The 57,671-nt window shown below is 64.9% G+C and carries 44 protein-coding genes and 1 tRNA gene; 13 read left to right on the top strand and 32 right to left on the bottom strand.

Annotated features, from left to right (window positions below):
- Positions 1–63: 63 nt before the first annotated feature.
- On the bottom strand, positions 64–612 hold the full coding sequence (locus tag B0W88_RS00980; RefSeq protein WP_077032772.1) for a DUF4402 domain-containing protein: 549 nt from the start codon (positions 610–612) through the stop codon (positions 64–66).
- A 358-nt stretch (positions 613–970) separates the two neighbouring features.
- On the opposite strand from B0W88_RS00980, the gene B0W88_RS00975 reads away from it, so the two are divergent.
- Entirely contained in the window at positions 971–1,348 is a 378-nt protein-coding gene (locus B0W88_RS00975; RefSeq protein WP_077032771.1) for a DUF4148 domain-containing protein, read from the top strand.
- A 225-nt stretch (positions 1,349–1,573) separates the two neighbouring features.
- Positions 1,574–2,260 (top strand): aquaporin Z, encoded by a 687-nt coding sequence (gene aqpZ / locus B0W88_RS00970; RefSeq protein ID WP_077032770.1) that lies wholly within the window; start codon positions 1,574–1,576, stop codon positions 2,258–2,260.
- A 9-nt stretch (positions 2,261–2,269) separates the two neighbouring features.
- Here the strand turns inward: aqpZ and B0W88_RS00965 are convergent, their stop codons facing one another.
- Genes B0W88_RS00965 through dusB form a run of 7 tightly spaced genes read right to left on the bottom strand, consistent with a single transcriptional unit; the run spans position 2,270 to position 7,942 of the window.
- Positions 2,270–2,884, bottom strand: a complete 615-nt coding sequence (locus B0W88_RS00965; RefSeq protein ID WP_077032769.1) for a LysE family transporter — start codon at positions 2,882–2,884, stop codon at positions 2,270–2,272.
- Positions 2,884–3,432 carry a crossover junction endodeoxyribonuclease RuvC gene (gene ruvC / locus B0W88_RS00960; RefSeq protein ID WP_077032768.1) on the bottom strand — a complete coding sequence of 183 codons (549 nt, stop codon included), beginning with the start codon at positions 3,430–3,432 and terminating at the stop codon, positions 2,884–2,886. Before ruvC ends, B0W88_RS00965 begins: the two co-directional genes overlap by 1 nt.
- Positions 3,429–4,421, bottom strand: a complete 993-nt coding sequence (locus tag B0W88_RS00955; RefSeq protein WP_083748474.1) for a phosphatidate cytidylyltransferase — start codon at positions 4,419–4,421, stop codon at positions 3,429–3,431. Before B0W88_RS00955 ends, ruvC begins: the two co-directional genes overlap by 4 nt.
- Positions 4,418–5,050: a 1-acyl-sn-glycerol-3-phosphate acyltransferase gene (locus B0W88_RS00950; protein ID WP_077032767.1), complete on the bottom strand. Its 633-nt coding sequence runs from the start codon at positions 5,048–5,050 to the stop codon at positions 4,418–4,420. The genes B0W88_RS00955 and B0W88_RS00950 overlap by 4 nt, the downstream gene beginning before the upstream one ends.
- Positions 5,051–5,080: 30 nt before the next feature.
- A complete protein-coding gene (gene purH, locus B0W88_RS00945; RefSeq protein WP_077032766.1) occupies positions 5,081–6,661 on the bottom strand; it encodes a bifunctional phosphoribosylaminoimidazolecarboxamide formyltransferase/IMP cyclohydrolase in 1,581 nt (526 codons plus the stop codon).
- A 4-nt stretch (positions 6,662–6,665) separates the two neighbouring features.
- Positions 6,666–6,899, bottom strand: a complete 234-nt coding sequence (locus tag B0W88_RS00940) for a Fis family transcriptional regulator (protein ID WP_077032765.1) — start codon at positions 6,897–6,899, stop codon at positions 6,666–6,668.
- Positions 6,896–7,942, bottom strand: coding sequence for a tRNA dihydrouridine synthase DusB (gene dusB, locus B0W88_RS00935; RefSeq protein ID WP_077032764.1), 1,047 nt, complete (start codon positions 7,940–7,942; stop codon positions 6,896–6,898). The genes B0W88_RS00940 and dusB overlap by 4 nt, the downstream gene beginning before the upstream one ends.
- 75 nt (positions 7,943–8,017) lie before the next feature.
- Between dusB and B0W88_RS00930 the strand changes: the two genes are divergently transcribed.
- Together B0W88_RS00930 and B0W88_RS00925 are read left to right on the top strand one after the other, a co-directional pair.
- Positions 8,018–8,497, top strand: a complete 480-nt coding sequence (locus B0W88_RS00930; RefSeq protein WP_077032776.1) for a YqaA family protein — start codon at positions 8,018–8,020, stop codon at positions 8,495–8,497.
- Between the two features lie 40 nt (positions 8,498–8,537).
- Positions 8,538–10,043, top strand: coding sequence for a carboxypeptidase M32 (locus B0W88_RS00925; RefSeq protein ID WP_077032763.1), 1,506 nt, complete (start codon positions 8,538–8,540; stop codon positions 10,041–10,043).
- 2 nt (positions 10,044–10,045) lie between these two features.
- Here the strand turns inward: B0W88_RS00925 and B0W88_RS00920 are convergent, their stop codons facing one another.
- Positions 10,046–10,432, bottom strand: coding sequence for a VOC family protein (locus B0W88_RS00920; RefSeq protein ID WP_077032762.1), 387 nt, complete (start codon positions 10,430–10,432; stop codon positions 10,046–10,048).
- 1,121 nt (positions 10,433–11,553) lie between these two features.
- Between B0W88_RS00920 and B0W88_RS00915 the strand changes: the two genes are divergently transcribed.
- Complete coding sequence (locus B0W88_RS00915; RefSeq protein WP_233151583.1) at positions 11,554–13,215, top strand: hypothetical protein; 1,662 nt, start codon at positions 11,554–11,556, stop codon at positions 13,213–13,215.
- 81 nt (positions 13,216–13,296) lie between these two features.
- Complete coding sequence (locus B0W88_RS00910) at positions 13,297–14,112, top strand: hypothetical protein (RefSeq protein WP_077032760.1); 816 nt, start codon at positions 13,297–13,299, stop codon at positions 14,110–14,112.
- 258 nt (positions 14,113–14,370) lie between these two features.
- Here B0W88_RS00910 and brxL read toward each other — a convergent pair whose 3' ends face one another.
- The 15 genes from brxL to B0W88_RS00835 all read right to left on the bottom strand — a co-directional run bounded on the left by brxL (position 14,371) and on the right by B0W88_RS00835 (position 41,870).
- Positions 14,371–16,416, bottom strand: a complete 2,046-nt coding sequence (brxL, locus tag B0W88_RS00905) for a protease Lon-related BREX system protein BrxL (RefSeq protein ID WP_198937735.1) — start codon at positions 16,414–16,416, stop codon at positions 14,371–14,373.
- A 100-nt stretch (positions 16,417–16,516) separates the two neighbouring features.
- The gene (pglZ, locus tag B0W88_RS00900; RefSeq protein ID WP_077032758.1) at positions 16,517–18,841 is read right to left on the bottom strand and encodes a BREX-1 system phosphatase PglZ type B; all 2,325 of its coding nucleotides are present in this window, start codon (positions 18,839–18,841) and stop codon (positions 16,517–16,519) included.
- Between the two features lie 10 nt (positions 18,842–18,851).
- Entirely contained in the window at positions 18,852–20,339 is a 1,488-nt protein-coding gene (locus tag B0W88_RS00895) for a hypothetical protein (RefSeq protein WP_077032757.1), read from the bottom strand.
- Entirely contained in the window at positions 20,336–25,270 is a 4,935-nt protein-coding gene (locus B0W88_RS00890) for an AAA domain-containing protein (protein ID WP_077032756.1), read from the bottom strand. Before B0W88_RS00890 ends, B0W88_RS00895 begins: the two co-directional genes overlap by 4 nt.
- A 48-nt stretch (positions 25,271–25,318) precedes the next feature.
- Positions 25,319–27,007 (bottom strand): DUF262 domain-containing protein, encoded by a 1,689-nt coding sequence (locus B0W88_RS00885; protein ID WP_077032755.1) that lies wholly within the window; start codon positions 27,005–27,007, stop codon positions 25,319–25,321.
- Positions 27,008–27,034: 27 nt separating this feature from the next.
- Positions 27,035–29,905, bottom strand: coding sequence for a TrlF family AAA-like ATPase (locus B0W88_RS00880; protein WP_077032754.1), 2,871 nt, complete (start codon positions 29,903–29,905; stop codon positions 27,035–27,037).
- A complete protein-coding gene (locus tag B0W88_RS00875; RefSeq protein ID WP_077032753.1) occupies positions 29,898–33,296 on the bottom strand; it encodes a DNA methyltransferase in 3,399 nt (1,132 codons plus the stop codon). The genes B0W88_RS00880 and B0W88_RS00875 overlap by 8 nt, the downstream gene beginning before the upstream one ends.
- Positions 33,293–33,610, bottom strand: a complete 318-nt coding sequence (locus B0W88_RS33415) for a hypothetical protein (protein ID WP_158080769.1) — start codon at positions 33,608–33,610, stop codon at positions 33,293–33,295. Before B0W88_RS33415 ends, B0W88_RS00875 begins: the two co-directional genes overlap by 4 nt.
- 62 nt (positions 33,611–33,672) lie before the next feature.
- Positions 33,673–37,134 (bottom strand): BREX system P-loop protein BrxC, encoded by a 3,462-nt coding sequence (gene brxC / locus B0W88_RS00865; protein WP_077032751.1) that lies wholly within the window; start codon positions 37,132–37,134, stop codon positions 33,673–33,675.
- Positions 37,135–37,172: 38 nt separating this feature from the next.
- Complete coding sequence (locus tag B0W88_RS00860) at positions 37,173–37,736, bottom strand: BREX protein BrxB domain-containing protein (RefSeq protein WP_077032750.1); 564 nt, start codon at positions 37,734–37,736, stop codon at positions 37,173–37,175.
- The gene (locus B0W88_RS00855; protein ID WP_233151582.1) at positions 37,726–38,526 is read right to left on the bottom strand and encodes a hypothetical protein; all 801 of its coding nucleotides are present in this window, start codon (positions 38,524–38,526) and stop codon (positions 37,726–37,728) included. Before B0W88_RS00855 ends, B0W88_RS00860 begins: the two co-directional genes overlap by 11 nt.
- A complete protein-coding gene (locus tag B0W88_RS00850; RefSeq protein ID WP_077032748.1) occupies positions 38,523–38,732 on the bottom strand; it encodes a hypothetical protein in 210 nt (69 codons plus the stop codon). The genes B0W88_RS00855 and B0W88_RS00850 overlap by 4 nt, the downstream gene beginning before the upstream one ends.
- A gap of 398 nt (positions 38,733–39,130) precedes the next feature.
- On the bottom strand, positions 39,131–40,444 hold the full coding sequence (locus B0W88_RS00845; RefSeq protein WP_144006525.1) for a hypothetical protein: 1,314 nt from the start codon (positions 40,442–40,444) through the stop codon (positions 39,131–39,133).
- Between the two features lie 144 nt (positions 40,445–40,588).
- Entirely contained in the window at positions 40,589–41,182 is a 594-nt protein-coding gene (locus B0W88_RS00840) for a helix-turn-helix transcriptional regulator (RefSeq protein WP_144006524.1), read from the bottom strand.
- A 58-nt stretch (positions 41,183–41,240) separates the two neighbouring features.
- Complete coding sequence (locus tag B0W88_RS00835; RefSeq protein WP_077032745.1) at positions 41,241–41,870, bottom strand: hypothetical protein; 630 nt, start codon at positions 41,868–41,870, stop codon at positions 41,241–41,243.
- A 237-nt stretch (positions 41,871–42,107) separates the two neighbouring features.
- On the opposite strand from B0W88_RS00835, the gene B0W88_RS00830 reads away from it, so the two are divergent.
- The 3 genes from B0W88_RS00830 (at position 42,108) to B0W88_RS00820 (ending at position 45,126) form a co-directional block, all read left to right on the top strand.
- Positions 42,108–42,827 (top strand): hypothetical protein, encoded by a 720-nt coding sequence (locus B0W88_RS00830; protein WP_083748473.1) that lies wholly within the window; start codon positions 42,108–42,110, stop codon positions 42,825–42,827.
- 785 nt (positions 42,828–43,612) lie between these two features.
- On the top strand, positions 43,613–44,749 hold the full coding sequence (locus B0W88_RS00825) for a replication-relaxation family protein (RefSeq protein ID WP_233151581.1): 1,137 nt from the start codon (positions 43,613–43,615) through the stop codon (positions 44,747–44,749).
- 59 nt (positions 44,750–44,808) lie between these two features.
- The gene (locus B0W88_RS00820; RefSeq protein ID WP_077032743.1) at positions 44,809–45,126 is read left to right on the top strand and encodes a single-stranded DNA-binding protein; all 318 of its coding nucleotides are present in this window, start codon (positions 44,809–44,811) and stop codon (positions 45,124–45,126) included.
- A 142-nt stretch (positions 45,127–45,268) separates the two neighbouring features.
- On the opposite strand, the gene B0W88_RS00815 is transcribed toward B0W88_RS00820, so the two are convergent.
- From B0W88_RS00815 to ispB, 5 genes are all read right to left on the bottom strand, one after another.
- Positions 45,269–45,916: a hypothetical protein gene (locus B0W88_RS00815; protein ID WP_158080768.1), complete on the bottom strand. Its 648-nt coding sequence runs from the start codon at positions 45,914–45,916 to the stop codon at positions 45,269–45,271.
- An 83-nt stretch (positions 45,917–45,999) separates the two neighbouring features.
- On the bottom strand, positions 46,000–46,353 hold the full coding sequence (locus B0W88_RS00810; protein ID WP_077032741.1) for an AlpA family transcriptional regulator: 354 nt from the start codon (positions 46,351–46,353) through the stop codon (positions 46,000–46,002).
- A 158-nt stretch (positions 46,354–46,511) separates the two neighbouring features.
- Entirely contained in the window at positions 46,512–48,107 is a 1,596-nt protein-coding gene (locus B0W88_RS00805) for a site-specific integrase (RefSeq protein WP_077032740.1), read from the bottom strand.
- A 167-nt stretch (positions 48,108–48,274) separates the two neighbouring features.
- Positions 48,275–48,351 (bottom strand) — tRNA-Pro (locus B0W88_RS00800).
- Between the two features lie 62 nt (positions 48,352–48,413).
- The gene (ispB, locus tag B0W88_RS00795) at positions 48,414–49,391 is read right to left on the bottom strand and encodes an octaprenyl diphosphate synthase (protein WP_255378637.1); all 978 of its coding nucleotides are present in this window, start codon (positions 49,389–49,391) and stop codon (positions 48,414–48,416) included.
- A gap of 213 nt (positions 49,392–49,604) precedes the next feature.
- On the opposite strand from ispB, the gene rplU reads away from it, so the two are divergent.
- The 4 genes from rplU to proB all read left to right on the top strand — a co-directional run bounded on the left by rplU (position 49,605) and on the right by proB (position 52,561).
- Positions 49,605–49,916, top strand: a complete 312-nt coding sequence (gene rplU / locus B0W88_RS00790) for a 50S ribosomal protein L21 (RefSeq protein WP_077032739.1) — start codon at positions 49,605–49,607, stop codon at positions 49,914–49,916.
- 40 nt (positions 49,917–49,956) lie between these two features.
- Complete coding sequence (gene rpmA, locus B0W88_RS00785; protein WP_077032738.1) at positions 49,957–50,214, top strand: 50S ribosomal protein L27; 258 nt, start codon at positions 49,957–49,959, stop codon at positions 50,212–50,214.
- A 135-nt stretch (positions 50,215–50,349) separates the two neighbouring features.
- Positions 50,350–51,423 (top strand): GTPase ObgE, encoded by a 1,074-nt coding sequence (gene obgE / locus B0W88_RS00780; protein WP_077032737.1) that lies wholly within the window; start codon positions 50,350–50,352, stop codon positions 51,421–51,423.
- Between the two features lie 25 nt (positions 51,424–51,448).
- Entirely contained in the window at positions 51,449–52,561 is a 1,113-nt protein-coding gene (proB, locus tag B0W88_RS00775) for a glutamate 5-kinase (RefSeq protein ID WP_077032736.1), read from the top strand.
- Here proB and B0W88_RS00770 read toward each other — a convergent pair.
- From B0W88_RS00770 to ychF, 3 genes are all read right to left on the bottom strand, one after another.
- Entirely contained in the window at positions 52,558–53,076 is a 519-nt protein-coding gene (locus tag B0W88_RS00770; protein ID WP_083748470.1) for a chemotaxis protein CheW, read from the bottom strand. The two genes, proB and B0W88_RS00770, sit on opposite strands and share 4 nt — an antisense overlap.
- A gap of 65 nt (positions 53,077–53,141) precedes the next feature.
- Positions 53,142–56,309 carry a CHASE domain-containing protein gene (locus B0W88_RS00765; protein ID WP_077032735.1) on the bottom strand — a complete coding sequence of 1,056 codons (3,168 nt, stop codon included), beginning with the start codon at positions 56,307–56,309 and terminating at the stop codon, positions 53,142–53,144.
- A 44-nt stretch (positions 56,310–56,353) separates the two neighbouring features.
- Positions 56,354–57,445: a redox-regulated ATPase YchF gene (gene ychF, locus B0W88_RS00760; protein ID WP_077032734.1), complete on the bottom strand. Its 1,092-nt coding sequence runs from the start codon at positions 57,443–57,445 to the stop codon at positions 56,354–56,356.
- Positions 57,446–57,671 lie beyond the last annotated feature (226 nt).

Raw genomic sequence — 57,671 nt, 5'->3', positions numbered from 1 at the left:
TAGCCGCGCGCAGGCTGGCACCCGGCACCCGGGGCCGCCCATCAGGCCAGGCATGGCGGTCTTCTAGTTGTAGTTGACCGTGACCTGGATCGTGCCGGTGTAGCTGCCCGCGGCCTGCGAGGCGCCCACTGTCACCGCGCCGCCCACGTAGATGTAGGCCGCGCCGGAGTTCAGCGTGCCGGTGGTCGGCGTGCCGGTGGAGACCGGCGTCGGCGCGGCCGTGCCCACCACCTCGGCGAACCAGCTGACCGCCATCGTGTTGCTGCTGGCGTCGGTCAGCACGGTGCTGGAGCCGGTGGCGAAATCGACCGAGAAGGTGTGGTTGGCATCGCCGGTCACGTCGAAGCGGGCCGCCGTCGGGCTGCCGCCGGTCGGCAGGGCGGTGCTGCCGGCCTTGGTCCGCGCGCCGGCGGTGTCCAGCGTGACGACGCCGTTGCCGGCCACCAGCTCGCCGAAGTTCAGGTCGGTGCTCTTGGTGATGGTCATCGGCGTCAGCACGGTGGCCGAGGCATTGGCCGTGGCGCTGGCGGCCCAGGCCACGGGCATGCTGCCCGCAGCCAGAGCGGACGCGGCCGCGATCGACAACAGGTACTGCAACTTCCTCGTGGTCATGGCGACCCTCCTTTCGTTGTACGGCGGCGTGCTCGGTGGCGCGGCGCTCGTGTCCCCCATCGCTGCTGGCGCCCATGGCGCAATGCGGCATGGACGCAAGTTACAGAATCTCACCTGTCAGCTATCGGCCGAAAAGGACGGCACTGAACCATCATTTGGTGCGGAGTGCGCACTCGCATTGTCTAACTTTCAGGCTCGACTGACCGCACCGTTGACAAAACCGGAATGGTGATTTCCTCCACGACTAGTGTTTTCCCTTGGTGTGGACCTATACAGTTACTTCCATGGATGAAGCGAAGCAGAACCCGGTCGGATTCGCCGCTTCGAGCCACTGAAACACTGTTGAGAGGACACCATCATGAAGACCGCTATCGTTTTTGCCGCTGCCCTTCTGTCCGCTGGCGTCGTGTTCGCCGATGCTGCTTCCGCCGACACCGGCAAGACCCGCGCCGAAGTCATCAACGAGCTGGCCCAGGCCCGCGCCAGCGGCGAGCTCGACGCGCTGAACGCCGACCAGTCGGTGCTGTTCCAGACCCAGCGCGCCGCCGCCGTGAACGCCGCCCCGGTCGCCAAGGCCGCGCCGGCCGCCGGCAAGACCCGCGCCCAGGTGCTGGCCGAGCTGCGCGAAGCCCAGAAGAGCGGCGAACTGGCCGCGCTGAACAGCGAAGACCCGATGGCGATCCAGCGCTTCGCCGCCACGCAGGCTGCCAAGAAGGCCGAAGCGCTGGCTGAATAAGCCTGCCGGCCCGGCCGCTGGTTGCCGGACCCACCCGAACGGGGAAGCTCGAAGGAGCTTCCCCGTTTCTCATGCTGGGGCCGGGTCTTGCTCCCTAGCTTGAAGCGCGGCCCGCGTGCATGAAGTCGCGCCGCGCAAGCGCGAGTCCCGGATTCAGGCGATGAAGCGCCGCGCCGCGCTTCCTAGCATCGGCTCACCTTTTTTCTCACTGCGAGGAGTTGAGCGATGAACAAGTACGGCGCCGAGTTTCTGGGCACTTTCTGGCTGGTCCTGGGCGGCTGCGGCAGCGCGGTGCTGGCGGCCGCGTTCCCCGGCGTGGGCATCGGGCTGCTGGGCGTGTCTCTGGCCTTCGGCCTGACGGTGCTGACGATGGCCTTCGCCATCGGCCACATCTCGGGCTGCCACCTGAATCCGGCCGTGTCCATCGGCCTGTGGGCCGGCGGCCGCTTCCCGGGCAGCCAGCTGCTGCCCTATGTCGCCGCCCAGGTGCTGGGCGGGCTGGCCGCCGGCGGCGTGCTGCTGCTGATCGCCAGCGGCAAGGCCGGCTTCGACGTGGCGGCGGGCTTCGCGTCCAACGGCTATGCCGAGCACTCGCCCGGCGGCTATGGCCTGCTGGCGGCGGCGGTCTGCGAGGTCGTGATGACCGCCTTCTTCCTGATCGTCATCATGGGTGCCACCGACAAGCGCGCGCCGGCGGGCTTCGCGCCGATCGCCATCGGCCTGGCGCTGACGCTGATCCACCTGATCAGCATCCCGGTCACCAACACCTCGGTCAACCCGGCGCGCAGCACCGGCGTGGCGGTCTTCGTGGGCGGCTGGGCGGTGGAGCAGCTGTGGCTGTTCTGGCTGGCGCCGATCGTCGGCGCGGTGCTGGGCGCGGGTGCGTACCGCGCGATCGGCGAGAGCCGCTGAACCTGCCCGTCAGCGCGACAGCGCCAGCTTGAGGCCGAAGCCGATCAGCATCGTGCCGGCCACCTTCTCCAGCACCCGCGTGATCAGCGGGTTCTGCCTGAGCCGCTCGGCGAGGCGGTGCGTCAGCAGCGTGACGATCAGGCCGTAGGCGAAGGTCAGCGTCGCGATCGTCGCGGCCATCGCGCCGAAGGTGGACAGGCCCGGATGCGTCGCCGGGTCCACGAACAGCGGGAAGAAGGCCATGTAGAACACGATGGCCTTGGGGTTCAGCAGCGTGATCACCAAGGCCTGCTGGAAGTAGTGCCGCGGCTTGATCTCCAGCACCGGCGCATCGCCCGGCTTGGCCAGCAGCATGCGCAGGCCCAGCCAGGCGAGATAGCCCGCGCCGAGCCACTGCACGGCGGCGAAGGCGGTGGGGTAGGCCGAGAGCAGGGCGGCCACACCGGCGACGGCCGTCCACATCAGCACCTGGTCGCCGGCGATCAGCCCCAGCGTGGCGGCCAGGCCGCCCTTGATGCCGCCCTTGGCGGTCGACGAGATCAGCGCCAGGTTGCCAGGCCCCGGGATCAGCAGGAAGACGATGATGGCGGCGACGAAGGCGCCGTAGTCGGAAATGCCGAACATCAGTAGGTCCTCCCGCCTCGGAAATGCGCATGCTGGCGGCGCTGCAGCGTCGTGCTGCGGCTCATCGCCTCGAAGCTCACCCGCGCGTGGGCATGCATGATCGCCATGCCCAGCGCATCGGCCGCGTCCTTGCCCGGCAGGCCGGGCAGGTTCAGCAGGCGCTGCACCATCGCCTGCACCTGGTCCTTCTTCGCATGGCCGTGGCCGACGATGGCCTTCTTCATCTGCAGCGCGGTGTACTCGGAGACCAGCAGGTCGCTGGCGACCAGGGCGGTCAGCGCCGCGCCGCGGGCCTGGCCCAGCAGCAGCGTGGACTGCGGATTGACGTTGACGAAGATGATCTCCACCGCCGCACACTGCGGCTGGTAGCGGGCCACCACCTCGCGGATGCCGTCGAACAGGATCTTCAGCCGGCCGGGCAGGTCGCCGAGCTCGTGGGCCGTCGTGCGGATCGTGCCGCTGGCCACATAGCTCATGCGCGGGCCGTCGGCGTCGATGACGCCGAATCCCGTCGTTTGCAAACCGGGGTCGATGCCCAGGATCCTCATAGCGAAGCCTTGAAATACCAGCGCACGGAATGGAAGAACACCGGCGCCGCGAAACACATGACCGCCGCCCGGTCCATCAGGCCGATGGCCCCGGTGATGGAGCTGCGGTTGCCCCAGTAGATCACGCCGGCGTCCCGCTTGAGCGCCTTCATCACCAGACCGCCCATCGTGCCCGCGCCGGCGGCGATGACCGCCATCACCAGCGCCTGGCCGGCCTTGAACGGCGTGATCCAGTAGAGCAGCACGCCGGTGATCGCCGCGGCCAGCAGCCCCAGCCACCAGGCCCGCAGCGAGAAGCTGCGGCTGATCCGCCGCGCCACCGGCCGGCGCCGCACCGAGCGGCTCGCCACCTCCTGCACGATCTGCCCCACGCCGACCACCATCACCAGGAAGAACAGCAGGAAGGCGCCGCGCCCCTCGTGGCCCTTGAAGTCCAGCAGCAGCAGGGCCGGCGCGTGCGACAGGCCGTAGACGCAGACCATGATGCCCCACTGGATCTTGGCATTGCGCTCCAGGTAGCGCCGCGGGTCGCCGGCCAGCGCGCTGGCCACCGGGATCGCGACGAAGCCGTAGACCGGGATCAGCACGCTGAACAGGTCGAAGCGGCGCAGGCCCACCAGCACGTACTGCAAGGGCAGCAGCACGAAGAAGGCCAGGATCAGGCTGCGATGGTCGGCGCGCACCGTGTGCATCAGCGTGACGAACTCGCGCAGGATCAAAAAGGAGAACACGCCGAACAGCAGCGTGGAGCCGATCGGCCCGGACACCCAGGCGACCCAGAACATGCAGGAGCCGGCCCACACCGCCTTCAGGTCGCGGCTGAACTGGCGCCAGTTGTCGTCCCGACGCTGGTCGGGCTCGCGCTCCTTCAGCGAGTACAGCAGGGCCCCGATGCTCAGCAGCACCAGCAGGCCGAACAGGATGGCGAACAGCAGCGCCACCTGCTGGCTCGCGGTCCAGTCGCGCAGCGACTTGATGGTGTCGATCATTGCGCCGGCTCCGGTATCGGGCGCTGCGCCAGCACGGCGGCGCGGGCGCGCTCGAGGAACTCGCGCTTGTCCTCGGCCTCGCGCAGCTGCATCGGCTCGCCGAAGGTCACCGTGCACAGGATCGGCACCGGCACCACCTCGCCCTTGGGCATCACGCGCTGTACGTTGTCCACCCAGGTGGGCACCAGCTGCACCTCGGGGAACTGCTGCGCGAGATGGAACAGGCCGGCCTTGAAGGCCTGGGGCTCGCCCTTGCTGGAGCGCGTGCCCTCGGGAAAGATCACCAGCGAGTTGCCGGCGGCCAGCGCCTCGACCAGCGGCTCCAGCGGGTCTTCGTCGGGCGTGGCGCGGGTGCGGCTCACGTAGACCGCGTTGAACACCGCGCTGGTGAGCCAGGTGCGCAGCCTGCTGCCGGTCCAGTAATCGCGGGCGGCGATCGGGCGGGTGACGGCGCGCAGGTCGCCGGGCAGCGCGGCCCAGATCAGCACCCAGTCGAAGTGGCTCTGGTGGTTGGCGAAATAGATGCGCTGCTGGGCGGCGGGCGGGCAGCCCTTCCAGTGGCCCTGCGCGCCGGTGATCAGGCGGGCCAGGCCGGCAAGGAAGAGGCCCGTCGCTTCGGCGAAGGTCATGCGCCGATTATCGACGGGCTCTTCAGGCGCTCAATGGCGGAAGTGGCGCACGCCGGTGAAGACCATGGCGATGCCGCGCTCGTCGGCCGCCTTGATCACCTCGTCGTCGCGCATCGAGCCGCCCGGCTGGATGACGCTGGTGGCGCCGGCATCGGCCAGCACGTCCAGGCCGTCGCGGAACGGGAAGAAGGCGTCGCTGGCGACGGCCGTGCCCTTCAGCGACAGGCTGGCGTGTTCGGCCTTGATGCTGGCGATGCGGGCCGAGTCGAGGCGGCTCATCTGGCCGGCGCCGACGCCCATCGTCATGCCGCCGGCGCAGAACACGATCGCGTTGCTCTTCACGTATTGAGCGACGGTCCAGGCGAACATCAGGTCGTCCAGCTGCTGGGCGGTGGGCTGCAGCTTCGTGACGATCTTCAGGTCTTCGCGCTTCAGGAAGTGGTTGTCTGCGCTCTGGATCAGGATGCCGGAGCCCACGCGCTTGCTGTCCTGCGCGTTGCGGCCCTGCTGCCAGGGCGTGTCGCCGCCCTTGGGCAGCTCGATCTGCAGCAGGCGCACATTGACCTTGGGCGCGAAGATGGCCAGCGCCTCGGCGGTGAAGGCCGGCGCCATCAGCACCTCGACGAACTGCTTGACGACCAGCTCGGCCGCCGCCTTGTCCACCACGCGGTTGAAGGCAATGATGCCGCCGAAGGCGCTGGTCGGGTCGGTCTTGAAGGCCTTGGCATAACTCTCTGCCGCATCGGCGCCGACGGCCACGCCGCAGGGGTTGGCGTGCTTGACGATCACGCAGGCCGGCGCCTCGAAGCTCTTCACGCACTCCCAGGCCGCATCGGCATCGGCGATGTTGTTGTAGCTCAGCTCCTTGCCCTGCAGCTGCTTGCCGGTGACCAGCGAGCCGGGGGCGGGGAACAGGTCGCGGTACAGCGCCGCGCCCTGGTGCGAGTTCTCGCCGTAGCGCAGGTCCTGCACCTTGACGAAGCTGCTGTTCATCTGCGCCGGGAAGGCGTTGTGCGAACCGTCGTCGTTGATCGCGCTCAGGTAGTTGCTGATCGCGGCGTCGTACTGGGCGATGCGGTTGAATGCGGCGACCGAGCAGGCGAAGCGGGTCTTGTCGCTGGTCTTGCCGTGGGTCTTCAGCTCGTCCAGCACGCCGGCGTACTGCGACGCGTCAGTCAGCACCGTCACGTCCTTCCAGTTCTTGGCCGCGCTGCGCACCATCGCCGGGCCGCCGATGTCGATGTTCTCGATCGCGTCCTCCAGCGTGCAGCCGGGCTTGGCGACGGTGGCCTCGAAGGGGTACAGGTTGACGGCCAGGATGTCGATCGTGTCGATGCCGTGCTTCTGGATGGCGGCGACGTGCTCGGGCAGGTCGCGGCGGGCCAGCAGGCCGCCGTGGATCTTCGGGTGCAGCGTCTTCACGCGGCCGTCCAGCATTTCGGGGAAGCCGGTGTGCTCGGCCACCTCGGTGACGGGCAGGCCGGCGTCGGCCAGCAGCTTGGCGGTGCCGCCGGTGGACAGCAGGCGCACGTTCAGCGCGTGCAGCGCCTGCGCGAATTCGAGGATGCCCGTCTTGTCGGACACGGAGATGAGTGCGGTCAGTTGAGTCATGGCGTTAGAGCAGTTTGTGTTCGGTCAGTTTGCGGCGCAGCGTGTTGCGGTTGATGCCCAGCCATTCGGCGGCCTTGCTCTGGTTGCCCTGGGCCTTGGCCATCACGACCTCCAGCAACGGGCGCTCGACGGTGCTGATCAGCATCTCGTGCATCGAGTGCGGTTCCTCGCCGTCGAGGTCGCGGAAGTAGAGCTCCAGGTTCTCGCGGACGCACTGGTCTATCGGTTTCGGGGTCATGCTGTCGTTTCTTCTTCTTCGAGTTGTTGTGCGGCTGCCATGACGGGCAGCCTGTCGTGTTCATCGGCCAGCGCGTCGAACCAGCCGGTCAGCGCGCGGACCTGGTCCTGCGAGCTTTCCAGCAGGTTCATGCGCTGGCGAAATGCCTCGCCGCCGGGCAGGCCGCGCACCGCCCAGCCGATGTGCTTGCGCGCGCTGCGCATGCCGGTGAGTTCGCCGTAGAGGCTGTAGTGGTCGTGCAGGTGCTCGACCAGCCAGTCGCAGGCCTCGCGCACGCCGGGGGCGGGTAGCTCCTCGCCGGTGGCGAGGAAGTGGGCGATCTCGCGGAAGATCCATGGCCGACCCTGGGCGGCGCGGCCGATCATCACTGCGTCGGCGCCGGTCCTGGCCAGCACCTCGCGGGCCTTCTGCGGGGAGTCGATGTCGCCGTTGGCGACGACCGGGATGGCCAGCGCCGCCTTCACCGCGGCAATGGTGTCGTACTCGGCCTCGCCCTTGTAGCCCTGCTCGCGGGTGCGGCCGTGCACGGTGACCATGGCCACGCCGGCGGCCTCGGCGGCGCGGGCGATGTGGATCGCATTCTTCTCGGTGGCGCACCAGCCGGTACGCATCTTCAGCGTCACAGGGACGTCGCCCGCGGCGTCCACCACCGCCGAGATGATCGAGAGCGCCAGCGCCTCGTCCTGCATCAGCGCGGAGCCCGCCCACTTGTTGCAGACCTTCTTGGCCGGGCAGCCCATGTTGATGTCGATGATCTGCGCGCCGCGCTCGATGTTGAAGACGGTGGCCTCGGCCATCATCTGCGCGTCGGTGCCGGCGATCTGCACGGCGATCGGGCCCGGCTCGCCCTCATGGTTGGCCCGGCGCGAGGTCTTCAGGCTGTGCCAGAGATCCTTGCGCGAGGTCACCATCTCGCTGACCGCATAGCCCGCACCCAGCCGGCGGCAGAGCTGCCGGAACGGACGGTCGGTGACGCCGGCCATCGGCGCGACGAACAGGCGGTTCGGCAGCGCGTGAGGCCCGATCTGCACGGGGGCGGACATGGGAAGCGGGGGAGGGGTTCTGCTTAAAAAAGAGGCAGGAGTATACCCGCGCAAGCGATCACTATGATGACCCGCATGGAAGCCTGGCTGACCGACACGATCCACGCGCTGATGGCCCTGCTGGCGCTGCCCCAGGTCGGGCTGACCAGCCTGTTCGTCATCGCCCTGGTCTCGGCGACGCTGCTGCCGCTGGGCTCGGAGCCCGCGGTGATCCTGCTGGTGACGGCCAATCCGGCGATGTTCTGGCCGGCCATCGTCGTGGCCACCATCGGCAACACGATCGGCGGGGCGATCAGCTGGTGGATGGGCTGGGGCGCCGAGCGGGCCTACGAGCACGCCCGCCATCGCCCGCCACCCAATGCGCGTGCGCTCGCCTGGCTGCAGCGCTTCGGCGCCCGGGCCTGCCTGCTGAGCTGGCTGCCGCTGGTGGGCGACCCGCTGTGCGCCGTGGCCGGCTGGCTGCGGCTGCCCTTCTGGCCCTGCGTGCTCTACATGGCCATCGGCAAGTTCCTGCGCTACATGGTGATGACGGCCGCGGCGGTTTGGGTACTCTGACCTTCGTCATGCCCGGCGGGCCGCTTCACAATCGCCGGCCATGACGCTCAATTCCAACGCCCCCGCCTATCAGGAACTCACCCGCCGCTGGACGCGCATGCACCGGCTCTCCCACCTGCAGGACATTGCCAGCTGGGACCAGGCCGCGCTGATGCCCGCCAAGGGCAACGAGGCCCGCTCGCTGGCCCTGGCCGAGATGGGCGGGCTGCTGCACGAACTGATCACCGAGCCCGCGCTGAAGGGTTCGCTCGATGCTGCGGCCGGTGAACCGCTGGGCGAGGACGAGCGCGCCAACCTGCGCGAGATGCGCCGCGCCTGGCATGCGGCTAACGCGTTACCTCAGCGGCTGGTGGAGGCCAAGTCGCTGGCCGCTTCGCGCTGCGAACATGCCTGGCGCACCCAGCGCCAGGCCAACGACTGGGCGGGCTACCTGCCGGGGCTGCGCGAGGTGGTGGCGCTGGCGCGCGAGGAGGCGCGCTGCCTGTCCGACAGCAGCGGCCTGGCGCCTTACGACGCGCTGATGGACCAGTACGAGCCCGGCATGCGCGCCGCGGAGGTGGACCGCCTGTTCGGCGAACTGCGCCAGTGGCTGCCCGCGATGATCCGCGAGGTGCAGGCGAAGCAGCAGGCCGAGCCGGCCGTGATCCAGCCGGTGGGCCCGTTCGCCAAGGAGGCCCAGCGCGCGCTGGGCGCGGATGCGATGCGCCTGCTGGGCTTCGACTTCGAGGCCGGGCGGATGGACGAGAGCGCCCACCCCTTCTGCGGTGGCGTGCCCGAAGATGTGCGCATGACCACCCGCTACGCGCCGGACAGCTTCCTCTCCGCGCTGATGGGCACGATCCACGAGACCGGCCATGGCCGCTACGAGCAGCGCCTGCCGCGCCAGTGGCTGGGCCAGCCGGTGGCGCGGGCCCGCTCGATGGGTCTGCATGAGAGCCAGAGCCTGTCCTTCGAGATGCAGCTGGGCAGCCACCCGGCGTTCGCGGAACTGCTGGCGCCGCTGCTGGTGAAGCACTTCGGCTCGCAGCCGGTCTTCGAGCCGGGCAATCTGTACCGGCTGCTCACGCGCGTCAGCCCCGGCCTGATCCGCGTGGACGCCGACGAGGTCAGCTACCCCGCCCATGTGATCCTGCGCTACGAGATCGAGCGGGCGCTGGTCGAGGGCAGCATCGAGTGCGAGGACATCCCCGCGCTGTGGGACGAGAAGATGATGGAGCTGCTGGGCCTGGACACCCGCGGCAACTACAAGGACGGCTGCATGCAGGACGTCCACTGGGGCGCCGGCCTGATCGGCTACTTCCCCTGCTACACGCTGGGCGCGATGTATGCGGCGCAATGGTTCGCGACGATGCGCCGCGAGCGGCCCGAGCTGGATGCCGGCATTGCCCGCGGCGAGCTGGCGCCGGTGTTCGCGTGGCTGGAAGAGCGCATCTGGAGCCAGGGCAGCCGCTGGGAAACGCCGGAGCTGGTGCGGCGCGCCAGCGGCGAGGCGGCCTTGAATCCGGCGCACTTCCGCGCCCATCTTCAGGCGCGCTACCTGGGCTGAGCTCAGCGGCCCGCAGGCGGCTCCCAGAGCTCGATCTTGTTGCCGTCCGGGTCGACGACCCAGCCGAACTTGCCCAGCTCGGATTCGTCGATCTTGTCCTCGACCTGGCAGCCCTCGGCACGCAGCGCGGCCAGCAGGCCATGCAGGTCTGCCACGCGATAGTTCACCATGAAGGACGCCTCGCTCGGCGCGAAGTAGCTGGTGTCCGCGCTGAAGGGGCTCCAGACGGTGGTGCCGGTGCCGCTGGGGTTGTCCTCGGACACCCAGCGGAACACGCTGCCGCCCCAGGGCTCGAGCGTGACGCCGAGATGGTCGCGGTACCACGCGGACAAGGCCTTGGGATCCTTGGACTTGAAGAAGATGCCGCCGATGCCGGTCACGCGTTTCATGGTGGTGATCTCCGATGCGAGCGTTGAAGGGGAGAAGCTCGCCGGCATGCTATCGCCTCGCGGATCGTCAACGGCGACGATCCAAAGCAAAAGAGCCCAAGCGCTTGCTGCACTTGGGCTCTGTTGTCTTCTTGTCTGGTCGGGGTGAGAGGATTCGAACCTCCGGCCTCTACGTCCCGAATAGCAACCTAGCACTCCAGGAGCCCTGCCTCAAAAAAGGTGGGTCTAGGAAAATCAACAGGTTAGCACATGGCTTCCCGGTTTTTCCATCGGTTTCCGGTGCCTTCTTTCGGCGGTTCGTGGCACAGATTTGGCACAGAACCGCCCAAGCGCGTGAGCGCACAGGGTGGTCAAGCAGGCCGGCGCGGCCGCGCGCGAGGGGCCAGGTGTGTGGACGTCACAAGGCCTCCGGTGGCGGTCATTTCTTGGTGCTTCAGGGCGCGTGAACTACGGCACGGAAACCCGCCCAATGACGCCTGTCAGGGCGTCCGGGGAGGCTAGAGTGATAACACCCATTCATTCGCATAAAAGAGAAGTTAGGACTTCAGTCTGCCGAGCTACGGCTCAAGGCTCTTTAACAATTTGCGCGCGAGCATCCACCGGCATCCCCGCTGTCACCGGACCCGATTGCTGACTCGCTGCCGATTCGCCGGGAAAGTGCGACCGTGCTGCCAGGACCATGTGGCTCTGGCGCCATCCAGCAAGGCCCGTCGCCTTGCTGTCCCGAGCGCCGTTATGGCGCTCGGAGTCTCGAACACACGCTGCGGGTGCAGCGGGTAGTTCACCCCCTCAAGAAAAACGAAACTTCTTCGCCCCGCTGGCAGCGCTAACGGGGCTGCGGTCTTCATAGCGCGCGGTTCTCGCGCCTCTGAGACCTTGCAGGTCTTGCCTGGAGCGCCACGCCGCTACGGGCTCGTCGGCTATTGGCTGGCACCTGTTTTTTCCTTCATCTGATGGCCGTACGCCGCGGCGCGTTGCATTCGCAACGGTGGCGTATCCGCCCGTCCGGCGCGCAATCCGCGCGTCATCCCAAAAACTTGGCCAGCGTCGACGACGGTGGCCATTCAGCACGTACCAAAACAACTATGAGTGCAAATATTCTGAATATTGACGGCGTTCCCATGAGCGCCCAACCGAAAAACGCCGAAGGCGGCTTCCGCGCTCTCGGCGTGTCAGGCGGCAAGTTGGCCGTCTTCACCAACCTCGACAAGCATGTCTATCTGCTCAGTCCTTCGGACCTGAAGGAGATGAACATGAAGGCGCTGTTTGGTGCTTCTTGGTGCTCGGAGCACTATGACGATTTCGACGAGAAGAAGGGTGAGTGGGTGTTCAATCACCGTCGGCTGGCGACCGCGGTCATCGCTGCTTGCCAAGCGGCAGGCCCGTACTCCGAAACGCTTGAGCGGCGCGTTGGGGTTTGGAAAACGAGCGATGGACAACTGCTTATCAATGGCCGAGAGCTCTGGCGCCCGGATGGCTCCGTGTTGGAACATGGCATCCACGAAGGTCGCGTGTACCCGGCCACCGGGGATGCGGGCTTTGACCGGCATACGCCGGAAGCGACAGAGGCCGAGGTCCAGCACGTGCTGGCGGCGTTCAACTCCCCGGATTGGATTCATCCGATGGGCGGCGAACTCGTTCTTGGCTTCCTGGGCGTAGGCATCGTCTCGGCGGCGCTGCGCCGTCGGCCACATCTGCTAATGACTGGCCCAGCCGCTTGCGGCAAGTCGACCGTCCTTGAGTACGTCCGCTGGCTCATGGGCAATCTGGCGTACAGCTGCACGGGCCCTCAAACCCTTGCGGCGTTCTATCAAAGCCTCGGGGGGACCTCCAAGGTCGTCGCGAACGACGAGTTCGAGGCCGACCCGACGCGTAAAGCTTGTCGCGACACCTTCGAGATTGCCCGGATGTCGTACAGCCTCCAGGAAGGCGATGAAGGCATCGTGCGCGGCACCGTCACCGGCAAGGCGAGGAGCTACAGGTTCTTCTGCCCGTTCATTGCGGCGGGCATCAGTCCGGGAAAGATGGAACCCGCAGACCTGACGCGATGGGTCATCCTCGAAGCCAAGGGCAAGCCCTCCGGCGGTCGTCTGACCGAGGCCCAGGCGAGGGACCTCGGACCCAAGCTGGCCAGGCTGTTTGTCAACCGTTGGAGCGTCTTCCAGGCGTCTGAAGAATTGGTGCGCCAGCACATCCTCGCCAAAGGCGGCGACGGCCGCGTCGCGGATACCGTGGGCACCTTCCTGGCAGCCTATTGGGCCTTCGTGTCCGACAAGGCCGCCACGGACGACGATGCTGAGTTCCTGGTGGGCATGCTGGGCATCGAAGACCGCATCGCCCAACATCAGGTCAGCGACGAACTGCAGTGTATGGAAGCACTGATGACCAAGGTCGTGCCGTTCAAGGTCATGGCTGGACCAGCGCTGGTGTCCCGGAACCTGGCTATCGGCCAAGCCGTCGAAATGGTCTGCAAGGACCCGACCGGCCAACCTGATGTGGTTGCCCGCCTTGCCCAACTGGGCATGCGTGTCTCGGTCGGGAAGGGCAAGTGGTCCATGTACGTTACCAACTCACCCATGCACCAAGAGCTGCGTCGGCTGTTCAGCGGTACGAAATGGTCGACTGGGGGCTGGGGAGTCGTTCTCCGGCGCCTGCCTGGCGGCGAGGAGAGCACGCAGCGAATCGGCGCCGGCATGCCTCCGTCGAAGGTCACGGTCTTTGATATCCCGACGCATCTTCTGCCCCTAGACGAGACCGATGACGACCTGCCCATGGCCGCCTAACGAAGCGTAGGCGGTGCGCGGGTCAGTCCGCCAGCGCCTTGAGGAGACCTGTTCCACGCAAGATAACCGACGGAGTAGACATTGAAGTTCTCGTACCGCGCCACGCTTGTCGACCGCCAGACCGGTCGCTTGCGGAACACCACCACGACCATCGACACCGACACCTGGCTTGACCGCATCGCCGACCCTGCCCATCAGCTCTACGGCAACGCTTTGGAAATGGTGCAGAAGAACCTGGCGCCCTATGCCCGCGACGAGGAGGTCGACAACTTCTCGGCGATGTACTTTCGGACCTATGAGGGGTGGCGAGAATTCAACGTCGTCCTGGTGTTCGAGTACGCCATGTACATGTGGGCGGAGTACAAGGCTGGCAGGATTTCGAGCATGGTCTGGGCGGCGGTGCTGTCGGTGGCGTGGCAAGCGGGGGCACGCGGAATGATGGCCTGCGTGGTCCTCTCGGCTGAGGACGTTCGGCAGATGTTCCTGGCGGCGGACCGCCATACGTTGCTGGACCATTCTTCGAGTGAAGACGAAGACATGAACGAGCTTTACGAAAGCCTGCCCGAAACGTTCACGGTCTACCGGGGTGTGTCGACCGGAATCGACCATTTCGAGGACGGCTTCTCGTGGACGCGTGATGTGAACGAGCCACTGCGATTCGCCAAACTGAATTGCCAGTCGAAGAAGGAAATTCCGGGCTTCATCACGGCGACTATCCGCAAAGAGGCCGTTCTGGGCCTGTTTGCCTTTGAAGGCGAGGTAGTCGTCGACCCCGCCGTCCCCAAGTCGAATGTGCGCAAGGAGTTCCTGCGCGGCAATGAACTCCGCAAGTTCCACAAGCAGTTCGACGTGCAGGCCAATACCCAAGACCTCCTTCAGAACTGGGCATTTCGTTAGTTGGTCCCTTTACGTCACGAAGTCGCCCGTGCACCAAGAGCTGCGTCGGCTGTTCAGCTGTACGAAATGGTCGACCGGGGGGCAGGGGCGTCGTCCTCCGGCGGCTGACTGGCGGCGAGGAGAGCACTCAGCGAATCGGCGCAGGCAAGCCTCCGTCGAAGGTCACGGTCTTTGATATCCCGACGCAGCTGCTACCCGCTGACGGGGCCGATGACGACATGCCCATGGCCGCCTAACAAGGCGTAGGCGCTGCGCGGGTCAGTCCGCCAGCGCCTTGAGCAGGGCGTCGCGGCCATCTTGGTAGAACTCGATGTCGAGCTTGGTGGCCATTTCGTCCGACAGGTCGAACAGCTGACGTCGGCATGCCACCGGCAGGAGCAGCGATTTCGCCCCCTTCTCGACGGCGAGCTCCGCCAGCGTCACAGCGTTGTGCACTGGCTCGATGGTGCCGCCGAGCGTCACTTCGCCGACGACGACCAGCCCGCCACGCACGGACTTCTTCAGCAAGGCACTGGACAGCGCGACCAGCGCCGCGACGCCGGTCTTCGCTCCCGACTTGGCTGCGTCGAATCCACGCAGTTGCACCGAGAACTCATGTGACCGCGGGTCACGGTCGCCGACCAGTTGCTGTGCGCGGGCGTATAGGTTCTGCTCTGCGCAGCGAATCGACTCCTTGAACGGCGCCGGCACAGGGTTGTTGAGGACCCGCACGCCACTGCCGGGGCCTTCGGTAGCCTCAAGGCGGAACAGACCCGGATGTTCGTCGTGGCCACCGGGGCTCAGCGCCCAAATCTGCCCGCACTCCAGCGGTTCGTCGCCGATGCCCCCTTGGCTTTGCAGCTCTGGCGTGCTGACGAACTTCTCGACGCCCTCGGCGCCCACGGTATAGCTGAAGTGCGTGTTGCGGAACTCTGCTGCGCCGATGCGCTTCTGTTGTTCCTTGACCCGACGTCGTACCTCAAGAGCCAGTCGCACCGCCCATTCCAGGTCTTCGTCGCTCACCTGTTTTTCGGCGTTAGGGTGCAGCAGCTTCAGCAGCCCGCTGACAGTCTTGTTGACCCCGTTGAGGTCTCGCCCAGACAAGGCACCACCCCACCGAACTCGCCCTTGGAGGGCGGAAACCCTGCTCTGATTGCGCAGCTGCGTGAAGCACTCGGACAGGAAGTCGCTAACCAAACCGAAGTGCGCGGTGAACAGCGCTGGGTTCAGCTTGGGGACATCCCAGCCTGGCAGAAAGCAGTGGATGCGGTCCATGAAGGCCGTGTCATCGCGCATCTCTGGCGGCAACGGACCGAACAGATGACCAATACGCTGCTGGTGTTCAACATCGACGTCGAAGTTGCCGACGAGGACGATGGACCCGTCCGCTCGAATGCTCTCCTTGCCGCGGGAGAACTCGCCGCTCTCCATGTAGCCCTTCATGATGTTGACGCCATCCTTCTGGTCGAAGGAAACGCCCGATACCTCATCGAAGCACACCACGTCGTACTGGCAGACCAGCCCGCGCTGGCCGTTGGCGTTGTTGACGAACATGCGGGCGACCGTCGCCTTGCCGCCGGAAATGAGGTGAGCGTAAGGCGACACCTGCTGGAACAAGTGAGACTTGCCCGTGCCTCGCGGTCCGAGTTCCACCAGGTTGTAGTTGCGCTCGACGAACGGAATCATGCGCAGCAGCAGCGCATCCTTGGCTCGCTCTGGCAGGGTCTCAGGCTCGAACCCGACGCTGCGCAGCAGCAGGTCGCGCCACTCGGCCGTCGTGAACTGTTCGCGCCCCTTGGACAATACATCCAGCACCTCGCGCTTCGACAGCTGGATGGCACGAAGTGCTTCGACGCCGAACGGACGTCCGCCTTTTTCTTGGGCGATGGAGGCGTCGTAGCCGAGTGTGACCTCAGCATAGAAGCCCCCAGTCAGCATGCGCTCGTTCTCCTTCACCATCTCTGGTGTTACGCGAACATCCGTCAGGCGCAGACTGGGGAGGGAGGCGATGTAGGAGTCGGTCTTCGCATCTAGTCGTGCGGTGATGATGTCGATGACCTTCACGGAACCCGACTCACGGGCTCGTGCTTTGAACAGCTCCTCCTCGCCCGCCTTGACCGTTCGAGAGCCCAACTGGCGTTGAACGATGTCCAGCCCCTCCTGGATTTCCGCCTCGTCGGTGGTGGCGCAGTAGCGGCCCAACAAGAACTCGACCACGTAAGTAGGCACAGGGAACTGACGGCTGAAGGTCCGGACCAGGTCCTTCCGCACCACGTAGCCTTCGAAGGCTGAGGTCGCCCTCCCGTCCAAGTCGTCGAGTTGCATCGTCAATCACCAATCTGCGACCTGAAGAGGGCCGGTCGCCCGCACACGCACTGTCTTTGTCGATACCAAGTAACGAGGTAACACCTCGCGCCTTGCACTCTTAACCGCCTACGGTTGTCGCCTGCTTCTGCACGACCTGCCCGTCGGCGGCGAGCACAACCACCACCGCGGCCACGCCCAGGTTGTCGTCATCGGCCACAGCCACGCTGGCCTTGCCGGCTTCCACAGGTTTGGCGCTCGCCGCAAGGGTAGAGGATGCCAGCGCAGGCTTGGTGCGCACGTCGACCACCGAACCTGCCATCGCGCCCTCGACCTCGACAACGCAGCGCAAGCCCTTCCAAGTGATGGACTTGATGGTGACCGGTTTCTGAGAAGCTTGAGTCGCCAAAACAACGTCGAGCACGGGCACCAAGCATTCCTGCAAACTCAGTCCACCGTGAGCGTAGGCGGCACCTGCAACGAACGACGACACGCCGGGCGCGTACGCCACTTGCACATCTCTGCACCAATCCCAGCCGAACGTCAGCGGCGTGCCATGCGCCGTGTTCTTCAAAACGGCGCACCGTCCCCATCGGGTCTCAGCCTGGTGCTTGGGCAACTCTGTCTTGGGCAGTCCGCCTGGCAACAGCAACCAGCCGTGGTCGGTCACGATGCGCAGTTGACGCCAACCCGCATCTCGCAGCTCTTGCGCACGCTCGATGACCTGCGCCAGTTGCGTGTCCATGTCTCGGGCCAATCGCACCTCGTGCTGGTGACCATAGTGGTCCAGGTCGCCAGCTTCTGTCCATGCGCGGCCGGTGGGGTCGCCTGACTCGTGCTTGTCCAAACACTGGATGCCGCTATCGACCAGCAGCTTGCGGAGGTTGGGGTTGGACAATGGTCGCCCGTCCGCCAAAACGCGCGGCACAAACTCAACGTCGTCCGCTCGGCCGCCCACCAGGCCTGCCACAGGCGAGCACCACACCTTTCCAGACGCGGTGACGGAGGGCATGCTCGTCCAGCGCGCCGTCAACTTGGTGCTGCCCATCACCCGCAGCTTCTCCATCAGGCGCTGTGCGATGTCATACCGCAAGCCGTCGACGAAGATGGTGCAGGTACCTGCCTCGGTTTTGGCGAGGTCAGGCGCAGCAGCCAGCTGCGGCAGACCCCCGGCCTGCTTCATGGTGTCTTGCAGACGTTGCGCCGCTTCCTCCAGCCATGGCAGATAGACAGAACGCACGGCGGCACCGACGGCATCACCGTCCGCCTTTGTCTGCACAGAGCCCATCGCGCGAGTGGCTGCGTCGTCGACTTGCCAACCCGACTGCTGGTAACTTGCTGCAAGTGCCTCCGTGCTGTTGCCAATCGGTGCCGCCACCGTGAGCTCGGCCAGCCGCGATAGATGCCCCAGCGCCGTAGCGAGTGGTGACAAGCCCATGCAAGACCAGAGCCAATCGCGCCTGCCCGCATGCTCTTTCTCGGCAACAAGGATGGCGGCCCGCCCCTGAGCCGCGTCCATCGCTGCACATGCTGAAAGTGCGTAGCGCAGGCGCGCCTCATCTTGCTCGTTGACCTGGGGATAGCCGGCCAGTTGGTCGGGGTCCGGAAACAAGCCCATGTCCGGTGGCTGCACGCTCCGCAACAACAGCAGGACATCAGGGAAGCTCGTGTACGAGTCTCTGTAGATATCGGCTACTGCAGCCCACTTGCCGTCACGGCGGGCCAGCTTTTCGGCGGCCACAAGTGGGCCTTCGCTGACCAGGTCCAGTCCGAAGTCTGATTTCGCGAGCTTGCGGAACACATCCCAACGTACGCCTGCCCATTCCTGCTGGATGGCCTGGGGGGCATTCATCCAGACCAGCATGTCGCGCGTTGGGTTGGGCGTCAGCAAGCTACGCAGCCATTCGGCATTGATTTGCCTGCTTTGCAGTTCGTCAATCTGCCGGTCGAGCAGTAAACCGGCCGTCAGCACCTGAGCCAGCGCCTCCTGAGTCTCGCGGTCCTGCGCGACATCGAGGCCCAGGCCCCCGCTCTTGGACGTCAGGAACGCGTTGACGGTCCAGTCCTTTCCGTTGCTCTGACCCCAGAACACTCCCCGGTACTGAAGCTCCGCCAGCGGCTGCAGGTCGCGTGGGCATGACTCGATGGCCCTCAGGTCTGATTTGCTGACCCCCGGCAGATAGACGACCGGAATGGTCGTCGGAGCCTCGTCAGCCAGCGCTCCCCCGATGACGGTCTTCAGCCAGATGCTGGGACCTTGGCTCTCAGTGGGGGCGTAGTCGCCGAGCGTGAAGAGTCTCGGAACGGCGTCGGCCAGCGAGGACACGACCTTCTGCCATTGACGGTCAGGGTCCGGCCAAAGAACGGCAGCCGGTGTGGTCATCAGGGACCGGTTGACCTTCGCCGCAGCCGACAAGGCTTCTGCAAGTTTTGACTTGAGGTTCATATGCCGGACATCATGCTGTAGACGACAACTGGACGTCTGAGTACGCCAGGAAATTGCACCCTTCGAAGAGTGTCTGCGCCTTGCTAGGTGCGCCGTCGCGGTTCGGCGACCAGCGGCCGCCATAGCGTGTGCCGTGCCCTGAATCAAGCATTAGTTGGTGAACCATCCGAAGGTGCTTCGGCCTTGTCGTGATGAATCCGAAGGGCACACGGGCCCCAGGCGCCGAAGGCAGTGCCGCGTGGAGCATGACGACTGCGAAACGCCCTGGATACAGCATCAGCTCAAGGAACTCCTGCCAGCCCTGCGATGACGACTGGGGGCGCAGTAGATGAAGTTCGACCAAGCCAGTGCCTGTGTACTTGCTTCTTACCGCTGGCTCCTGACGCTCGTCTGCCCTGTCGAAGATGTAGAGGTCATCCCCCTTGCCGGTGTTCCGAATGGCTTTTCTGAATGCGTCCACGGACTGTCTGAAGTCATCGCCGCGACCCCAGAGCGTGTAGTCGGGAGCCAGCCAGCCGAGAGAGCTCTGGAAGACCGACTGCCCCTTGCGGCCACTTCGTGCCTCGTGCACATGGCTGAGCACCGCGTCGCGGTTCTTCTTGAGGTACAAGCCGCCAAACAGAGGCTCGATGCCTGCCGGTGCGCTCAAGCCGCGTTCGATGTCTGTCGCCAGTCGGTGTGCATTCAGCTCTTCCGCAGGCGCGTATGGGCGAAAAAAGTCCAGCTCGAACATTGCCAGGAACTCCTGCAAACCTTCGACGCTGCTGCGAGCGCTGGCCTCCAGCGTGGCAGAAACACTCTCACGAAACTCCGACAGCAAGTCCAAGCTTGCGCCGGACTCGAACTCGTTCGGAAGCCGCACCGTCACTGTGTTCTTCGCATCGACCTCCAGACTGACCGTCAGCGGAACAAACCCTGGCTTGCGCGCCTCGACACTTTCAATCGAATGAACACCATAGGAGCGTTCTCGCTCTTCGCCGCGGGAACGGGCGGTCTCGCGTTCGATGTGGGCAAAGCTTTCACGGTAGGCGCGTCGCGCCTGCTCCAGGCTGTTGCCCAAAAGTGCGGCAGGTGGGTTCAGCTTCACCCAGTTGGCCGTGGCGAATGCGAACTCGGCTCGACCTAGCCTAGAGAAGGTCAGCAAGTCGAAAGGTACTACGTCAGTGCGACGCTTCAGCTTGGTCACCCAGGGACAATCGTCTGGTGACGTTTCGAAGCGCTGTCGCATCTCTTCGCTGAGCGTCAGTTCGTCTTCCGTCAGCGTCACGTAGCCCTGCCGGTCCAGTGACTCGATGACCGACAGGGCCTCGGCCTCAGAGAAACCGAAGTACTCACGGAAGGCCGCAAGCGACACGCGCCCGCATGTGTGAAGCAGCCTTAGAACAAACTCGGTGACCGCAGGCAGTCGCTCCTGGGTAGAGATGAACGCGGTGACCTTGAATGGCTGGACCGGCAGGGCGAACGTGATTCTGTTGAATGGGGTGTGGTCGATGCTCATGCCCGGAACTCCTGTGCCTTGGCGATGGTGGCTCGGTCAGCGACACGGAGCGACTCAATCTTCTTCAGCACTTGCCCCAACGGGGTGCTCTCGTTCTTGCCTTTCCACATGGAAGTCGCGCCTACGACCACCAAGCGCTCCATCGCACGCGACATGGCCACATTGATGCGGTTTGGGCTGCGGAGGAACCCCGGATTCTGCTGGGGGTTGTTGCGGACGGTCGAAAGGATGACGATGCGGTTCTCTTTGCCTTGATAGCTGTCGACGGTGTCTACCTTTATCAAGCGCCGCAGGTCTGCCGGAATCCAACGAGCTTCGCTCTTCAGACGATTTAGGACCTCGCGCTGCTTCGAGTACATGCAGATGATGCCCACGATGGGGTCGCCAGGCTGCAAGCCCTCTTTCAGCGCTCGAATTAGCCCAGAGTTCTCAAGCAGCGTCTTTAGAACAGCCATCACCACGCCCGCCTCCGCGTCGTTCCAGCAATCGGTTCTGTCGGGTGAGTTGCTCTCTAGGGCGCTGCGGCCGAGGGGAGCGGTGTCGACCCAGCAGACCTCGTGCCGCAGAGGCGCGGGCAGCAAGCTCGTATCGAGCCAAGAGGCACCACGGCCGGTGGCCAAGCGCCTCTCGTAAAAGACTTCCGACACCAGCTCGCCGATGGTCGGCGCCATCCGGTACTGCTCCTTCAGGGATGCGCCCACCGTCAAGCCGTAAGGCGAGTCGAAGACGCGCTCGAAGTCGCTGGCAAATGCGCGGGAGTCAGGCGCGTAGCCCAACTTCCGCGAGACCACATTGCGTACGTCCTGCTCGAACGTGGGTGGCAACTGTTTGTGGTCCCCCACCAGCAGGATTCGCCGGCCGGTCTGCATCGCTACGGCCAGTTCACTCGGGGCCGCTCGACCAGCTTCGTCGATAACCACCCAGTCATACATGTTCTGGATGACGCCGGCGGCCCGGCGTCCGATGCCCACAAGCGTGCCGGCAACAATGGTTCGTGACTTGGCAAGGAACTCCACGAAGTTTGCTGCCGGTTCGCCCAGCGTTTTGAGCCAGTCGTCAGACATCTTCAGCAGACGTCGAAGCCGTTCGATGGCTTGCGGTGACTGAACCTCATGCATATCGGCAATCTGGTTGTAGAGGTCGTCCAGGACCTCGCCAAGCTGAACCTCGCCGATGTCGTACTGGTAGTCGCGCCTGCAGATGTCCTGCAGCGTCTCCGTCAGCTGCCGGCCTCGCTGAGCGATGAGGTCTTCGTTGGACATCTCCTGTTCATCGCTGGACCTGCGAGCCCTTGAGGACTCAGGCATCTCCGCAGCCAACGCAGAAATCTGGTCAACCAAACGGCCCACATTGACGTGCAGCTTCACAGCGGCGGCTGCAAAGGTAGCGGGCAACCCCATTTCGGTGGCCAAGCGCACAACACGTTCCTTGTACTCAGCCTTGAAGCGCTCGCGATACGACTGTTCGATGGAGGAAGAGTGAAGGTGCCGGATGGTTTCGGAGACCACCGATTCGTGGCCGAGTCGAACGGCATCGAACGCCACCCCCTTGGCTTCGAACAGCTCCAGCGCCTTCTCCAGCGCGTTGTTCACGGCCTCGTGGGCCTGACTCACCACCAGGATGCGCCTTGCCCCTTCCTTCGTCACGAGGTAGTGCAGCAGTGAAGCGATGAACCAGGTCTTGCCAGTGCCAGGCGGCCCTTGCAGAAGACTCAATGGCCCGAACTGCAGTGCTTTTCGGAACGCCTCCTTCTGGCTCTCGTTCAGGCTCTTGTTGCCCTGTGCGTATGCGTTCAGAGCTTCTTCGGAAGGCCGATGAAACTCCATCGGTACCGGCTGTGACCCTGCCGCCTGGAAGTAGTCCACCAGGTCCGGGATGACGGAGCGTCCTTCCAGGATGCGCTCAACCGCCGCGGCTCGGCGCGTCAATGACGCGCTCTCCATGTTGCTGCGCAGCCTCAGCTTTTCTCCGACCTTGGGCGGCTTGCCTGACCAGCGCTCGATGGCCAGCTCAGAGTTGGCGCCGAGCGAGGTGTCCCGAAGCTCCAGGTCGCCGCAACGTCGCCAGAGACCCTCCGCGTTCTGCCTCTCGACCCACGTGTGGTCGTCAATGTCCGGGTCGAAGCCTGCGCCGTCGAGGGAGCAGGGCAGTAGCACCTGGTGCTCGCGCTGAGGATTGCGCCGAACTTCACCAATGACTGTTGCGACCGGCAGCGACTCTTCTTCCGCCGTGAGCAGGGCTTGCCAGAGCTCCTCGATGTCAATCGTCGGTTCCGGCGCGTCTGACGATGCAGACGCATCCGCCGTGCCAGCTAATCCAGCATCCGCAGCAGGCTCGGTGCGTCCATCGCCAGGGAGTGGTTCGTCTGCGTCCTGAACTGGCTGTCCGGTGAACTGTTCAGCCCACAGTTCCAACGAAGGCTCAAGGTCCGATGCGTCGTTGCGAACACCTTCGGACACCACCAGTCTGACGCGAATTCGTCCGAGGCACTTGTCCTGCGCCCAGATGAGTTGGGTCAGGTCCACCGGCTTGACCGTTACCCATGACGAGCGACGTTCCGAGGGCTGCCATTCCACGGTCAAGCGGGCTCCCGCGCCGGTCAGGTGCATGAGTTGGGCGCCGGGGTTCCTTCGCGAGTTCTCCGTCGTTAGATAGAAGTACCCGTTGTCCCCTAGCAGTTCACCCGCAGCCACACCTGTGCTGGATAGCCCGCGGATGGACACACGATGGGGTTCGACGTCAGGTAGGTCTGTTGACTGCCCTTTGCCTGCCAACGCGCTTTGCAGCGGTTCCAGGGCCGAAACTTGCCGCTCTGTCAAAAGCCGCTGAATCTCCTCGCGTACCCTTTCAAGTCCTAGCAAGCTGCTGTCTTCTTGGCCTTGCACGAGTACTTCGTTCAACACGGCCGCCAAGGCGTAGCGGTCCCTGCCCAGCGGCGAGAGCGTCTTGTAGTCCGGTGGCAGGTAGGCGGTGGAGTAGGCATCGCCGGCTGCCCGTCGGAAGTCCAGCATGTCTACGAGTACAGGCTGGCCATCTGGCTTGACGACGATGTTGTCGGGCTTGATGTCGCCGTGTGGCCATTCGAAGTCGTGCATCTGGGCAAGCGTGCTCGTCAACGCCTTTGCGACAGCGAGCCTGGCCTCTCGCTCCTGAGGGGTCTTCAGCCACTCAGTCAGCGTTACCCCTTCGACCCAGCGCTGCACCACCAGCAAGCTGCGCCTGCTCAGGCCGCTGTCCAGCACCGCAGCGACCCCAGGTAGGGCTGCTGCACGCAGGTTGCGGGCGCGTTCCAGGAAGGACAGCAGGCGAATGGCCTGGTCAGGGCGCTTCAGGTCGGGTTCGACGCCATGCCATTCCTTGACCAGTACAGGGTGTCCTTCGAATGTGCTTCGGAACGCCAGAAGGTCGTCATCGTCAGCGAGCGGCTCGCCCTCCTCGGGGTAGTCTCGAACGCGGCTCTTGGCTCGGTAGACGTCGAAGGCGGCGAGGTCGATGACCTGCTCGTTGTCGCCCTTGGAGGCCTCGTTGAGAGCCTCCAGCATGTCGCGCGCGGTCTCGAAGCGCGCCTTCGGCTCCCGGCTGAGTGCTTTCGCCAGCACCGTGTCCAGCGAGCCACCAAAGGCATCGGACGCTCGCGGTTCCCACACATAGTGCCCATCCACGCGTGGTGGGCGTTCGCCGTGCAACATCAGATGTGCCAGCACACCGAGCATGTAGACGTCGCGCCTGAAAGGCGTCGCACCATCTAACTGGCTCGCATCCTCGGGCAGGTTGGAGCGTTCCACCTGTACGCGCTCGCGGAACGTCCCGATGGTGGCCATCGTCGGGTAGTACGCCGCTGGGAAGCCAGAAATGACGACCTTGGCTGGACGCTCGACCCATAGACAGTGCGCGCCGATGTCACGATGAGCCACATTCAGGTCATGCAGGTCGGCGAATCGCTGCAGCATGGCCTTGACCAGAACAACACGTTCCGGTGGCGTGAGCTTGGGCAGCCCGGCGTTGACGAACTCGCTGAGGCGCGTCACCTTGGGCGGTAGCGCATACAGCTCCGCAAAGTCGCGTGTGACGTCGGCCTCCGCCATACGGGCTATGGGGCGCAGCAGGCTACGCGAGAGTTCCTCGTTCCGAGGCTCTACGTGCTCGAAGACGCGCTGCTCGCGCAGTCCGATGAACCCGCGCTCGCCTTCGCCGATGAGCTCGCTGCCCATCGCGCCAAAGTCCCATTGACGAAGCAAGGCGAGCTTGTCCGGGTCGTGCTTCTCCTTGGCGCGGAACTCCGCATAGAGCTTCTTCGGGTGCTCCCACAGCGGCTGCGCGTCAGGGCGATAGCCATGGATGTTGAAGCCTGCTGGTCGGCCCTTTTGACCTTCAAAGAACAGGTCGTAGGCGTTCAGGTATGCAAGCGGATTGATGCGTGCCGGGCGGGTGACAAATTTGCGGTACTCGGCTTCCTTCGCCCAGTCCAGAAGCTCGTCCAGGAACAAAACCGACTCAGCCTCCTTCGTCTCCTCGGACAGGTCGAGCTCATTGATGCTGCCAGTCAAAACGACAAATGAAAGCACCAGAGGAGTCTTGGCCGGGCCGACGCGCGTGTTGAGCGTTGTGCCAAGGCGCTTGGCCTTCAGATTGGCCAGCGGCACTGGCGAGCGACCTCGTGGTTGACCGTCCACGTACCAGTTTCCGCCGCGCTCCGTGAGCTTGTTGCCACGCCAGTTCTTCAGCTCAAGGACGATGATGTGGGTGTGGGTAACAAGAACGAGGTCGAAGTCGTCATCACCCCCGCCCGGGCCGCCGCGCGCCAGCTTGAACGAGGCGTATCCACGCCATCCCTTGGTGAACGCGGAGGCGTCGAAGGTTTTCTGAATCTTCTGTTGTGCGTCGATTTCAGAGGCCGGTACCCCGGCCTTCTCGATGAGACGAATATCCACTGAGTTGTTCCTCCCTGCGCGGCCTTTACGGCTTCGACAGCAGTGTTATCACTTCAGATTCCAGGCAGTGGTCAGCACATCTATCAGGTCTCCCTGCCGTTGCTCAACCACGGCGGGCGTCCAAGTAGGCGTGTTGAGCACTTGCGTTGTCAAGACGTAGGAAGAAACTCCTTGCTTGCCACCAAAGTACGCCTTCTTCTTGCGCTCGAAATCATGGTTTTGAGCTTGGGAGTTCCGGCGCTGGTTGAGTGGGACCAGATTTGCCAACCGGTGCAGCCAACGCGACTGGTCCGCCGTGTTTGGCCACTGCGCGGCCCACACCGAATCCTTTGCCACGGTCTGAGGCAGGACGTGTTCGATGGTCAGGATGGATGGGTCGTAGGTTGCTGCTCCGTCGGCAAGGAAGGAGTCAAGCCGAAGGATGAGGTAGTTTCTACGCCGTGCTGTTAGGAGGTAGACCTCCCCTTGAAGGTGGGCGAAGAAGGTAGATTTTTCGTGACTGGTGAGCTCCACTGCCGACACCGGCTCGTTCTTGGAGTGAGGCCTTTCCAGCGCGGTCAGAACTCGACCGTAGCGCTCGATACGAGCATTCACGTCGTAGCCACACACATGCATGCATGCGGCAAGCGCCTCCAGCCGCTTGAGAAACCAATGCACGTACTCGGCGTCGGACTCATGCTCGGCGAGGAACTTCATCGCGCTAGGCAGCCAGTCTGAGTTGTCGATGCGATTCAACCAACGCAGCAGCGTGTTGATTTCCGCGGCGTTCGACGTTGAAACGTACTGCGCGTGCTTCGCCACCAGATAGGCCTGGGTGTAGGGCTCGATGACATTCGTCACCAAGTCTTCGGCAGACAGGACCTTGTCAATCACCCGCTCGCGAAACTCCTCAAGCAACGCCCGGCGCGCCTTGTCCTTCGCATAAATCATGCGGATGTGCCCGAAGACTTCGGCGAAACCATCTCGGCCGGTCTCGACTTCGAGCTCCTCCCAGGTGTCGTTGTAGGTGTTCCGTAGTCCAGGCTTCACCTTCCCGATGACATCCGACTTAATGATGTCCGTCGGCAAAAGGTCAAGGCCTCGACTGTTGAGTACCGAGAACACACGGAAGGCAGACTGCTGACTGGGCGTGGAAACGGCCACCAGGAAGCAGCGCTGCACGAGGAAGCCACCGAACTGGGTTGCAGCCTGCGTGTCGGCTCCAAACGCGGAGTCGAGGCGTTGCAAAAACAGTCTGGCGTTGGCCTGAATGTTCCTTTGCGACTCGTTTTCCAACTGGGCAGGGTCCAGGGCTAACAAGTCGTCAAAGGCCACGTCCTGCACATAACGCTTGAAGAACGCACGGTCCCGGTCACGCAGGGTCAAACGTGGCTTCTGCGCAAGCCCTTCCAGCACATTGCCGGGTTCACACAGATACCGATGGAACGCATCGCGAATTTGTCCCGAAGCTCGGTGTGTCAGCGCGGCAAGCAGGATGGTCAGTGTTGTCAGCCGCTGCTGACCGTCGATGACCTCTGCATGAGGCTTCCCTTCGTCCTTGATGAGCACGATGCTGCCCAGGAAGTACGTGTCCTCCTTGTCCTCTTTGCTGTAAAAGTCGTGGAGGTCAGAGAACAATTCGCCCGCCTGCACGGTAGTCCATGCGTAAGGCCGCTGATAGCTTGGAATAACGTAGTCGAAATCCGAGCTGAAGATTTTGGCGAGCGGGTGCTCCGCACCACTTATTTTCTTGGACATGCTGTTTAGTTCTCCCTGGCTTACTTGTTAGAAGTGGTACTTCTCGCTGCGCTGCTTGAAGGCTTGCTCTGAGCCCTCCATGATGTCCAGCACCGCCTCAGCCACGCCCTTGCGGTCGAGGCCGCCCTGGGCGCGGGGCTTGCCGCGTCCATCGCGCGCTTCGAGGGCGTAGATTTGCTCGGCGTCTGCGTTGACCGGCAGGTTCGCGTTGTGCGTGGCGACTATCAGTTGTCGCTTGCTCTTCGCTGCTCGCAGGTCGCGGACCAGAGTCCGGTAGATGAAGCTCGAGTCCAGCTCGTCCTCGGGCTGGTCAATAACGATGGGGCCTTCTCCACGCGCCAGCATCAGGTTCAGCAAGACGGTGTTCCGTTGCCCCTCTGACAAGGCGCCGCTCATGGAGCCGGCAACGGTCCGGTCCTCGCGCAACAGCTCCACGTCGATGCCGTCGCTTACCCGAGAGAGGCGCACGTCCTCCCAAAGGGGCCGGACGTTGTCGCTGTCGAGGTGAACGAACAACGCTTGGTGCAGGCCCTCAAGGAGCACGGTCTCCAGCACGCCCGTGTCTGTCCTCGCCGCTTCCAACGTCTCCCAGACGGACGCTTCGCCACGGCGTCCCCACTCTCGAAAGAGCTCGTCACCGTAGTCTTCCCATCGGCGGGCGAGCTTGCCCCGCTTGTCCGCTGGAGCCAACCGCGCCCAGGCGGCCTTGAAGGACGCCTCGTCGGCCATGAAGTCGGTGGTCAAGCGGACGGTCTGAGAGGCCACAGCGGCCTGAATGGCTTCGGCCGTTGCCCGTCGGGCATCGAACTGCGAGCGCCAGACCCCGTGTAACTCGCCGAGCACCTGCGGAAACTTGTCCGCTTCGGTCTGTACCTCGGCCAGTCGCTTTTGTCGTTCCTCGACCAGCTTCAGCTTCTCCTGACGCTTCTCTTCCAAGCCCTGCATTCGGGCGATGTCGTCTTCCCGGATGCCACTCGCAACGCAGGCCGCACGAAAACGCTCCTGCACAGCGGCAATTTCTTGCTCGGTCGACTGGGTGGCGCCTTCCCCAAGGCAGGCGGCCATTGCTTGCTGGTAGCCGGTCATGGCTTCGGTGATGGCCGCGGCCAAGTCCGCCCGCGCCTGCTCCATCTGCGCCGTGGCGCCCTTGAACCAAGCCGCATTCGGCCACTTGTCTGCATTGGCAGAGAGCGGCTCCAGCGGCGTGCCCAACTGCTGCAGCACCTGGTTCACCGCCTCCACCACAGGCGAGTCTGCTACCTTCATGCGGTTGAGGTGCCGGCGAGCCTCCAGTGCAAGCTGGTTCAGTTGCGAGTCCTCTTGGACCGCCTCACGCGCTTTCAACTGCCGCTCCAGTTCGACAGCCTCTTGCTGCGCCTCGGCGACCTCAGCTTGCAGGCGGGCGGCGTCGCGTGTGCTCTGGAAGAGCGCCTTCAGGCGCGCCTTGAGGTCGCGCTCGGTCGCCTTGAGCTCCAACAGCGAAGCCCCGGCGGCCGTGTCAATCAGTGCCAAGACCTGAGCCTGACCCTGTGCGCCGTTGGTCATGCGGCTCAGCTCGCCTTGGCTGAAGAACTGAAGCTGGAGCTGGCGAAGCACGGTGTTCAGGTCGGCCACTTCGCGACCATCCAACCACCGTTGCTGGCCTGCAGGCTTCCCAGGCGCGTAGACCAAGGTGTCCGACACCCCGTTGCCTACCTCGAAGGTGACCCGCAGTTCCGCCTCAGGCTTCAGCGACTCCTTCAGCAGCTCCCGCTTTCGGCGCAGGGATGGGTCGTCGTCCTCACCCTTGGATGCGGGTTCATCAGGGCCGATGGCAAACCGCACGTACTCCAGCAGGGACGACTTGCCGCTGCCGCGACCGCCGATGACGCAGTTGAAGCCCTCCGAGAAGTGCACGTCCTGGTCTTCGAGGAACTTCGCCCCTCGAACCGAGACCTTGGTGATGCGCGGATGCACCTGCGCCTCGCTCGGGCGAGCGCCCTGCAGCTGGATGCGGGACAAAGGGTCCAGGAACGCCTGGCGCAGCGCCTCGATGGAGGGCTTAGACATCTTGAGCCACGTGTGCCGGTAGCCCAGAGAGTTGGCGACAGGCTGCCCCAGGTCGTCTACCTTGAGCGACTTGGCGTCCGACGACATCACGTAGGCCGGGTGGCAGTCCGGCCTGGCCCATGCGCGGTCGCGCCCTTCAACAACGTCAAGAACCCGTTGAGCGGGAGGGTTGGCCGTCACCTCAAACGCCAACAGCTTCTTGTTCTTGTAGTCCTCGATATGGCGAGGGTCGCCCAGCAGACCGTCGTTCTGGTCGGCGTGGGCTGCAATGACGATGCCCTTGTGCTGCTCTTGAACCAGCTCAATCAGCTCCTTGAGGCTGACGGTGGCGTTGTTTCGTCGCAGGGGCATCGGGCGTCCCTGTCGGAAGCGTTCGTTCTCGTCGAGCCCCAGCTTGCAGAGCAGGCGATTCACCCGCCAGACATGGCTGGCCTTCTTGGCTGGCTCGAACAGACACAGCACGTGGTAGCCGATGTCGACCTCGAAGCCAGGAAGGATGTGCAGCGGTTGGCGCCCCAACTCCCTGGCAACCGACTTGTTCTGCTCCACCAGGTGCGTCAGAAACCAGTCCCGCGGGTCCGTCTTCTGCGAGAAGTTGTGGTCCGTGACGCCAATCAGCTCGAGCCCCACCTCGTGGCAGCGATGAAGGTAGGCCCGCGCAATCTCCTGGAGGCGGTTTTCATCGGGCTTTGCTGGTCCCACAACGCCGTTGGCATCCGGTGCCGGCACAACCATCGGTCGGCGCGGCTCCGGCAGCCGGGTGTCAGCATCGCCCCAGTGCGTGGCGTCTTCGGGCGTTTGGACCTGGAAGTCGCAGTTGAACCATCGCATCCCTTCGTAGTCAGCCACGGCGCGCCTCCCGCGCTGCTTGCTTCTCCGCCACCGTCAGGTGGTGGTCGTTGATGCGGTCACCACCAAAGGTCTTGAACCACGGCGCACTTTCCACATCCTTGCCGCGGTCCTTGTCCCAGGTGATGTTGAGCTTGGGCTTCTGGTTGTGACGCAGCACTTTGGCCGTCATGAACGGGCGGATGTTCAGGCGCACGCCGTCGTTGAGGTCGGGGTTCCAGCCGATGGGTTGCTCGGCCATCGGCTTCCAGCGCACGAAGGTGTCGTAGCCGGTCTTGCCGTCGGACTCGCCTTCGAGGATGAGCTCCAGGCGGCGTTTGAGGTCAAGGGCTGCTGCCAGACGCTGCGGGGCGTTGTCGATGCCATCACGCACTCCAGCCTCCTGTTGGCGTATCCAGTCGCCCAGGTAGGTGTGGATGAGGCGCTCGAGCTTCTTGTGGTCGAGCTGGTGGTAGTTCACCAGCGCGGCAAAGCCGTCCTTCAGGCCGTCCCACACATGCCAGATGAAGGGGCGGTGATGGAAGCGCTGGGCGTGCTGCTCGAAGAACTTGTCACGCAGCCAGACGTCCAGGCCCTTGCCGGTGCAGTCGGCATCGGCCAGCAGCTTGTCGAGCACGGCGGGCTTCCAGCTGCCGGGCTGCACGGTCTCCCAGGCGGCAATCAGCAGCTTGAGCAGGCGGTCATGAGCAGGCGCCTCGCCGCGCACCGAGGGCAGGCAGACGATGCCGTCGTCGTCAGTGTGCTCGGCCAGCTTCCCGCAGCGGGCAATCCAGGTGCGGGCCTCGTCGGCCAGTTCCATCGCTGTGTCGGTCTCGGCCGGCCAGCGGTAGCCGGTCAGACGGGCGACAGCGACCTGCATCGGGTCAGTGGCGGGCTGCGGGTGGCCATGAAACAGCCATTGAGTGGGGTCATCTGAGTAAGGCGACAGTGCTCTAGTTTCAGCGAGAGCCGCCGCCTCTAGCCGCCAATAGTCAATATCAAATGGCACGTTGACGAGAGAGCCTGTCGAAACGCTGACTTTCTGGTTCACCTTTCTCAAATTATCCAAGTACGAGTCATGCGAACAGTACGCCCAGATGGCGGGCAAATCCGCTTGGTCGTATGGCACTATCGCCGCGGTAATCTTTTCGTGTCGGTCGCCAAAATATAAACTTCGAGGAACAGTTCCCATCTGGCCGACCAGGACACCCCGCCTGCCCCATGCCCCATGTCCACGAATGCGTGCAGGAGGGAAGCGAGAAATCTCACCCTGCCCTCCCTCCCATTTGAATACACGCGTTAGTCCCCCGAAAGGAGTTGTTGCTTCGGCCGCGCCAGCGAGCTTTTCCCAGATTCCATCTTGCCAGGAGTGCAATTCCCAATAGCTACGGATGAATCGCTCTGTATCGCCCGCCGACAATCCTTCCACACTCTTCGCATACTTCGCCAGAAGATTATCAGAGCTGAGGGGCTCAAGCGAGATAACCAGCCCTGGATTGCTCAACTGGTCTGACTGGGGCATTTCAACCACCGCCCCTTCTCTCAAAACATTTGCTTTTGCAAACGCCTGCCTTGCCGCAGTGGCATCTATACCCCGCAGCTGATTGCCCTCTACTTCGGCACTCACTGTTTGTGTAATGAGGACAGCCTGAACCACCTCGCCACTGATGGTTTCGAATGCGCCTGGGCCAAGTCTCGCTAGAAGATTCCATCCGACTCGCCGAAGCAATGATTCGCGCTGCAGCCTATAGCTCGCGAGGAAGAGCCAGTTCTGCGGCATAACGACTTGAACAACCCCTCTGGCGCAACCATTTTCAGGAGAGAAGGCGAACTCCAAGCAACGCTCTAGGAATACGTTGGCCAAGTCATTTCGGGCGTTGGGATAGTGGTTGTCGCAATAGCTGCGAAGTACATCGTCCTGCTTCCCGCGCGCAAGATAGGGGACATTGGTCACTACTAGGTGGTAGCGGCCATCCAGCAACCTGGCCGCATCCAGCAGACCCTTGGCGGTGAGCGCCAAATCCCAACTGTCGTCCTGCAACTCGCTGGCCTGACCCCACAGCGTGGCCGGGCGCTCGGTGGCCAGTGCACGCCCCAGCAGGTCGCGCAGGGTTTCGAAGCTGGACGTGGCCAGGTCGTTCTTCAGACTGCGCGCCGGGTCCAGCAGGCTGCCCAGCAGCGGTGCCTGGGCGAAGCTGGCGTGCAGCAGGCGCAGTTCCTGGCGCAGGTAGGCGGCGTTGGCGGCGTCGTCCGGCACCAGGGCCATCCAGTCCTCGGGCTTGGCTGCCACCTTCAGGCCGCAGCAGGCCACCTGCGGCGCGGGCATGTCGGCGCGCACGCCCAGCGGGTCGCCGTTCTCGTCCGGGAAGCGCCAGGCCGCCAGGGCCAGCGCGAAGACCGCGATTTCCACGCAGCGGGCGTCCAGCTCCAGGCCGTGCAGGTTGTCGGCCAGGACGGCGTCCACCGCATCCATCGCGCTCAGGCCCTCAGCCTCCATGCGCATGGGCACCAGCAGCAGGAAGGCCGCCACCAGGAAGTGGCCCGAGCCGCAGCAGGGGTCCAGCAGCTTGAACTCTTCGAGCTTGCTGGGCCAGCCTTCGAACTTTCCGGCGGCGGGCGTGCCGTTTTCCAACGTGCGCAGGTAGGTCAGCGGCACGGGGCAGGTCTGGCCGGGGTGGCGCGTCACCCACCAGGCGCCCAGCGAGTTGTGGAGCAGGAAGTCCACCATGTAGGGCTCGGTGAACAGCTGGGTGACGGCGGGCAGCTCGTCGGCGCCAATCTTCACCTCCGAGGCGTTGACCTCGTCCTTGCGCTTAGCCTGCCAGAACTGGTAGACCCAGCCCAGGCTGTCGCTGGCCTTGAACACCTCGGCCGGCAGGCCGCTAAGCAGGCGCTCCAGCTCACGCTGGTGCTCTGGCGCGAAGGCCAGCTCGAACACTGGGCTCTGCGGCTTGAACACCTGCGGCAGCATGCGGGCGGCCAGCTTGCCAGCCAGCTCCCATTGCGTCTTGGCGCCCAGGTTCATCGCCGGGTCGGCTTCCTGCACCAAGGCTTCGCAATCATCCAGCGACACCGCCGCGCCGGGCTCCCACAGCAGCAGGCCGTTCTCGGCCAGGAAGCGGGCGAACAGCATGCGGTGCCAGTGCTCGTAAGCCACCTCCCAGACCAAGTGCTGCAGGGCCTGGGTGTCGTCGCCGGCCTTCTTGTCGCCCAGGGCACGGCCGTGGGCGCGCAGGCGGCGACGCAGGGCCTTGAGGTCGTCAGTCAGGTAGCTGGGGGCGCTGGCTTCGCCCACGGCCAGTTGGCTCAGGGCGGCGTGGGCACCCCTCTCGGCCACGTCGCGGGCGGACTTGACGGTGGCTTCGAGCTGGCTGCGCAGGGGCTTAGACAGGGGAACGTTCGTCAGCGTCATGCAGGGTTCTCTCCAGGCTCAGCGGAACGCGGTCGCCGACCGTAGTGCGAAGACTCCACCCAACCTTGCAGCTGGTGCGAGAACGGCAGCCAAGCGGCGCGCGAGCCGAGCCGGGCCAGGTACTCATGTGCGGTGCCGGGCTCCCACTGGTATCGCTCTGAGAAGCGGTCCAAGAACCCGAGAAGGTGGAAGAAGGCTTGGTTAGGCAGGTGATGTGGAAGGCTCTCGCCAAGGTAGTCGCCGTTCATTCCTTGGTACTCCACGAGGTCGCGATGCAACTGCAGCATGAACTCGTCGATGACGCTTCGGACCACCGTGTGGTCCAGGCCCAGGTTGGACGCTGTCTCACCTATCGGGTCGAACGCTCGCTCTTGAGTCATAGCGCCACCGGGCCCTGTTTGAGCTTGGTGCGCAGCAAGGCCTCGACTTCCGCCAGCCATGCTTCGAGCTCAGCTGTGTCGTTCAAGGTGCGCTTGGGCAGCGCCACGTGCGCCACGTTGGGCTTGAGCAGTTGAACCGCTGCACGGCGCGCGGCTTCGAAGCGGCTGGACAAGGCCTGGGTCCTGGAGACCCAGTGGTCCAGGTCGCAGTCGTCCAGCGCGTCTTGCAGTTGCTCGGGCGTGCCGAGTGGCAGCGAAGTCGGCGCGGCAAGGTGATGCTTGTCGCTGAGGTCTGCCCGCTGTTGGTCGTTGAGCTTCTTCCACTCGCCGTCGGCTTGGAGCTGGTCGCGCTGCTGCTCGTACGCCAACTGGAAAGCGTCCAACTTGGTCTTCAGGGCCTGGCGCAGTAATTCGACGGTCTTGTCCAACAGTGGCCGCACGGGGTCAGGGTCGGCCAGCAGGCTGCGCTGGGCCTCGACAGCCGCCACCTCGGCCTTGAGTGCGGAGTAAGGCCCTAGCGTCTTGGCGTGGCGCAGCAGCTCTTTCAACTGATGCCAGGTGGGCAGGCGCTTGGCGATGTCGTTGGCAGTCTTGCTCCAGGACTTCGACAGCCCTGCGACTTCGTCGTTGCGGTTGAACAGTTCGAGCAACTGGGCATTGCCGGTCTGCGCCTCGATGGCTTCGATGACGGCCAGCTTAGGCAACTCGGGCGCAGGTGAGGCGCCACCTGCCTTGGAGGCCTGCTCACGCAGCTTGGCGAGCAGGGCTGGAAGCTTGTTCAGCTCGTCCTTGGGCTGGCACGGCACGCCCACCGTGTTGAAAAGGGAGCGAATCTTCAGGAACTGAGGTGCCGTGATGTTGATGCTCTCACGCTGGAAGCTGGTCTGCGTCAGCTTGGCGCGGTCCAGGCTCTTAGCGTCCACGGCCTTTGACGCCGCATCGGTCGCCTTGATGTGGCCCGCGGCCAGCAGGGCGTACAGCGCGCCGTCGATGGCGTCGCGCGGCCAGCCAAAAGGTGGCGCCTCGAAGTTGTCGCGAATCTCGGCACCCTTCTTGCCCGGGCCGATGTAGGCCAGCAGCTTCTGGCAGACCGGGTGCTTGTCGGCCTCCTGAGTGTGGCCCACGGCTTTCAGCGCCTCCAAGTTACCCTTCCGAGCTTCATCGAGCACCTTGCTCCACAGGTCGTGGTCGGCGGCGTCGAACTGGCTGTAGAGGCGGACGGCGGAGGACTTGGCCGCTCGGTTGATGCGGTCTGCTAGGTCGTTGCCGTCCTGCGCCTCCTGGCCACCGGCCTGGAACACCCGCACGCCGGCGAAAAGCTGGTCCAGCAACTCGGCCAGTTCCTTCTCGGCGGTGCGCTGGCGGCTTTCCATCGAGCGCTGCGCGTCGCGGCCTTCCTCGGTGGAGGGGCTTCCCTTCTTTTGCAGCGTGGTACGCGCCGCTTCCAACGCCACTATGGCTTCGGTCAGCTTGGTCTTGTGCTGCGCAGGGATAAACGCGAAAAGCGTTGGGTTGTCGGCGGCCTTGGCCTTGGCATCGGCAATGAGGGACTTCTCTTCCGTCGGCCCACCGTCCTGAATCCACAGGTATAGGCTCTTGTCGTTGTCCTTGGGGAGGATGTCATCGTAGGATGGCACCAGGCGACGCTCGACGTTGTCCTTGCCCTGAACGACCCGGACCTTCTTCAGCACGTCGCTGAAGCGCCCCTTGAGCAAGTCGGCTCGCTTCTGCTCGATGCGTTGAGGGGCCGCTGTGAGCTCGGCCTCCTGCGCACGGAACTCGTCGTACCAGGCGCTGGACTCGCGAGTCTGCAGACGGAACTCCGTCCCGCTGCCGCCTGCGAGCGCCATGACCAAGCGGTCTTTGTTCTGCAGTTCGTCAAGCAGCGCGGGCAGTTGCTTGCGGAGTTCAGACGACCCGGCGGACAGGTCGGTCACAAGCAAGTCAGCCAAAGCTTCCTCGGTCGCCTTCAGACCGATGTCCACCGCGGCCTCGTGGGGCAGCTTGTTGATGAGATAGATGAGCTTGAGAAGCTTGCCCTTGAGCTGGGCATGAGGGGCGCCGGCGGCGAACTTCTGGACGTTCTCGAAGACCTCCTTGGGCAACAGAGCCGTGGAGACCAGGTTCGCGGCAATCTGGTCGTACAGAAAGTCGCCGGAGACGACGTGGCCCAGAGGCGCATCGGCCGTGGCCATCACCGCCTCATGCACTACACGCAACTGGCTGCGCAGCTGCGACACGGTGCCGGTGGTGTCGATGGTCCGAAGCACACGTTCCCAGAAGCGCCGGCGAACCGGCAGCAGTGGGTAGTCGGACGTCATCACGTCCTCATCGTCGGTGACGTGCTCGAGCTTGGTGCCGCGCAGGTGCCGGGAGATTTCGCCGAGGTTGGCGCGCCAGACATGCTCGACATCGGGCTGGGCCGACGGCTTCTTGGCCAGGATGATTTGGCGGGTGACGTTCTCGACGTCCCAGTCGCCGAGCATCACCTGCACAGGGAAGCGACCCATCAGGCGCTGCAGGTTGGGCATGCCCGACAAGGCGGACTGGCCGGTGCCCACGAACAGCAGCTTGCCGTTGAAGTGCTTGGACAAGGTCTCAGTGACCTCCTGCACTTGGAAGGCCTTCTCCGCATCGGCACCGATGTACTGCTGCACTTCGTCCAGGACGACCAGCGTCAGAGGGAATTTGCCGTCCACGGCAAGCGCCGCCTCGATGGCGGTGGTCATCTGCTCGCTGGTGACGTCGGTGACCTGCGGGAACTGTTCTTTGAGCAGCTTGCGGGCGTCGGCCTCGGTGTGGGCGAGGTCAGGGCGGGCCTTCAACAGCGCTTTGGCGAGATGGCCGGACACGTACATGTGAGGCAGCTCTTGGGCCAGCGAGCGTCCAGTGGCCTTCAGCTCAGCTTCGACCATGGGCAGGAGGTGTTCGCGGGTCATCCACAGCACGAGCTGCGCCTGGTTGTACTGCTCGGGCAGGCCCTTGGACTTGAACACGATTCCGAGCAGTGCCAGGCGGACCTTGTCACCGGCACCTGCACCGAGCTTCCCGGCCGCTGCGTGCAGCGTGCCGTGCCGCTTGCCCTGGGTGCTGAGTTCCTTCAAGTGCTCGAACACGCTGGTGGGCAGCTTGGCCAAGCTGCGGGCGGTGGCGCCGTCAGCGAACTGGTAGTCGGTCCACAGTGTGCGAAGCATCTTGGCCAGGTGCGACTTGCCGCTCCCATAGAAACCGGAAATCCAGACGCCCGGCTGCTCTGTGCCAGCGTCCAGGTTCACAAGGAACTTGTCGAGGATGGTCTCGAGACCCTTCTCGTACTGACCGTCGCAGACGAAGGTCTCGAGCTCATAGCGCAGGATGCCTTGAGCGGCTGCGGAATGGTCCTCGGAGACCTCGGCAACGCCGTTGTTGACGAGGCGGTTTTCCTTGGGGGCCTTGTTGTAGATATCCCTGTTCAGCATGGTTGTCCTTGTTCTGATGCTTGCGTGTGTTGCTCGAGTCAGTCTTTGGCCAGCAGCGGTACGGCCATGTAGTTCCAGCCATCCCGGGCATCCAGCAGCCGGTAGGAGTGGTCTTCAGGCCGGTGCTCTCCGGGGAAGAACACCAGCAAGCGCCCTTCGACGGAATCCTTGATGCTTTCGACCACCGACGACACCCGGGCCAGGCCAAACAGCGTGCCGACGCCCAGCAGGGCGACCACAGTGTCGGCACCGGCTTCCGCTGCGATGCGCGCCTTGAGCTTGGCGTTGAGGTCGGCAATGAACTCGGTGAGCTCGCCCGTTTGGTACCCGGCGAGGTCTTCTGGGGCCTCGAAGTAGGCCTCCCGGTACTCCTGAGCGGCCATCCACTCGGGAAAGGCGTTGGTCACGTCGAGCAGCAGCCAGCGCTTCTCGGCCTGCTGCGTTGCCAGCGCGAACTCGTCAACGGTGGCTCGCAGCCGAAGTTCGTCGGCCATGTCGTAGACGGCAAAGATGACCCGCTGAACTGCGGCGAGCCCAGCTTGCCACGGCACGGTGAGATGCTGGCGATAGGCCGTCACCAGTTTGGCGACCTTAGATGACATGCGAGACCTCCTGACGGATGCGTTCTTCTTCTGGCGTGAGGTAGCCGGGAAAGCGAACCTCCTTGACGCCGCCCGCGTTCATGAACACGAGCAACCCCCTATGAGACGCGGAGTTTGTCAGTGCAATTAGCTCATCAGGTGAGCTACAGAGAACAGATATCCACTCCGAGTTGAACAGCCGCTGCCCCGACCGACCTTGCAGATGGCCCAGAAGGAGTGCCATCGCGGTCGCCTCGGCAGTACCCGCCGGCGTGGTGCGCAGTTTGCGGCGGTGGCCGGCAAGAACGCCGGCCGCGGTCCAGGTGCCAGCGACGTTCTGGGCAAAGGACTTGAGGGATGAGGGACTGAATCGGTCGGGGAACGTTCGCTCGAGGAAGGCTTCAACGTCTTCTCGCGCCACGAGGCCGCCGACTGGGAGCCCGAGCATGAATTTCTCTGACGCTCGAAGCAGCGGGTCCCGGGCCAACGCAGCCAACAGGGCAAGCATGGGTTGCGCAGCCGCGTTGTTGTGCCAGAGGCGCCGCAGGGCACGGAAGACGGGGTTCGCGTCGTCCAGGCCGTAGAGAGTGCCCAGATGCCGCAGCGCAAGTTCGCGGGCCTTCTTTGTGGCCTTGCCCAACACGTTGCCGGCGATGATGGCTTCCGCGTAATCCGTTCTGCGAGCGGTCTCAGCAGTGTGCGCCAGGAGAAGGCGCAGGTCGTCCAGCATCATGGTCCGCGCAGCGTGGGGACCATTGATGCCGAAGCGGAAGCCCAGTTGGGCGAGGATGAACTCCTGCTGCTCGGTCACGATGCACGAGCTTTCGCCACTGCGTTTGGCAGGGTCTCCTGCGGCACTCCTTCCAGCGGGTAGCCATTGCTGCGGCAGTACGCGACCACCATCACCTCGAGCATGTTGGCCAAGCTTCGCATCTCGCGGTCGGCTGCGACCTGCAGGGCCGTCTTGATGGGTGGCTCGACCCTTACGCTGACCACTTCGGATTTGCCGGCTGCCATGAAGTGGCTCCTGTGAGTAAAACGCTAGCGGTTTGCCAGCTTACCCCACCGGAGGGCGACCTGCGTCAGCGATGTGCGATGGATGGACGCGGCGCGAGACGTGTTGTGGCATGTGCCTTCCCGCAGGTAACGAGGTAACGGAAAAGCTTCCAGGACCGCGCAGCTTCCTTGGAAGGCCCGGCGGCATGGCCGCCCCAAGTAGGTCTGCTCTTGATTGGATTTACTGGCGAGGGCGAGTGCCGCGACTATTTAGCTACAGGAAGCTACTGAGCTAGTAGGCTGAAAAAACATTCTGCACTAAGGACTTGCGTGAATCTGACGTGACCGCCTGACGCGCTCGGCGGCTCCCACTCAACGACCGACTGACGCGAGCGTCGAGCGGGATGCCGCCATGCAATTCAGAAGTCGACCTCGTACGTTCGGTCCGAACAGTTCCTCCTGCGGTCTGACAGCCCGTAGCGCCACGCCTTGATGAGCCCCGCATTCAGCAGTTGATGGTGGGCCAGGTCCAGGGCGGTTTTCAAGTCGGAATCCCGACCCATCGTTGAGCCAAGGTAGCTGCGCAACTCCCGTACGGTGAACGGCCATGGCTTTGCGTGGGACCGATAAAGCAAGAAGAGTCGCTTCACTGTGTCGCCATGCTTGCGGCGCGTCAGGATGCCGTACTCGTGCTCGCTGAACCAACTGCTGAGTCTGACGCCGAACGCAACGCGGACCTCGCGCGGTACCGACACCGACCAAACGTTGCCATCGGTAGAAGACGGGCCGAGCAACTGAAAGGCAACCTCCACAGGCCCCCGGCTCGCAGAATTGGAGACCGGGTCATCCGGGAACATCGCGCGAAACTGGTCTCGCATGGGCGCGAAGCTACTGCGGACCACCAAGCGGGCACCTTGGAGCCGCGCAATTTCGGCTCGCAAAGTCTTGTAGGCGGGGCCGCCAGTGCCTCGCCCGAGGGCGATGAGCAGCTCCCTGGCAGACACGGTGACGCGAGCGCCGAGAGGAAGTGGCGTAGCCAGCTTCAGGAGCTGTCCCCACACCTCGATATCGCCAGTACGCATTTCCTCCCCGAGGTACGTGACAACGGTGTCCTCGTAGCTCTGCCCGGAGAACTCAACAACGTGCAGTGGGGCGTCCGGCCCAAACTGCCGGCGTCGGCTATTGCGAACCCCGATGTGGACCAAGCTCCCGCACGTCACGAGGTGCGGCAACTGGAACTGGCCGGCCCGAAGCTCAGGCAAATACCACGCTGTCACCGCTGCAACAGGTACTGCTTTGGCGCGCTTTCCAGGCGTTGGTGCCTCTGAACCGGTGACTGTTGGCTTGGCTACGAAGCAGCCAGTCTCATGTGCAAGTGCGTCAGACAGCCTTTGCAACCAAACCCGACGCGTCAATCGGTCGTTCGACCCCTTCCATTGCAGGGCTGGCCCATCCAGTGGCGGGTATTCGTCGGCAGGTGCGTCTGCGGCAAGCAATCGGTCAACTGCTCGCTGGACAGGGGCCAAGTGTTCCGGGCCACGCTTTTTGAGCTTCGGCACCGCAGCGAAGCTGAGTCGATACGCAAAACAGGGCTGAATCTCGAGCAGAAATTCCCGCTCAGCAGCCGATGCTTGAATGATGTTCCTTTCTGTCCATTCGTCGATAGGCGAGTAGCGGAGGTTGTTGGCGTACCGGCGGTCGATTGCCGATGCATCGTCGATGTGTGGGGTCATGTTTCTCAGTCAGTTGTGAAATCGACCCGGGCCGATAGCACAGGCGACCGTTTGACGATTGATGACCTGTGAAGTCAAAGCGTTTATCCCCAAAAGAACAGGCGGGCCGAGGCCCGCCTTGGACAAATGAATTGGCCCTGGTGACTAGCTTGTTGCGAGAGCCATGTTGTGGTTGTGGATGGTGGCTGCGCGCTGCAGCCACTGCACTACGTCGGGCAATTCCTTGACGCCCAGGATGTCTTGACGTGAGTTCTCTGCGTACATGAGTACGAGGGACCGCTTCGCTTCAATGGGAAGCGCCTTGACGTTCGCAGGCAGAAGCGTTCGGGCCACCGCGTCTTGCTTCATCGCGTCTAGCGCACGGTCGATAGTCTCCGGCTCCGTCTGCTCGGGCCACGCGAAGTCAGCCATCGGGACTACGCCAGCCAGGAGCTTGACGACGATGGGCGGAACGCCGAGGTATCTAGCGCATGCGCACGCGACTTCGGAGGACAGATGTCGGGTCTGCCGGACCCCCGTGCGCAACTGGTGGATGTAGGAGTACGTCACACCCAATTCGCTGGACATGTCACGTCGTGTCTGGCCGCGTCGGGCGCACTCTTCGAACAGCCATCCAAGAAGCGGGCCGCCCTCGGACGCGTACAGCCGCGTAGTTCGCTCCTCGCGAGATTCTTGGTCGACTGCCTGGCAAACAACGCGCGACGAACAGCCGACGGGAAGCATGAAGTTTTCTGACATGTGAGAGATTCCTGGTGCGCACGCGGGCTGCGTGCGTCCTGTATAGACACTCTCTAGGTCAGCCTTTTCGGCGTTTGACGAACCCCCTGGACTGCAGCGCCGAGAGCAAGCTGTCGTTGGCGGTCCCATCGACCTCTGCAGCGATTTGCGCCCACAGCGCATAGGCGCGTGTGGTGCGGGCGCCGGTGGTCGGCGCGGAGCCGATGGCGCCGTCTCGAACGGCGGTTGCCGCCGCACGCATCGCTGTCAGCGCAACGGATAGCGGGTCAGCCGGCTCCGCTTGCGGCCGAGGGGCGGTTGCTCCGAAGACGTTTAGACGGCTCAGTGAGTCGGCGATGTGCTGCCAGCTGTCTCTGGGCACGCGTTGGCGTTGGCTGCGCTCGACCGCTTCGTCCACCAACCGCCTTGCTTCGACCAAGCGCCAAAGCGGGTCGGCGTCTCGGCGGTCCGCCTCCTGTCGAGCGCGACTGGCTGCTTCGCGTGCCGGCCCGCAGATACGGACTTCGACGAATTCCTGTTCCGCGTCCGTGAGCTTCTCCGCGAGCGCTGTTGGAATGCCGCCGGCGTTCTCTGGCATGCCGCCGACGTAGGTTTGCACCGCGTAGCCGTGGCTGTTGCCGGCGGTGCCCTTGGCGACCCAGCGAGAGCGGTAGAGGAATGCCGTGCGGCCTCGGCGTTTGATGTGCATGACGACGCGTTGCAGTAGTGGATACCTGATGTGTAGTCACCGCGGGCAAGGGGGGCGGGCCGCTGTCGCAATTGCAAATGCCGCTGAGATAAAAGTTTCATCTATGCGGTGGGTCAACTTCTTCGAGACCCTCCAATGCATGCACCGTCTGCTGTCCAAGCCCTGAGTTCTACCCGGCGCCAAAAGCTGCCCCCACTGCAACGCAACGAGTACGGCGCAATCTGGCCTCACGCCACCTTGAACAAGGCCCAACGAGAGCAGCTCGATGAGTTGCTCCAGAAGGCTGTTCTGAACGGGCAACTGAATGCGGTCTACATGCGCCGGAGCCAGCGTGAGCTGGAATGCCTCAATCACGACGTCTATGACGTGCTGCTCGAGCGAGGTTGCGTTCGTGCAGTCATCGTCCAGGAACGCGGTTACTGGAAGAGCTTGCGGAAGCCGCGCAGCCGTATCACGAAGCGCTATGTTCTGCTGACGCGCGTGCGGCGCAGCTTGTCCGCGGAAGAGCTCGACACCGCGACCTGTGTCAAGCGCGCCAAGAACACGGAGGCCCTCGGTGACCTCGTTCGCCACTACACCGGCGCAAACGTCGTCGCCTGCAAGACCCCTCACGTCGTTGCCGAGCGTGCGTACAAGGTCCTTGCCCGGGGCGCCGATGGAGCGCTGTGTAGCGTTTTCGACGAGTCCGCGTACCGTACGGGCGTTTGGCGCTCAGAGCGAGCCGAGGCCGACCATGGCGGCGGCTTCTACTTCTACTGGTCGGAACAGGATGCGCTTGCCGGTCTGGCGGGGAACACCACATTTGCTGCCGCCTGGACCGAGGGCGTGGAGCTCGTGCTCTGCGAAGTCGAGGTCGCCGGCAGGACCGTCGAGTACGGCCATGGCAAGCATGCCGCATCGCGGCTGCGCGTGATGCGCGAACTACGGACGCTCCAGCTGCCGGATGCGGCAGCCTGAGGGGGCGTTTGCCGCCGAGAGCCCTCGCCATCGGTCCGACAGTTCCTCATAGCGACCGGCCCGATGACGCCAAACGTTCGGACCTCGAAGCGCCCAGCGGGCGGAACGCTCGGCGTCCAGCCGAGCGCATCGAAGGAGTCCAGCCGCGTGTGTGGTGGGCACGATGCCCCAGGTCGTGCGATTGCGAGGGTAGGTGTGGTCGCGACCGCCCGGATGCCGGCGGTGCGAACCGCCGCCGTCCCCGCGCGTGCCGTCGTCGAGGGGAGGGCGCGTCGCATCGCGACGCGCGTGGTGGTCGGGCCCCCGGGACTCGGCGACGGGCGGTTGAGACGAGGCTCGGGGTAGGCCACCGTTGGCGGCGCGCTGGAGGAGCAGCTGGGCTCGCCGTCCACAGGCACGTTCACCTTCGATTGGACGTCTGGGGACGGCGGCGGTTCGCACCGGCAAAGCCGGGCGCAGGAACAGTGGCCTGGAGAGACGTCGCGACGGAAACGCTGGCGACGGCCGGCCCCAGCCGGACGAGGCTGCTCAATGGGAGTCACTCTGTGCCAGTGCCATCGAGCAGCCGTGCGACTGGACTTCGGATGACGCTCTGGGAGGTCGTGAGCGCGAGGTGTGCTGGGTATCGAAGCAGGGTTGCGCGCCAGCGGTTGCTACACGCTTGCGGATGGGCCGCCCGCACGTTGGCGACCGGATGAACAGCGGCGCTCAGCGCGGAGGGATGGATGGTCAGAATACTAGAGGGGGAGGTCGGCGTGTCTTCGGGGCACGACCCGAGTGCCGCGGTGGCATTGAGCGAGCAGCTCGGAGGAGACAGTCCAGTTGTCACTGAGACGGACGAGCACTGCCACCGTGGTGATGTCGGGGATGGCGAGCGAGAGGTCATCAGTCGGGGCCTGACGGCGGCCGTCTCGACGACTCAGCTGCGTCGGACGATTTGGCGGTCGGCACTCGCAGTTGCCAATCGCTTCAGGGTCGTTCGAACCATCGACGTTGCCGCTTGCTGCTTCCCTGAGCGCGACTACAAGGCGGCGCTCAGTGCAGCCCAGCGAGCGATGCGCGGATTGGTCAAGGCAGGTCTGCTGCGGCGCTACCGGACGAACAGGTTTCAGACCGTCTATGGCCTCACGCAGCGTGGAGCGGATTGGCTGCTCGAGCTCGATATCGAGGCCGCGGCGTCGGTGCGGCGCGTCAGCGACATGACGAATCCCGAGCATCGTCTGTGGAGCCAGTTCCTCGTGCTTGCCGCCGAGGCCAGGGGGATGGAGTCGTGGACGGAAGGTGAGCTGCTGCAACGGCTCGTGGCTGCGCGCGTACCAGGCCACCCGCCGCCGTCTGGGCTGCTCAACGTGTCAGTGACGACGAAGACAGGTTCTTCGGTCAAAGCGTTGCGGCCCGATGCTCTCATCGCTGAGCCGGACGGCTTGACGTGGGTGGAGGTCGACCGCAGCGCCCGTGGCTCGGAGCGGGCGGCGGACCTGCGGGCTCTGACTCTGTCGATGGGCGTCCCGCTCTTCGACAAACAGGCGCTGAGGCGAGTTGTCGTGTTCACGCGGACTGACCGCATCCATCGCAGAGTGTCCGCGACGCTGGATGGACTGGCCGAGCAGACCGCTGCTGCGGCCCTCGTGCGCGGACGTCGACAGGTTCGCAACGTGGGTGCCGGCGAGTACGAGGTCTGGGCAACCGTCGACCGCAGACACGATGGTCGACGCTCCAGCCTTGTGGATGAGCTGGCCGGCCACGTCGTCGTGCAGGCACTGCCGGTCTGGCTCCCTAAGGTACGACTGGACGGACGCGGGCGGTCGTCTGTCGCAGGATGGTTCGGCGAGAACTACCTGCCTTATCGTCGCCCTACGGGCATGGCGGCCTGGGTGCAGCTGGCCTCGCCGCTTGCAGCGCTGACCGAGGACGGTCAGTAGCAAACGCAGGTAGCTATACGGTGCTGACGGAACGTTCCGTCGCCACCAGGAATCAACGCATGCAAGTTTTCGGCAACGTCGCCACCCAGCCCGAGCGCAAGAAGACCAAGACCACCGGAAAGGAGTACGTCGAGTTCCGCTTGGCCGAGAGCCAGCGGGGCGTCGACACGGAGCCGACTTGGTACACCGTCCGTGTCATGAACGGGCGCGAGGTCCAGCTCAGCCGCGGCGACTTCGTGAAGGTCACCGGCAAGCTGAAAGCCGACTACTACCTGTCACGGGAGGGCAAGCCGACAGGAACGCTGCTCATCCTCGCATTCGAAGCGTCGAAGATTGCCAAGCCGACCAAGGAGGCTGTCGAGCCGGTCGCAGCCTAAACCAAGCACTCATTCAGCGGGCCACCTGCGTGGCCCGCTCTTCTATTGCTCCGCCGGGTAACGAGGTAACAAGAGGGAGAGGGGCGCCATGGGCGCCCCTCAAATCACAGATGCTGCAGCGCAGGCGTGGCCGTCACCGCGTTTAGTTCAGGACTCGACCGCCATTCGGCATGGCCGTCGATGGGGCCTCCGTCAGCGTGTCCAGCGCCAGCACCAAGCGGACCTGCTCGGTCTCAAAGCCGTCGACCAGGCTGGGCAAGTAGTCGCGGTCTGCCATGGCGGTTGCTACGCGCGAGGCGTCGTCGACCAAGTCCTGCTTGCTCAAGCCATGTGTCACGCTCCTGAGGGCTTCTAATCGCGCAGCCGCGCTGAGCGTGCAAGGCAAGTCCGTCACGGCAAACTGCTCGCGTCCGGCGACCTCAAGGGCCACCGTCGCGACGCCCTTGGTCGTGACGTCCTCGAACCATCGTCTCGTCTGGTCGTTGCCCAGGCAGAGCAGGATGCGCAGCTGTGTAGAGCCACTTTGAATTGCAACGACGGGGTAGTGGACGCCGAGGCTGGACGCCACAAGGCACACGCTGCCCGAGTTCGGGACTAGCGGGCTTTCGAAGATGCTCACGACGGGCTCTGGCAGCTTTGCAGCGAGAGCCCAGCCGTCGAACGGCTTCTGCTGATGCGTCTCGGCACACTCCAGTTCAAACGTCTTGGGTGGCAGCAGCCATCCAATGCTCACGTGCGTACCAGAGTTGCGCAGGATGACCCCCTCGAGAGGGTCGCGGTTGGTGTTCAACATGTCGATTCCTCGGGCCGTGAAGAGGCCCGCAAACCGTGTAGCAACCGTCGAGCGCCGACGAGACACATGGCTCTACTGGGTCAAGTGCCATTGTTCAGGGCCTGCACGCGCTCCCGCTGCCGCGCACGTTGACGGACCGCAGGGTTGCTGTCGTGCGCGCCGTACGGCTGCTTGGCTGGGCGTCGCGTCGCTCGGGGTGTAGAGGCGTCCGGCTCGACGTCTGTCCCTTCGTCGAGCTGGTTCTGCTCGACCGGCTGCTGGCGCTTGAACGTGCGGTCCAGGAAGGCGCGGAAATCGTCGGGATGCCAGTAGTCGCGGCTCGCGAACTGAACGGGGGCCGGCAAGCGTCCCTCTTTGATGTAGTTGTCAATGGTCCTGGCACAAACGCCGAACACAGCGGCGGCGTCAGCCTTGGTGACCAGGCGCAAATCCATAAAACTCATCGTCGAGCACTGTCCGAGGTGGCAATGCGGCGTCTAGGAGCTTCATTTATTCGCTGGGCTTTCAAACGAACGAGCCACTGCGTTCGGGGAAGAAGCAGTGGCATCAGGAGGCCCCCAACGGGGCTCAGCGCAGGGGACTAACGGGTGCGTCAGGCAACGCGGCGGCCAGGGAAGGGGATGACGTTAGTCGCGTAGAGGGCGCCGTCCGCACTCGGCGCACCAGCTTCGGCCGGCGTGGCGAGCACAGCGGCCTTCGCCACAGTTTCGCTAGGCTGTTCCTCGGCAGTGGACAGCTCCGACATGCTCACGCCCGCAGCGCGGTTCAAAAATTGGCGCCCATGGTGCCGTCGCACTTTGGCATCGTCCTTGAAGCACTCGTCCAGCTTTTTCGCTAGGCGGGACGCACACAGGTGGGCGTAACGCATCAGCATGCGCAGGTCCCGATGCCCGCTGAACAGCTGCAGTTCGGGCAGCGTGAACTTGCCGGTTTCTGCGAGGCGCGATAGCGCCTCATGGCGGACGTCATGGATGTGCAAGTCGTCAATGCCGGCCATGTCGCAGGCTTTGGACCAACCCTTCACGATGTAGTCGAGCCCAATGTCAAACACCTTCGGCGTGTTGCGCGGCAGGTCTCGAAGGACATCAATCAAGTCCTGCCGGAGCGCGAGCTTGCGTGCACGGCCGTTCTTTGTCTCTGGCAGGAATGCGGTTCTGGCTTCGAAATCGACGCGGTCCCAGCTGAGGCCGACTGTTTCGCCGCGGCGAGCGGCGGTCATCACCTGGAACCAGTAGAAAGCCTGCAGATACGGCTCGACCTCTGCGGTTTCCTCCGCCGAGGCGCGGAGCTCGGCGCGCACCTTGGCCAGCACCTTCTTGCGCGCGCCGTTGCTCGTGAATGTCTGCCCCTCCAGCTCCGCATCCGCGAGCTCGCGGAGTCGCTTCTCGACGGCGCGTTCGAAATCCAGCTCTGCCAACGCTTCGAGCAGCCGGCGCTCTTCGTCGGCCGAGATTCGGCGGTCACGCTCGTTGAAATAGTCTGGGCGGCGCACCGCGTCCAGTGGATTCTTGGCGAGCGGGTAGTCCCAGATTTTGATGGCGACGTTGAAGATGGCTTTGAGGCGGTCGATTTCACGGTCGACCGTTCCTGGCTTAACAGCGTCCAGGCGGTCGTTGAAGAAAGACTCAACGTCGACGGTGGTGATTTCCGCCAACGGCTTGTGAATCCAAGCCAGTTCCTCGCTGCTTTGGCGCATCTTGAACTGGGCAGCGCGAACAGGCAGGCCATCCTTGCGCAGCTGGTCGCGATAGTCGGCCAGCATCTGGACGCCCGTCGGGCCGCTGTCTTCGAGCCACCCTTCGAGGCAGTAGGCGAGGACCTTGGCGCTCTTGCCTCGCGGTGCCTCTTCCCTCAGATAGCGGACGATGAGGTCGGCCAGACTGGTCTTGAGCGACTTCGTGTAGTCGACGAACAGGCCGCGGCGGCGCTCCTCGCTGACTCGCTGGATGAAGCCTTCGGCCAGGGCCTCCGACTTGAACGTGCCTTCCAGGGGCTTGAAGCCTTTGTCGCGGAATCGGACGAGCCACGACTCGTCGAGTTGCTCGACGTGAGGCTTGAAGTGCTGGGCGCGCAGCTCTTCCATGTGCGCTTTCACGGCATCGAGTTGGTCGAACCGGAAATGCCGGGTCCGTTCAGGGTGCTTGCGGACGGTGACGCGGTAGCGGCTGCGGTTGATGAGAGTTGCCAAGAGGGGTCTCCAAGATGAGGAGACTCCTGTAGGCACGGAAGTTATATGGGACCGACCGTTGTGCCACCGACCTGTGTTCCGTGGCACAGATTTGGCACAGAACCCCTGAAACAAAAACAGCCGCGGATTCCGCGGCTGCTCTATGTCCTTGATTTACAAGGGAATTCTGGTCGGGGTGAGAGGATTCGAACCTCCGGCCTCTACGTCCCGAACGTAGCGCTCTACCAGGCTAAGCTACACCCCGATTTTTGTTGCTGCTCAACTCCAGTCAGCCTGGCCTTGATTCGCGTCAGCGGCAGCGAGTTCTTAAAAAGATCTCTCAACCGACTGAGCCGCAAATTCTAGCAGAGATTTCTGCCACTTGGAAGCAGGAAGCAAATTCAGCGCATCTTTTGCGTGCTGGGCTTCGATGCGTGCCGCCTCCCGGGTCGCTTCCAGCGCGCCGGTCGAGCGGACGATCTCGACGATCTGGGCCAGCTTCTCTTCCTCGCCGTGCTCGATCGCATGGCGGATCAGCGCGCGCTGCTCGGGCGTGCTGCGCTCCATCGCGATCAGCAGCGGCAGCGTCGGCTTGCCTTCACGCAGGTCGTCGCCGATGTTCTTGCCCAGGGTCTGCGAGTCGCTCTCGTAGTCGAGCACGTCGTCGATCAGCTGGAAGGCGGTGCCGAGCGCGCGGCCGTAGGCCGCACAGGCTTCCTCGACTTCCGGGCTGGCATCGGCCAGCACGGCGCCCAGCCGGGCGCTGGCCTCGAAGAGCTTGGCGGTCTTGTAGCGGATCACGCGCAGATAGCTCTCCACCGTTGCGTCCGGGTCGTGCATGTTCATCAATTGCAGGACCTCGCCCTCGGCGATGACGTTCGTCGCGTCGGCCAGCACCTCCAGCACCCGCATGCGCTCGACCGAGACCATCATCTGGAAGGCGCGCGAGTAGAGGAAGTCGCCCACCAGCACGCTGGCCGCATTGCCGAACATCGCATTGGCCGTCTGCTTGCCGCGGCGCAGTTGCGACTCGTCGACCACGTCGTCGTGCAGCAGCGTGGCCGTGTGGATGAACTCCACCGTGGCGGCCAGCTCGAAGCGGGCCGGGCTCGCATGGCCCAGCGCATTGGCGAACAGCAGCACGAGCTTGGGCCGCATGCGCTTGCCGCCAGCGTGCACGATGTAGCCGGAGATCTGGTTGATCAGCGCGACCTCCGAGGCGAGCCGGCGCGAGATCACGGCGTCCACCTCGCGCATCTGCGCGTTCAGCTCGTCGAGGGCCTCGACGACGGGATCCAGGGGCAATGACGATGAGGCGGCAGACGCGACGGGCACACTCGGCTCTCTTTGGGGCGAAACGCTGATTATAGGAACGAGCTGTAACCGCTCTGCTCGTCACGGCGCCGGGACGCAGGCTGCGCTGCAGCCGGGCATGCGGCTTGGTGTTTTCCCGTGCCCATGCTATACTCGCGGGCTCGACCCAGATTCTTTGGGCTCGAGTCATTTGAAAGGGCTGATATGTACGCGGTCATAAAAACCGGCGGCAAGCAATACAAAGTTGCTGCTGGCGAAAAGATCAAGGTAGAACAGATTGCTGCGGAAGTTGGCCAAGAGATCGTGATCAATGAAGTTCTGGCCGTCGGAAGCGGCGCGGAACTGCAGGTCGGCGCTCCCTTGGTTGCTGGCGCCAGCGTGAAGGCCACCGTGGTTGCTCAAGGCAAGCACGACAAGGTGCGCATCTTCAAGCTGCGTCGTCGCAAGCACTACAAGAAGAGCCAGGGCCACCGCCAGACTTACACCGAGCTGGAAATCAGCGCGGTCAACGTCTAAGCGATCCTTCTCCTCCAACCAAGTCTCAAGGAGCTGATCCATGGCACAGAAAAAGGGCGGTGGTTCCACACGGAACGGCCGCGACTCCAAACCGAAGATGCTGGGCGTTAAGGTCTATGGTGGTCAGGTCGTTTCGGCCGGTTCCATCATCGTCCGCCAGCGCGGCACGAAGTTCCACGCCGGCACGAACGTCGGCATGGGCAAGGACCACACGCTGTTCGCACTGATCGACGGCCAGGTGTCCTTCACCACCAAGGGCGAGCAGAACCGCTCGACCGTGGTCGTCACCGCCGCCTGATAGCGCAGTGACCCTCGCCGGCGGCAGCTTCGCAGCCGACCGCCGGTGATGATTGAAAGAAGCCCCGCTCGCGGGGCTTCTGCATTTTCGAGGCTGCGGCCCTAATATTCCGGCCTCGAAAGGCGCAAGAAGCACATGAAATTCGTAGACGAAGCCACCATCGACATCGTGGCCGGCAATGGTGGCGCCGGTTGTGCGAGCTTTCGCCGCGAGAAGTTCATCCCCTTCGGCGGGCCGGACGGTGGCGACGGCGGCCGGGGCGGCAGCGTCTGGGCGGTGGGTGACATCAACCTCAACACGCTGATCGACTACCGCTACGCGCGCCGCCACGAGGCCCGCAACGGCGAGGCTGGACGGGGTTCCGACCAGTACGGCGCCGCCGCCGACGACATCGTGCTGCGCATGCCGGTCGGCACGATCATCAAGGATCTCGAGACCGAGACCGTCATCGCCGAGCTGATCGAACCCGGCGAGAAGATCCTGATCGCCAAGGGCGGCGACGGCGGCTTCGGCAACCTGCACTTCAAGACCAGCACCAACCGCGCCCCGCGCCAGAAGACCCCAGGCTGGCCCGGCGAGGCCAAGAAGGTCAAGCTGGAACTGCGCGTGCTGGCCGACGTCGGCCTGCTGGGCATGCCCAACGCGGGCAAGTCCACGCTGATCACGGCCGTGTCCAACGCCCGTCCGAAGATCGCCGACTACCCGTTCACCACGCTGCATCCGAACCTGGGTGTCGTGCGCGTCGCGCCCGAGAAGAGCTTCGTCGTCGCCGACATTCCCGGCCTGATCGAAGGCGCTTCGGAAGGCGCGGGCCTCGGCCACCTGTTCCTGCGCCACCTGCAGCGCACGCGGCTGCTGCTGCACGTCGTCGACCTGGCGCCGTTCGACCCGGAAGTTGATCCGGTCAAGGAGGCCAAGGCCATCGTCAACGAGCTGAAGAAGTACGACGAAGCCTTGCATGACAAACCGCGCTGGCTCGTGCTGAACAAGCTCGATATGGTGCCCGAGGACGAGCGCGCCGCGCGCGTCAAGGATTTCGTCAAGCGCTACAAGTGGAAGGGCCCGGTCTTCGAGATCTCGGCCCTGACCCGTGAAGGCTGCCAGCCGCTGATCCATGCGATCTACGACCATGTGGCGGCCGAGCAGCACAAGCACGTCGAGCCCGACGTCCGCTTTGCTGGCGCCGAAGGCGAATCCGAAGGCTCATAACCCTCAAGTTCAGCGCAGAGACATCATGCTCCTCAAAGACGCCCGCCGCATCGTTGTCAAAGTCGGCAGCAGCCTCGTCACCAACGAAGGCCGGGGCGTCGATGCCGATGCGATCGGCAACTGGTGCCGGCAGATGGCGGCGCTGGCCCGCGAGGGGCGCGAGCTGGTGATGGTGTCCAGCGGTGCGATCGCCGAGGGCATGAAGCGCCTGGGCTGGGCCACGCGGCCCAAGGAAGTGCACGAGCTGCAGGCAGCGGCGGCGGTGGGCCAGATGGGCCTGGCGCAGATGTACGAGACCAAGCTGCGCGAGGAGGGCATGGGCAGCGCCCAGGTGCTGCTCACCCATGCCGACCTGGCCGACCGCGAGCGCTACCTGAACGCCCGCTCCACGCTGCTGACGCTGCTGCAGCACCGCGTGCTGCCGGTCATCAACGAGAACGACACCGTCGTCAACGACGAAATCAAGTTCGGCGACAACGACACGCTCGGCGCGCTGGTGGCCAACCTGGTGGAAGCCGATGCGCTGCTGATCCTCACCGACCAGCAGGGCCTGTACTCGGCCGATCCGCGCAAGGACCCGAACGCGCGCTTCATCCACGAGGCCGTGGCCGGCACGCCCGAGCTGGAGGTGATGGCTGGCGGCGCGGGCTCGAGCCTGGGCCGCGGCGGCATGATCACCAAGATCCTCGCCGCCAAGCGCGCGGCAGTGAGTGGCGCCGGCACCGTGATCGCCTGGGGCCGCGAGCCCGACGTGCTGCTGCGGCTGGCGAGGGGCGAACCGATCGGCACGGCCCTTACGGCCAGCACCGCCAAGCTGGCGGCGCGCAAGCTCTGGATGGTGGGCCACCTGCAATTGCGCGGTGCCGTCAGCGTGGACGCCGGCGCGGCGGCCAAGGTGCAGGGCGAGGGCAAGAGCCTGCTTCCGATCGGCGTGACCGAGGTGCAGGGCGAGTTCCATCGGGGCGACGTGATCGCCGTGCGCGACCCTCATGGCCGCGAGATCGCCCGCGGACTGACGAACTACTCGAGCGCGGAGGCGCGCCTCATTGCGCGCAAGGCTTCAGGCGAGATCGAATCGGTGCTCGGCTACGTCGCCGAGCACGAGCTGATCCACCGGACCAACCTGGTCCTCAGTTAGTTGACCAGGCCGAACTCGGCGCTGCCGGCCATCGACTCGATGTCCAGCAGGATCAGCATGCGATCGCCGACCTTGCCGAGGCCGGTGATGTGGCGAGCGTCGACGGCGGCGGCCAGCTCCGGCCGCGCCTTGATCTCGTCGGCCGCCAGTTCCAGCACGTCGGACACCGAGTCCACGACGATGCCGACGACCCGGCCCAGCACGTTCAGCACGACCACGACCGTGAAGTCGTTGTACTCGGCGGCCTGGCCCAGACGCAGCCGCAGGTCCACCACCGGCACGATCACGCCGCGCAGGTTGATCACGCCCTTGACGAACTCGGGCGCGTTGGCGATGCGGGTGGGCTTCTCGTAGGAGCGGATCTCCTGCACGCGCAGGATGTCCATGCCGTACTCCTCCTCGCCGACGCGGAAGGTGAGGAACTGCTGTGTGCCGGCCTTCAGGCTCTGCAGTGCGTGACCGGCGACGGGGACGGGAAGGGGCGCCTGTGCGGCGACGAGGGCGGTGTTGCTCATGCCGGGCATTCTGCCGGCCCTAACGCCCGATCCGAGCGGCATGCCACGGGCTGCCGTGGCCGACTTCACGCTTCCCGCGCGAGCAGCCGGTCCAGCAGCGCCAGCAGCGCCCGCACGTCCAGCGGCTTGGTCAGATAGTGCTGCGTGCCGGCCTCGGCGCTGGCGTCGATCTGCGACTGCAGCGCGTTGGCGGAGACGGCGACCACCGGCAGCCGCTCGGCCGGCAACTGCTCGCGCAGCCGTCTCAGCACGCTCAGCCCGTCGGTGTCAGGCAGCTGCATGTCCAGCAGCAGCAGGTCCGGCGGCGCTTCCAGCACCGCGCGCAGGCCGGCCTCGCCGGTGGTGTAGATCGCCAGGTCGAACAGCGGCCGCTGCTCGAAGGCGCCGCGCATCAGCTCGGCGTTCATCGGGTTGTCTTCGATATAGATGATGCGGCGCTGGCCCGCGGGCCCCGGGCCGCCGTCCGGGGCAGCTGCGTCGGCGGCGGCGACCGTGGTGGTGCCCGTGGCCAGCGGCAGGCGCAGCGTGAAGGTCGAGCCCTGTCCGGCGCGGCTCGCTGCGCTCAGGCTGCCACCCATCAACTCGGCCAGCCGCTTGGCGATCACCAGGCCGATCCCGGTGCCGCCGGTGCTGCCACGCTCGCGGCCCAGGCGGTTGAAGGGCTGGAACAGCGCGGCCATCTGCGCGGGCGTCAGGCCCAGCCCGGTATCCTCGATGGCCAGCTCGATGCAGCCGTCGCTGCCGCGGCGGCTGCGCATCAGGATGCGCCCCCCCTCGGTGTTGTACTTGACTGCATTGCTGAGCAGGTTGGTCAGCACCTGCTTGACCCGCGTGACGTCGCCCTGCACCTGCAGGGCATCGGCGGCGAGCTCGCGCGAGATCGTCAGGCGCCGCTCGCGCGCATCGGCCTCGACCAGGGCCTGCACCTCGTCCAGCAGCTGGGGCAGGGCCAGCGGCGCCAGTTCCAGCCGTAGCGCGCCGGACTCGATGCGCGACAGGTCCAGCGTGTCGTTGATCATCTCCAGCAGGTGCCAGCCGGCCTGCTGGATCTGCGCGGTGCGCTCGCGCTGGCGCGGCTGCAGCGGCTCGGCCGTGTCGAGCTCGAGCAGCTGGGTGAAGCCCAGCATCGCGTTCAGCGGCGTGCGCAGCTCGTGGCTCATGCGCGAGAGGAACTCGTTCTTCGCCTGGTTGGCCGCGGCGGCCACATGGGCCACGCGGGCCAGCTCCTGCATCTTCAGCAGGTCGGCGATGTCCTCGATCACGCCGACCAGCCGGTGCACCCGGCCCGCGTCGTTGCGCAGCGCGCTGACCGTCACCCGCGCCTGCAAGACCTGACCCTGGGCGGAGATGTAGCGCTTGTGGCGGCGATAGAAGCCGATCTCGCCGGCCAGCAGCTGGCGAGCCATGCGCTCGTCCTCCACGCGCTCGTCCGGGTGGCTGATGTCGAAGCTGCTCATGCGCCGCAGCTCGTCGGCGCTGTAGCCCACGAAGCGGCAGAAGTGGGGGTTCGCGTCCTTGATCACCGCGTAGGGATTGGTGAAGACGATGCCGATCGGCGCGTGCTCGAAGATGCTGCGAAAGCGCTCCTCGCTGGCCGCCAGGGCCAGCGCGCCCTGCTCGCGCTCCGCCACCTCGCGCTTGAGCTCGGCCGTGCGGGCCAGCACCAGGCCCTCGATGTGCCGGGCCCGCCCGCTCATCATCAGCAGCAGCACGCCCAGCAGGGCGGTGGACACCAGGCCCACCAGCGCGAAGGGCCAGCTGCGCGTGTCCTCCAGCGGCACGCCGTGCGGGGCCAGTACGCGGATCTCCCAGGGCCGGCCGCCGAAGCTCAGGCGCCGCGTCCATGGCGTCACCGCATGCGGGCCGCCGGCTTGGGTCTCGCAGCCGTCCTCGCCGGCCAGCCGCGGGCGGCGTGCGTCGGGCGCCATGTCGACCAGGCAGATCGCCAGGTAGCCCGGCGCGTTGCGCAGCACTCGCTCGGCCAGCAGTTCGGGACGCAGCGTGGCGAACACCGCGCCCTGCAGTGCGGCCACGCGTTCGGCAGGCGTGCGCGGCGTGCCGGCGAAGAGCGCCTGGTAGACGACCACGCCGGTGGTCCGGGGGGCGGCCTGCGAGAGCTGGATGGCCGGCGAGGCGAAGGGCTCGCCGCTGCGTTCGCTGCGCTCCAGCGCCGCGCGCGAGCCGGTCACCGAGCGCACATTGACGCCCAGCGCCGGGGCATTGCGGTCCAGCGGCTCGATCAGCCGGATGACCATCATGTCTTCACCGGCGGCGGGCTGGATGTCGCCGGGGAAGCGCCGGTCGCGCGACTCGAAGGTGGCGAAGCCCTCGGCCCGCGCGCCGGCGTTGAAGGCCGCCTGCCCGGCGCGAGGCACGCGACGCAGCAGGCCCAGGGCGAGCAGCGGGCCGTCGGCGGGCAGGAAGTTGGCGGTAGCGCGGCGGAAGGCCTCGCGGTCCGGCGCCGGCGCCACCAGCAGGGCGCTGTGCACGCCTTCCAGCGCCATCAGCGGTTCGCGCAGCAGCAGCTCCAGCGCATTGGCGGCGGTGCCGGCGTCTCGCTCGAAGACATTGCTGGCCCGCTGCTGCTCCCAGCGGGTGACGCCGATGATGGCCAGCGCCACCAGCGCCGTGGTGACCAGCATCGGCAGGCCCACGCTGAGCCGGCGCGGGGCCCAGGCCTCGCGCGGCTGGCCGATCAGCGTCAGTGCGATCGGCGCACCGATCAGCACGCCCAGCGTGTCGCCCAGCCACCAGGCGGCCCAGGTGCTGGCGTACTGCGCGGTGCCGATGCCGCCGGACAGCAGCAGCGCGGCGCAGCCGATCGTCGGGCTGATCAGGCAGGCCGCGCCGGCGCCCAGGCCGAAGAACAGCAGCAGGTCGCGCGGCTCGGACAGCAGCAGCGGCTGGCGCACCACGCGGCGGATCGCCCAGGCGCCGGCCACCGCCTGCAGCGTGGCCCCGCAGCCGGCGCCGAAGGCGGCGACGAAGGAGGGGATGCCGTGGGCCTCGGCAATGATCGAGTTGATCGCGGTCGCGCCGACCAGCAGCGCGCCCGCGTAGCGCGGCCCGTAGCTCAGCATCGCCGCCAGTGCCAGCCCGGCCGCCGGATACAGCGGCGTGGCGTAGTTCGGCGGGATGGCCAGGCCCATGCTGAGCCAGCCGACGAGCAGGTAGCTCAGCGCGATGGCCAGGCCCCGGCCGAGGGTCCGTGCAGTTTCGGAGTTAGCGGGCATGGGCCCGAAGGGTAGCCGCTAACTGGGGCGGCGGTGTAACACCGTCAGACGTTGAACAGGAAGTTCAGCACATCGCCGTCCTTGACGACGTACTCCTTGCCTTCCGCGCGCATCTTGCCCGCGTCCTTGGCGCCCTGCTCGCCCTTGAAGGCGATGTAGTCGTCGAAGGCGATCGTCTGCGCGCGGATGAAGCCGCGCTCGAAGTCGGTGTGGATCACGCCGGCGGCCTGCGGGGCGGTGTCGCCCTTGTGGATGGTCCAGGCGCGCACTTCCTTGACGCCGGCGGTGAAGTAGGTCTGCAGGCCCAGCAGGCCGAAGCCGGCACGGATCAGGCGGTTCAGGCCCGGCTCGTCCTGGCCCATCTCGGCCAGGAACATGGCCTTGTCCTCGTCGCTCATTTCCGAGAGCTCGGCCTCGGTCTTGGCGCAGATGGCCACCACCGGGCCGTTCTGGGCGGCGGCGTATTCCTTCAGGCGGTCCAGGAAGGGGTTGTTCTCGAAGCCGTCCTCGGCCACGTTGCCGACGAACATCGCCGGCTTGGCCGTGATCAGGCACAGCGGCTTGACCAGCGCCCACTCCTCCTTGGCCAGGTCCAGCGTGCGCACCGGCTTGCCCTCGTTGAGCACCGGCAGCACCTTGTCCAGCACCTTGCACAGCGCGATCGCTTCCTTGTCGCCGGCGCGGGCCACCTTCTGGTAGCGGTGCAGGCTCTTCTCGACGGTGGAGAGGTCGGCCAGGCACAGCTCGGTCTGGATCACCTCGATGTCGGAGATCGGGTCGACCTTGCCGTTGACGTGGATCACGTTCGGATCCTCGAAGCAGCGCACGACGTTGACGATCGCGTCGGTCTCACGGATGTGCGAGAGGAACTGGTTGCCCAGGCCTTCGCCCTTGGAGGCGCCGGCCACCAGGCCCGCGATGTCCACGAACTCGACGATGGCCGGCACGATGCGCTCCGGCTTGACGATGTCGGCCAGGGCGGTGAGCCGCGCGTCGGGCAGTTCGACGACACCGACGTTGGGCTCGATCGTGCAGAAGGGATAGTTCTCGGCGGCGATGCCGGCCTTGGTCAGCGCGTTGAAGAGGGTGGACTTGCCGACGTTGGGCAGGCCCACGATGCCGCATTTGAGGCTCATGAAAGACTTTCTGTGGGTAGGCTGCGGGACGGCCGCGGCGAAGCCGGCGATTTTATCCGGCCTGCCTACAATGCCGCCATGCAACAGAGTTTCGAGGTCCTGGTCCGCGGCAGCGGCTGCGTCGGACGCAGCCTGGCCCTGGCCCTGGGCGCCCAGGGCCTGCGCGTCGCGCTGCTGGCCGACATGGCCCGCGCGGGCGCCCGCGAGGACGTGCGCACCTATGCGC

This window comes from Pelomonas sp. KK5 (genome assembly GCF_001984095.1).
Classification (GTDB): Bacteria; Pseudomonadota; Gammaproteobacteria; order Burkholderiales; family Burkholderiaceae_C; genus KK5.
Note: the sequence above shows the minus strand (reverse complement) of the source record. Positions and strands in the feature narration are given on the sequence as shown.

Excerpts from the sequence above, each read along its gene's own strand:
- B0W88_RS00930 (WP_077032776.1), top strand. The coding sequence starts at position 8,018 with ATGGAAGCCTGGCTGACCGACACGATCCACGCGCTGATGGCCCTGCTG.
- B0W88_RS00765 (WP_077032735.1), bottom strand. The coding sequence starts at position 56,309 with ATGCCCGCTAACTCCGAAACTGCACGGACCCTCGGCCGGGGCCTGGCC.
- rpmA (WP_077032738.1), top strand. The coding sequence starts at position 49,957 with ATGGCACAGAAAAAGGGCGGTGGTTCCACACGGAACGGCCGCGACTCC.
- B0W88_RS00920 (WP_077032762.1), bottom strand. The coding sequence starts at position 10,432 with ATGAAACGCGTGACCGGCATCGGCGGCATCTTCTTCAAGTCCAAGGAT.
- B0W88_RS00915 (WP_233151583.1), top strand. The coding sequence starts at position 11,554 with ATGAGCGCCCAACCGAAAAACGCCGAAGGCGGCTTCCGCGCTCTCGGC.
- B0W88_RS00940 (WP_077032765.1), bottom strand. The coding sequence starts at position 6,899 with ATGACCCCGAAACCGATAGACCAGTGCGTCCGCGAGAACCTGGAGCTC.
- ruvC (WP_077032768.1), bottom strand. The coding sequence starts at position 3,432 with ATGAGGATCCTGGGCATCGACCCCGGTTTGCAAACGACGGGATTCGGC.
- B0W88_RS00770 (WP_083748470.1), bottom strand. The coding sequence starts at position 53,076 with ATGAGCAACACCGCCCTCGTCGCCGCACAGGCGCCCCTTCCCGTCCCC.
- aqpZ (WP_077032770.1), top strand. The coding sequence starts at position 1,574 with ATGAACAAGTACGGCGCCGAGTTTCTGGGCACTTTCTGGCTGGTCCTG.
- B0W88_RS00975 (WP_077032771.1), top strand. The coding sequence starts at position 971 with ATGAAGACCGCTATCGTTTTTGCCGCTGCCCTTCTGTCCGCTGGCGTC.
- rplU (WP_077032739.1), top strand. The coding sequence starts at position 49,605 with ATGTACGCGGTCATAAAAACCGGCGGCAAGCAATACAAAGTTGCTGCT.
- B0W88_RS00885 (WP_077032755.1), bottom strand. The coding sequence starts at position 27,007 with ATGTCCAAGAAAATAAGTGGTGCGGAGCACCCGCTCGCCAAAATCTTC.
- B0W88_RS00925 (WP_077032763.1), top strand. The coding sequence starts at position 8,538 with ATGACGCTCAATTCCAACGCCCCCGCCTATCAGGAACTCACCCGCCGC.
- brxC (WP_077032751.1), bottom strand. The coding sequence starts at position 37,134 with ATGCTGAACAGGGATATCTACAACAAGGCCCCCAAGGAAAACCGCCTC.
- ychF (WP_077032734.1), bottom strand. The coding sequence starts at position 57,445 with ATGAGCCTCAAATGCGGCATCGTGGGCCTGCCCAACGTCGGCAAGTCC.
- B0W88_RS00835 (WP_077032745.1), bottom strand. The coding sequence starts at position 41,870 with ATGCACATCAAACGCCGAGGCCGCACGGCATTCCTCTACCGCTCTCGC.
- proB (WP_077032736.1), top strand. The coding sequence starts at position 51,449 with ATGCTCCTCAAAGACGCCCGCCGCATCGTTGTCAAAGTCGGCAGCAGC.
- brxL (WP_198937735.1), bottom strand. The coding sequence starts at position 16,416 with ATGCAACTCGACGACTTGGACGGGAGGGCGACCTCAGCCTTCGAAGGC.
- B0W88_RS00840 (WP_144006524.1), bottom strand. The coding sequence starts at position 41,182 with ATGTCAGAAAACTTCATGCTTCCCGTCGGCTGTTCGTCGCGCGTTGTT.
- B0W88_RS00810 (WP_077032741.1), bottom strand. The coding sequence starts at position 46,353 with ATGGATTTGCGCCTGGTCACCAAGGCTGACGCCGCCGCTGTGTTCGGC.
- obgE (WP_077032737.1), top strand. The coding sequence starts at position 50,350 with ATGAAATTCGTAGACGAAGCCACCATCGACATCGTGGCCGGCAATGGT.
- B0W88_RS00895 (WP_077032757.1), bottom strand. The coding sequence starts at position 20,339 with ATGAGCATCGACCACACCCCATTCAACAGAATCACGTTCGCCCTGCCG.
- B0W88_RS00860 (WP_077032750.1), bottom strand. The coding sequence starts at position 37,736 with ATGTCATCTAAGGTCGCCAAACTGGTGACGGCCTATCGCCAGCATCTC.
- B0W88_RS00955 (WP_083748474.1), bottom strand. The coding sequence starts at position 4,421 with ATGATCGACACCATCAAGTCGCTGCGCGACTGGACCGCGAGCCAGCAG.
- B0W88_RS00845 (WP_144006525.1), bottom strand. The coding sequence starts at position 40,444 with ATGACCCCACACATCGACGATGCATCGGCAATCGACCGCCGGTACGCC.
- B0W88_RS00820 (WP_077032743.1), top strand. The coding sequence starts at position 44,809 with ATGCAAGTTTTCGGCAACGTCGCCACCCAGCCCGAGCGCAAGAAGACC.
- dusB (WP_077032764.1), bottom strand. The coding sequence starts at position 7,942 with ATGTCCGCCCCCGTGCAGATCGGGCCTCACGCGCTGCCGAACCGCCTG.
- B0W88_RS00850 (WP_077032748.1), bottom strand. The coding sequence starts at position 38,732 with ATGGCAGCCGGCAAATCCGAAGTGGTCAGCGTAAGGGTCGAGCCACCC.
- purH (WP_077032766.1), bottom strand. The coding sequence starts at position 6,661 with ATGACTCAACTGACCGCACTCATCTCCGTGTCCGACAAGACGGGCATC.
- B0W88_RS00875 (WP_077032753.1), bottom strand. The coding sequence starts at position 33,296 with ATGACGCTGACGAACGTTCCCCTGTCTAAGCCCCTGCGCAGCCAGCTC.
- B0W88_RS00950 (WP_077032767.1), bottom strand. The coding sequence starts at position 5,050 with ATGACCTTCGCCGAAGCGACGGGCCTCTTCCTTGCCGGCCTGGCCCGC.
- B0W88_RS00965 (WP_077032769.1), bottom strand. The coding sequence starts at position 2,884 with ATGTTCGGCATTTCCGACTACGGCGCCTTCGTCGCCGCCATCATCGTC.
- B0W88_RS00980 (WP_077032772.1), bottom strand. The coding sequence starts at position 612 with ATGACCACGAGGAAGTTGCAGTACCTGTTGTCGATCGCGGCCGCGTCC.
- pglZ (WP_077032758.1), bottom strand. The coding sequence starts at position 18,841 with ATGAACCTCAAGTCAAAACTTGCAGAAGCCTTGTCGGCTGCGGCGAAG.